The 54,955-nt window shown below is 64.3% G+C and carries 57 protein-coding genes and 1 pseudogene (3 of these 58 only partly in view); 24 read left to right on the forward strand and 34 right to left on the reverse strand.

Annotated elements, in window-relative coordinates; all coding sequences use genetic code 11:
• A protein-coding gene (locus ACR9ZN_RS07240; RefSeq protein ID WP_454817075.1) for an amino acid kinase family protein crosses the window boundary here: on the forward strand, window positions 1–2 show a 2-nt sliver of it. It extends 598 nt beyond the left edge of the window; a 2-nt sliver of its 600-nt coding sequence is all that appears in the window; its start codon lies beyond the left edge, outside the window; the stop codon is cut by the window's left edge — 2 of its three bases fall inside, at window positions 1–2.
• Window positions 1–556: the 3' portion of a flavoprotein gene (locus tag ACR9ZN_RS07245; RefSeq protein ID WP_481271779.1), read on the forward strand. 2 nt of this gene lie to the left of the window's left edge; the window shows 556 of its 558 coding nt (coding positions 3–558); only part of the start codon is in view: it crosses the left edge, with 1 base visible at window position 1; it ends in the stop codon at window positions 554–556. Before ACR9ZN_RS07240 ends, ACR9ZN_RS07245 begins: the two co-directional genes overlap by 4 nt.
• Window positions 535–1,929 carry a DUF6513 domain-containing protein gene (locus tag ACR9ZN_RS07250; protein WP_481271780.1) on the forward strand — a complete coding sequence of 465 codons (1,395 nt, stop codon included), beginning with the start codon at window positions 535–537 and terminating at the stop codon, window positions 1,927–1,929. The genes ACR9ZN_RS07245 and ACR9ZN_RS07250 overlap by 22 nt, the downstream gene beginning before the upstream one ends.
• A 2-nt stretch (window positions 1,930–1,931) precedes the next feature.
• Window positions 1,932–2,507 carry a DUF447 domain-containing protein gene (locus ACR9ZN_RS07255; protein ID WP_481271781.1) on the forward strand — a complete coding sequence of 192 codons (576 nt, stop codon included), beginning with the start codon at window positions 1,932–1,934 and terminating at the stop codon, window positions 2,505–2,507.
• Window positions 2,508–2,599: 92 nt separating this feature from the next.
• Here ACR9ZN_RS07255 and ACR9ZN_RS07260 read toward each other — a convergent pair whose 3' ends face one another.
• A complete protein-coding gene (locus ACR9ZN_RS07260; RefSeq protein ID WP_481271782.1) occupies window positions 2,600–3,712 on the reverse strand; it encodes a hydantoinase/oxoprolinase family protein in 1,113 nt (370 codons plus the stop codon).
• 67 nt (window positions 3,713–3,779) lie between these two features.
• On the opposite strand from ACR9ZN_RS07260, the gene ACR9ZN_RS07265 reads away from it, so the two are divergent.
• Window positions 3,780–4,502, forward strand: a complete 723-nt coding sequence (locus tag ACR9ZN_RS07265; protein ID WP_481271783.1) for a HisA/HisF-related TIM barrel protein — start codon at window positions 3,780–3,782, stop codon at window positions 4,500–4,502.
• A 138-nt stretch (window positions 4,503–4,640) separates the two neighbouring features.
• On the opposite strand, the gene fae is transcribed toward ACR9ZN_RS07265, so the two are convergent.
• The 7 genes from fae to ACR9ZN_RS07300 all read right to left on the reverse strand — a co-directional run bounded on the left by fae (window position 4,641) and on the right by ACR9ZN_RS07300 (window position 11,191).
• Window positions 4,641–5,147 (reverse strand): formaldehyde-activating enzyme, encoded by a 507-nt coding sequence (gene fae, locus ACR9ZN_RS07270; protein ID WP_441771655.1) that lies wholly within the window; start codon window positions 5,145–5,147, stop codon window positions 4,641–4,643.
• A 156-nt stretch (window positions 5,148–5,303) separates the two neighbouring features.
• Window positions 5,304–6,152: a triphosphoribosyl-dephospho-CoA synthase gene (locus tag ACR9ZN_RS07275; protein ID WP_481271784.1), complete on the reverse strand. Its 849-nt coding sequence runs from the start codon at window positions 6,150–6,152 to the stop codon at window positions 5,304–5,306.
• Entirely contained in the window at window positions 6,149–7,060 is a 912-nt protein-coding gene (locus tag ACR9ZN_RS07280; protein ID WP_481271978.1) for an ATP-grasp domain-containing protein, read from the reverse strand. Before ACR9ZN_RS07280 ends, ACR9ZN_RS07275 begins: the two co-directional genes overlap by 4 nt.
• A 94-nt stretch (window positions 7,061–7,154) precedes the next feature.
• Window positions 7,155–8,129: a methenyltetrahydromethanopterin cyclohydrolase gene (gene mch, locus ACR9ZN_RS07285; protein ID WP_481271785.1), complete on the reverse strand. Its 975-nt coding sequence runs from the start codon at window positions 8,127–8,129 to the stop codon at window positions 7,155–7,157.
• On the reverse strand, window positions 8,126–9,280 hold the full coding sequence (locus ACR9ZN_RS07290; RefSeq protein WP_481271786.1) for an ATP-grasp domain-containing protein: 1,155 nt from the start codon (window positions 9,278–9,280) through the stop codon (window positions 8,126–8,128). Before ACR9ZN_RS07290 ends, mch begins: the two co-directional genes overlap by 4 nt.
• Window positions 9,246–10,139 carry an NAD(P)-dependent methylenetetrahydromethanopterin dehydrogenase gene (locus ACR9ZN_RS07295; protein ID WP_481271787.1) on the reverse strand — a complete coding sequence of 298 codons (894 nt, stop codon included), beginning with the start codon at window positions 10,137–10,139 and terminating at the stop codon, window positions 9,246–9,248. Before ACR9ZN_RS07295 ends, ACR9ZN_RS07290 begins: the two co-directional genes overlap by 35 nt.
• Window positions 10,139–11,191, reverse strand: coding sequence for a beta-ribofuranosylaminobenzene 5'-phosphate synthase family protein (locus tag ACR9ZN_RS07300; RefSeq protein ID WP_454817062.1), 1,053 nt, complete (start codon window positions 11,189–11,191; stop codon window positions 10,139–10,141). The genes ACR9ZN_RS07295 and ACR9ZN_RS07300 overlap by 1 nt, the downstream gene beginning before the upstream one ends.
• Window positions 11,192–11,371: 180 nt before the next feature.
• Between ACR9ZN_RS07300 and ACR9ZN_RS07305 the strand changes: the two genes are divergently transcribed.
• The 7 genes from ACR9ZN_RS07305 (at window position 11,372) to ACR9ZN_RS07335 (ending at window position 18,509) form a co-directional block, all read left to right on the forward strand.
• Window positions 11,372–12,400 (forward strand): formyltransferase, encoded by a 1,029-nt coding sequence (locus tag ACR9ZN_RS07305; protein WP_481271788.1) that lies wholly within the window; start codon window positions 11,372–11,374, stop codon window positions 12,398–12,400.
• Complete coding sequence (locus ACR9ZN_RS07310) at window positions 12,394–14,028, forward strand: formylmethanofuran dehydrogenase subunit A (protein ID WP_481271789.1); 1,635 nt, start codon at window positions 12,394–12,396, stop codon at window positions 14,026–14,028. The genes ACR9ZN_RS07305 and ACR9ZN_RS07310 overlap by 7 nt, the downstream gene beginning before the upstream one ends.
• Window positions 14,016–14,960 (forward strand): formylmethanofuran--tetrahydromethanopterin N-formyltransferase, encoded by a 945-nt coding sequence (fhcD, locus tag ACR9ZN_RS07315; protein ID WP_454817056.1) that lies wholly within the window; start codon window positions 14,016–14,018, stop codon window positions 14,958–14,960. The genes ACR9ZN_RS07310 and fhcD overlap by 13 nt, the downstream gene beginning before the upstream one ends.
• Window positions 14,957–15,763, forward strand: a complete 807-nt coding sequence (locus ACR9ZN_RS07320; RefSeq protein ID WP_481271790.1) for a formylmethanofuran dehydrogenase subunit C — start codon at window positions 14,957–14,959, stop codon at window positions 15,761–15,763. The genes fhcD and ACR9ZN_RS07320 overlap by 4 nt, the downstream gene beginning before the upstream one ends.
• 133 nt (window positions 15,764–15,896) lie before the next feature.
• A complete protein-coding gene (locus tag ACR9ZN_RS07325) occupies window positions 15,897–16,103 on the forward strand; it encodes a hypothetical protein (RefSeq protein ID WP_434960038.1) in 207 nt (68 codons plus the stop codon).
• 97 nt (window positions 16,104–16,200) lie between these two features.
• On the forward strand, window positions 16,201–17,811 hold the full coding sequence (locus tag ACR9ZN_RS07330) for a sensor histidine kinase (protein ID WP_454817052.1): 1,611 nt from the start codon (window positions 16,201–16,203) through the stop codon (window positions 17,809–17,811).
• On the forward strand, window positions 17,808–18,509 hold the full coding sequence (locus ACR9ZN_RS07335; protein ID WP_434960036.1) for a response regulator transcription factor: 702 nt from the start codon (window positions 17,808–17,810) through the stop codon (window positions 18,507–18,509). Before ACR9ZN_RS07330 ends, ACR9ZN_RS07335 begins: the two co-directional genes overlap by 4 nt.
• Before the next feature lie 95 nt (window positions 18,510–18,604).
• Here the strand turns inward: ACR9ZN_RS07335 and ACR9ZN_RS07340 are convergent, their stop codons facing one another.
• Window positions 18,605–19,156, reverse strand: coding sequence for a hypothetical protein (locus ACR9ZN_RS07340; protein ID WP_441771646.1), 552 nt, complete (start codon window positions 19,154–19,156; stop codon window positions 18,605–18,607).
• Window positions 19,157–19,504: 348 nt separating this feature from the next.
• Here ACR9ZN_RS07340 and pqqA point away from each other — a divergent pair, with 348 nt between their 5' ends.
• The 6 genes and pseudogenes from pqqA to ACR9ZN_RS07370 all read left to right on the forward strand — a co-directional run bounded on the left by pqqA (window position 19,505) and on the right by ACR9ZN_RS07370 (window position 23,709).
• On the forward strand, window positions 19,505–19,597 hold the full coding sequence (gene pqqA, locus ACR9ZN_RS07345; protein WP_068288997.1) for a pyrroloquinoline quinone precursor peptide PqqA: 93 nt from the start codon (window positions 19,505–19,507) through the stop codon (window positions 19,595–19,597).
• Between the two features lie 44 nt (window positions 19,598–19,641).
• On the forward strand, window positions 19,642–20,541 hold the full coding sequence (gene pqqB / locus ACR9ZN_RS07350; RefSeq protein ID WP_454819254.1) for a pyrroloquinoline quinone biosynthesis protein PqqB: 900 nt from the start codon (window positions 19,642–19,644) through the stop codon (window positions 20,539–20,541).
• A pseudogene (gene pqqC, locus ACR9ZN_RS07355) lies at window positions 20,538–21,556 on the forward strand (pyrroloquinoline-quinone synthase PqqC). Before pqqB ends, pqqC begins: the two are co-directional and overlap by 4 nt.
• Complete coding sequence (gene pqqE / locus ACR9ZN_RS07360; protein WP_454817049.1) at window positions 21,553–22,683, forward strand: pyrroloquinoline quinone biosynthesis protein PqqE; 1,131 nt, start codon at window positions 21,553–21,555, stop codon at window positions 22,681–22,683. Before pqqC ends, pqqE begins: the two are co-directional and overlap by 4 nt.
• Window positions 22,680–23,369: a hypothetical protein gene (locus ACR9ZN_RS07365; protein WP_434960033.1), complete on the forward strand. Its 690-nt coding sequence runs from the start codon at window positions 22,680–22,682 to the stop codon at window positions 23,367–23,369. Before pqqE ends, ACR9ZN_RS07365 begins: the two co-directional genes overlap by 4 nt.
• Window positions 23,350–23,709, forward strand: a complete 360-nt coding sequence (locus tag ACR9ZN_RS07370; protein ID WP_454817047.1) for a hypothetical protein — start codon at window positions 23,350–23,352, stop codon at window positions 23,707–23,709. Before ACR9ZN_RS07365 ends, ACR9ZN_RS07370 begins: the two co-directional genes overlap by 20 nt.
• A gap of 14 nt (window positions 23,710–23,723) precedes the next feature.
• Here ACR9ZN_RS07370 and ACR9ZN_RS07375 read toward each other — a convergent pair whose 3' ends face one another.
• The 10 genes from ACR9ZN_RS07375 to ACR9ZN_RS07420 all read right to left on the reverse strand — a co-directional run bounded on the left by ACR9ZN_RS07375 (window position 23,724) and on the right by ACR9ZN_RS07420 (window position 33,079).
• A complete protein-coding gene (locus ACR9ZN_RS07375; protein WP_434960031.1) occupies window positions 23,724–24,008 on the reverse strand; it encodes a hypothetical protein in 285 nt (94 codons plus the stop codon).
• 301 nt (window positions 24,009–24,309) lie between these two features.
• Window positions 24,310–25,149: a quinoprotein dehydrogenase-associated SoxYZ-like carrier gene (locus ACR9ZN_RS07380; RefSeq protein ID WP_481271791.1), complete on the reverse strand. Its 840-nt coding sequence runs from the start codon at window positions 25,147–25,149 to the stop codon at window positions 24,310–24,312.
• Window positions 25,150–25,221: 72 nt separating this feature from the next.
• Window positions 25,222–25,770, reverse strand: coding sequence for a PQQ-dependent catabolism-associated CXXCW motif protein (locus ACR9ZN_RS07385; RefSeq protein ID WP_454817041.1), 549 nt, complete (start codon window positions 25,768–25,770; stop codon window positions 25,222–25,224).
• A 4-nt stretch (window positions 25,771–25,774) separates the two neighbouring features.
• On the reverse strand, window positions 25,775–26,581 hold the full coding sequence (locus ACR9ZN_RS07390; RefSeq protein ID WP_481271792.1) for a substrate-binding domain-containing protein: 807 nt from the start codon (window positions 26,579–26,581) through the stop codon (window positions 25,775–25,777).
• A 52-nt stretch (window positions 26,582–26,633) separates the two neighbouring features.
• Entirely contained in the window at window positions 26,634–27,122 is a 489-nt protein-coding gene (locus ACR9ZN_RS07395) for a c-type cytochrome, methanol metabolism-related (RefSeq protein WP_434961313.1), read from the reverse strand.
• A gap of 336 nt (window positions 27,123–27,458) precedes the next feature.
• A complete protein-coding gene (gene xoxF5 / locus ACR9ZN_RS07400) occupies window positions 27,459–29,261 on the reverse strand; it encodes a lanthanide-dependent methanol dehydrogenase XoxF5 (protein WP_481271793.1) in 1,803 nt (600 codons plus the stop codon).
• 353 nt (window positions 29,262–29,614) lie between these two features.
• Entirely contained in the window at window positions 29,615–30,508 is an 894-nt protein-coding gene (locus ACR9ZN_RS07405; RefSeq protein ID WP_481271794.1) for a quinoprotein relay system zinc metallohydrolase 2, read from the reverse strand.
• Between the two features lie 114 nt (window positions 30,509–30,622).
• Window positions 30,623–31,354: an ABC transporter ATP-binding protein gene (locus ACR9ZN_RS07410; RefSeq protein WP_454817035.1), complete on the reverse strand. Its 732-nt coding sequence runs from the start codon at window positions 31,352–31,354 to the stop codon at window positions 30,623–30,625.
• Window positions 31,323–32,003, reverse strand: a complete 681-nt coding sequence (locus tag ACR9ZN_RS07415; protein WP_454819252.1) for an ABC transporter permease — start codon at window positions 32,001–32,003, stop codon at window positions 31,323–31,325. Before ACR9ZN_RS07415 ends, ACR9ZN_RS07410 begins: the two co-directional genes overlap by 32 nt.
• A gap of 89 nt (window positions 32,004–32,092) precedes the next feature.
• The gene (locus ACR9ZN_RS07420; protein WP_481271795.1) at window positions 32,093–33,079 is read right to left on the reverse strand and encodes an ABC transporter substrate-binding protein; all 987 of its coding nucleotides are present in this window, start codon (window positions 33,077–33,079) and stop codon (window positions 32,093–32,095) included.
• A 301-nt stretch (window positions 33,080–33,380) separates the two neighbouring features.
• Here ACR9ZN_RS07420 and ACR9ZN_RS07425 point away from each other — a divergent pair, with 301 nt between their 5' ends.
• The gene (locus ACR9ZN_RS07425) at window positions 33,381–33,767 is read left to right on the forward strand and encodes a c-type cytochrome (protein ID WP_434960023.1); all 387 of its coding nucleotides are present in this window, start codon (window positions 33,381–33,383) and stop codon (window positions 33,765–33,767) included.
• 87 nt (window positions 33,768–33,854) lie between these two features.
• On the opposite strand, the gene ACR9ZN_RS07430 is transcribed toward ACR9ZN_RS07425, so the two are convergent.
• Together ACR9ZN_RS07430 and ACR9ZN_RS07435 are read right to left on the reverse strand one after the other, a co-directional pair.
• Window positions 33,855–35,165, reverse strand: a complete 1,311-nt coding sequence (locus ACR9ZN_RS07430; protein WP_434960022.1) for an MFS transporter — start codon at window positions 35,163–35,165, stop codon at window positions 33,855–33,857.
• A gap of 135 nt (window positions 35,166–35,300) precedes the next feature.
• A complete protein-coding gene (locus ACR9ZN_RS07435; protein WP_441771639.1) occupies window positions 35,301–35,966 on the reverse strand; it encodes a helix-turn-helix transcriptional regulator in 666 nt (221 codons plus the stop codon).
• A 134-nt stretch (window positions 35,967–36,100) separates the two neighbouring features.
• Here ACR9ZN_RS07435 and ACR9ZN_RS07440 point away from each other — a divergent pair, with 134 nt between their 5' ends.
• Window positions 36,101–37,297, forward strand: a complete 1,197-nt coding sequence (locus tag ACR9ZN_RS07440; RefSeq protein WP_481271796.1) for an NAD(P)-binding domain-containing protein — start codon at window positions 36,101–36,103, stop codon at window positions 37,295–37,297.
• A 129-nt stretch (window positions 37,298–37,426) separates the two neighbouring features.
• On the opposite strand, the gene ACR9ZN_RS07445 is transcribed toward ACR9ZN_RS07440, so the two are convergent.
• From ACR9ZN_RS07445 to ACR9ZN_RS07455, 3 genes are all read right to left on the reverse strand, one after another.
• Complete coding sequence (locus ACR9ZN_RS07445) at window positions 37,427–39,661, reverse strand: xanthine dehydrogenase family protein molybdopterin-binding subunit (RefSeq protein WP_481271797.1); 2,235 nt, start codon at window positions 39,659–39,661, stop codon at window positions 37,427–37,429.
• 14 nt (window positions 39,662–39,675) lie between these two features.
• Window positions 39,676–40,128 (reverse strand): (2Fe-2S)-binding protein, encoded by a 453-nt coding sequence (locus ACR9ZN_RS07450; RefSeq protein ID WP_481271798.1) that lies wholly within the window; start codon window positions 40,126–40,128, stop codon window positions 39,676–39,678.
• Between the two features lie 460 nt (window positions 40,129–40,588).
• Entirely contained in the window at window positions 40,589–41,047 is a 459-nt protein-coding gene (locus tag ACR9ZN_RS07455; protein ID WP_481271799.1) for an Lrp/AsnC family transcriptional regulator, read from the reverse strand.
• Window positions 41,048–41,170: 123 nt separating this feature from the next.
• On the opposite strand from ACR9ZN_RS07455, the gene ACR9ZN_RS07460 reads away from it, so the two are divergent.
• The 3 genes from ACR9ZN_RS07460 (at window position 41,171) to ACR9ZN_RS07470 (ending at window position 46,331) form a co-directional block, all read left to right on the forward strand.
• Window positions 41,171–42,220 carry an ornithine cyclodeaminase gene (locus ACR9ZN_RS07460; protein WP_481271800.1) on the forward strand — a complete coding sequence of 350 codons (1,050 nt, stop codon included), beginning with the start codon at window positions 41,171–41,173 and terminating at the stop codon, window positions 42,218–42,220.
• A 203-nt stretch (window positions 42,221–42,423) separates the two neighbouring features.
• Window positions 42,424–43,356 carry a citrulline utilization hydrolase CtlX gene (gene ctlX, locus ACR9ZN_RS07465; protein ID WP_481271801.1) on the forward strand — a complete coding sequence of 311 codons (933 nt, stop codon included), beginning with the start codon at window positions 42,424–42,426 and terminating at the stop codon, window positions 43,354–43,356.
• A gap of 395 nt (window positions 43,357–43,751) precedes the next feature.
• Window positions 43,752–46,331, forward strand: coding sequence for an NACHT domain-containing protein (locus ACR9ZN_RS07470; RefSeq protein ID WP_481271802.1), 2,580 nt, complete (start codon window positions 43,752–43,754; stop codon window positions 46,329–46,331).
• A gap of 301 nt (window positions 46,332–46,632) precedes the next feature.
• Here ACR9ZN_RS07470 and ACR9ZN_RS07475 read toward each other — a convergent pair whose 3' ends face one another.
• From ACR9ZN_RS07475 to ACR9ZN_RS07510, 8 genes are all read right to left on the reverse strand, one after another.
• A complete protein-coding gene (locus ACR9ZN_RS07475) occupies window positions 46,633–46,890 on the reverse strand; it encodes an arginase family protein (RefSeq protein ID WP_481271979.1) in 258 nt (85 codons plus the stop codon).
• A gap of 88 nt (window positions 46,891–46,978) precedes the next feature.
• Window positions 46,979–47,419: a DMT family transporter gene (locus tag ACR9ZN_RS07480; protein ID WP_481271803.1), complete on the reverse strand. Its 441-nt coding sequence runs from the start codon at window positions 47,417–47,419 to the stop codon at window positions 46,979–46,981.
• A 143-nt stretch (window positions 47,420–47,562) separates the two neighbouring features.
• Entirely contained in the window at window positions 47,563–48,522 is a 960-nt protein-coding gene (locus ACR9ZN_RS07485; RefSeq protein WP_481271804.1) for an arginase family protein, read from the reverse strand.
• Between the two features lie 74 nt (window positions 48,523–48,596).
• Entirely contained in the window at window positions 48,597–49,289 is a 693-nt protein-coding gene (locus ACR9ZN_RS07490) for an ABC transporter permease (RefSeq protein ID WP_481271805.1), read from the reverse strand.
• Window positions 49,286–49,975 carry an ABC transporter permease gene (locus tag ACR9ZN_RS07495; protein WP_481271806.1) on the reverse strand — a complete coding sequence of 230 codons (690 nt, stop codon included), beginning with the start codon at window positions 49,973–49,975 and terminating at the stop codon, window positions 49,286–49,288. The genes ACR9ZN_RS07490 and ACR9ZN_RS07495 overlap by 4 nt, the downstream gene beginning before the upstream one ends.
• Window positions 49,976–49,981: 6 nt before the next feature.
• Window positions 49,982–50,761, reverse strand: a complete 780-nt coding sequence (locus tag ACR9ZN_RS07500) for a transporter substrate-binding domain-containing protein (RefSeq protein ID WP_481271807.1) — start codon at window positions 50,759–50,761, stop codon at window positions 49,982–49,984.
• A gap of 102 nt (window positions 50,762–50,863) precedes the next feature.
• The gene (locus tag ACR9ZN_RS07505) at window positions 50,864–51,634 is read right to left on the reverse strand and encodes an ABC transporter ATP-binding protein (protein ID WP_481271808.1); all 771 of its coding nucleotides are present in this window, start codon (window positions 51,632–51,634) and stop codon (window positions 50,864–50,866) included.
• Window positions 51,635–51,880: 246 nt separating this feature from the next.
• Window positions 51,881–52,792 carry a LysR substrate-binding domain-containing protein gene (locus ACR9ZN_RS07510; RefSeq protein WP_481271809.1) on the reverse strand — a complete coding sequence of 304 codons (912 nt, stop codon included), beginning with the start codon at window positions 52,790–52,792 and terminating at the stop codon, window positions 51,881–51,883.
• Between the two features lie 96 nt (window positions 52,793–52,888).
• Between ACR9ZN_RS07510 and ACR9ZN_RS07515 the strand changes: the two genes are divergently transcribed.
• Window positions 52,889–53,302, forward strand: coding sequence for an NUDIX hydrolase (locus ACR9ZN_RS07515; protein ID WP_454817005.1), 414 nt, complete (start codon window positions 52,889–52,891; stop codon window positions 53,300–53,302).
• Window positions 53,303–53,320: 18 nt separating this feature from the next.
• Here the strand turns inward: ACR9ZN_RS07515 and ACR9ZN_RS07520 are convergent, their stop codons facing one another.
• Complete coding sequence (locus ACR9ZN_RS07520; protein ID WP_454817003.1) at window positions 53,321–54,301, reverse strand: ABC transporter permease; 981 nt, start codon at window positions 54,299–54,301, stop codon at window positions 53,321–53,323.
• Window positions 54,298–54,955, reverse strand: partial view of an ABC transporter permease gene (locus tag ACR9ZN_RS07525; protein WP_441771624.1) — the 3' portion only. The gene runs 401 nt beyond the window's last position; 658 of the gene's 1,059 nt are visible here — the last part of the coding sequence; its start codon lies beyond the right edge, outside the window; the stop codon is at window positions 54,298–54,300. The genes ACR9ZN_RS07520 and ACR9ZN_RS07525 overlap by 4 nt, the downstream gene beginning before the upstream one ends.

Consider the following 54,955-nt stretch of genomic DNA (forward strand, 5'->3'; position numbering starts at 1 on the left):
GAGCCGGCGTTCACCGCAGCCACGCCTTGCCTGGGCCCTCACCGGTTCCGGCCATTACTTCACCGAATGCCTGGAACTGATCCGCGAGGTGGGTGACTGCGATCTCTTCGTCACCCGGGCCGCGGCCGAGGTGATCCGCATGTATCGCAAGCAGTTCGACGCGCTGCCCAAGGGCACGCGGCTGATCAAGGACACCACGGCGAGCGCCGCCCCGGTCGGCGCCTTCTACCATGGCGATTACCATACGCTGGTTGTGGCGCCGGCGACCTCGAACACCGTGGCCAAATGTGTTTTCGGCATTTCCGATACACTCGCCACCAATGTCTATGCACAGGCCGGCAAATGCCGCATTCCCTCGATCGTGTTTGCCTGCGACACCGCACCTGAAATGGAGACGCAGGCCCCCTCCGGCATGGTCAAGGTCTATCCAAGGCGCATCGACCTCGACAATGTCGAAAGGCTCAAGGAGTTCGAGGCGACGACGGTGGTCGAAACCTATGAAGGTCTGCGCCGGGCGGTGCTGGAAAGGCTGAGATGCGTGACCATCTCGCCCTGATCACCGGCCATCTCAGCCGTGTCAGGCTCGAGCGCACGCTGACCGCACTGGGTCCGGCTTCCTTCGACTGGACGATCCTCGATGCCGGAGTCAAGGTCGCCGCCCTGATGACGGAGGAGATCATCCGCCGGCGCATCACCCTGCCCGAGGGCATCACCCGCGTACTGCTGCCCGGCCGCTGCCGGGCCGATCTTGCGGCCCTCTCCGCCCATTTCGGGCTTCCCGTGGACCGCGGCCCCGACGAGATCGCCGACCTGCCGGCTTTTCTCGGCCGGGGCGGCCATCCGCCCGATCTTTCGCGCCACGACGTCACCATCTTTTCCGAGATCGTCGAGGCCTCGCAGCTTTCGCCCGGGCAATTGCTGGAACGCGCGCGCGCCATGGCGGCCAAGGGCGCCGACGTCATCGATCTCGGCGCGCTTCCCGATACGCCCTTCCCGCATCTCGAAGACAGCATAAGATTGCTCAAGCAACATGGCTTCAAGGTCAGCGTCGACAGTGCTTCGCTCACCGAACTCAGGCGCGGCGCCAAGGCCGGCGCCGATTTCCTGCTGAGCCTCAACGAGCACACGCTCGATCTCGCTTTGGGGACGCAGGCGATCCCGGTGCTGGTGCCGGTGGAGCCCAGCGATCTCGCTTCGCTACTGCGGGCGGTCGAGCGCATGGAACAAGCCGGCCAACCCTATATCGCCGATCCCGTACTCGATCCCATCCATTTCGGCTTTGCGGCTTCCCTTGCGCGCTATGTCGAGTTCCGACGCCTGAAGCCGCAAGCCGAGATCCTGATGGGGACCGGCAATCTGACCGAGCTGACCGAAGCCGACAGTCTGGGCCTGACCGCCTTGCTGATGGGGATCTGCTCGGAGCTCGCCATCCGCCAGGTGTTGGTGGTCCAGGTGAGCGCCCACACCCGCCGCACGCTGCAGGAGCACGACGCCGCGCGTCGGGTGATGTTCGCGGCCAAGGCCGACGGATCCCTCCCCAAGGGCTATGGCTCGGCCCTGCTCGCCTTGCACGACAAGCGGCCGGTGGTGAGTTCCCCGGAGCAGGTACAGCAGAATGCGCAGGCCGTGCGCGATGCCAATTTCCGCATCGAAGTCAGTGATGACGGCATCCACACCTATAACCGCGCCATCCATGCCCACGGCACGGAGGCCCTGCCCTTCTATCCGCAGCTCGGCGTCACCGACGATGCGGCCCACGCCTTCTATCTCGGCACGGAACTGGCCAAGGCCGAGACCGCCTGGCGGCTCGGCAAGCGTTACGCCCAGGACGAGCCGCTCGACTTCGGCTGCGCCGCAGACAGGCCGAGCGAGGACGCCACCGGCTTCAAGGCACCGGGTCATACGCTGGCCGGCCGCAAGGAAAAATAACGATGCCGCGCATTCTCGAAACCATCGTGACCACGCTCAATGCCGATGGCAGCGCGCATCTGGTGCCCTTCGGCCTGATTGAGGACGGCGAACATTATGTCGTCGCCCCCTTCCGCCCCTCGCCGACCATCGCCAATCTGGAGCGCCATCCTTTCCTCGCCGCCGCCGCTCCGGTCGACATCAGGGTGATCGCCGGCTGCGTTACCGGCCGGCGCGGGTGGACGACCTGCCCCTGCGAGCGGATCGAGGGCGTGAGGCTGGCCGAGGCCTTCGCCCATATGGAGCTCGCAGTCGAGGAGGTGGTTGCCGACGAGGTCAGGCCGCGCTTTCGCTGCCGCGTCGTCCACCAGGCCGTGCATCAACCCTTCCGCGGTTACAACCGGGCCCAGGCGGCCGTGCTGGAAGCCGCCATCCTGTCGACGAGGCTGCATATGCTCAGCCCCGACAAGATCCGCACAGAGATGGATTATCTGCGCATCGCCATCAGCAAGACGGCCGGCCAAGCCGAACTGGAAGCCTGGCAGTGGATCGAGGCAAAGATCCTGGCCGGGCTGAAACCGGCTGTCTCGTCCGGCTGAGGTGCGGTCCCCCGGACCCAGACTGGCTCTGTCATCCCCGGCGAGCCACATCGTGGCGAGGGAAGGGGATCCAGGGCTCGCGCGTGGAGTCTTCAGCTTCTGGATCCCCTTCCTTCGCTTCGCTCGCCGGGGATGACAGTCTGTTCGGCCGCGAGCAGTGCGAGCGACACTGCCGGCGCGCAGGAGGAGGCCCAGTAGCTCTTCGATCCGTCAGAGCTCGGCACCAGATCGGCAAGATCGTGATAGGCCAGGCCCATGCGGGTCGCCAGCGCCTGCGCCACGAAGCGGCCAACCCCGCAACCCACCAGAGGCGGGCGCGCCTCCCCTTTTCGGCGCGACAGGATGCGGGCGGCGGCGTCGTGCAGGCGGCGCAGCTGCAGCTCGGCGAAATGGGCTGCAAGCTCGCTCCAGACATGATCGGGCGCATCGCCCGCATCCTGGCCGACAACGCGTGCCAGCCGGGTGCGCGTGGAGGCGAGGCTCTTGTCGCGGCCATCGGCCGTGTCGTGCTGGTCGGCCTCCTCGGGCAAGGTGCCGAGCAGGCGATGGACATCGGCAATGGTGGCGAAATGCTCGGCGACCAGCGTGACATCCTGCCCCTGGAAGGGCAGTCTGTCGGCGAGCGACATCAGGGGCGTGCGCACCACGCCGGCATAGACCAGCTCGCCCGACGCCAGCCTCTCGGCGTCGGTGTAGCCAAGGCCCGCAACACTCCCTTCCTCGATCGGGATGAGGTCGGAGGTGGTGGATCCGATATCGACCAGCAGGGCATTCGGCAGGCGGGAGGCGACGAAGGCGGCTGTCGCGTGCCAGTTGGCCGAGGCAACATCCACCGCATGAGCAACCGCGCGATGGGGCGGCAGGAAGCCCGTCCGTCCACCATAGATGGCGATCTCGCCCTGGCAATGACGGGTCGCCCAGTCGGTCAGGGCGGCAACGCCGGTAGCGCGGTCGTCGAACAATGCGCTGAGCTCGCCGGTCATGGTCACGGCATGCCGACGTGCTTGCCGGGCCCAGGCCGGCAAGGCAGCAAAGGCTTTGTCGAGCACTGCAAGCCCCTGCCTGAGCTGGTAGGGTGCCTGCGTCACCGCCAGCAGCCGGCCCTGTGCCACGGCAGCGACCTTGACGTGCACGCCGCCGAGGTCCCAGCCCAGCACCAGATCACCCCCGGCGATCTCGGGATCATGATGCTCCGTCGAGTCCATAGCTGTCGCTTCCACCGTTCACGGCATCGTGCCACAAAGACGGCACGTCACCGATAGAGTTGTCATCATGCCCGCACCGGATCGACAGGACGAAAGCCATGCCGCGCGGCGGGAAAGCTCGGGTGTCGAGATCGTGCCGGTGATCGATCTCCGGTACGGATCGGTGGTGCGGGCCAAGGCAGGCGATCGCGCCCATTACCAGCCGATCGTCACGCCGCTCAGCCCCACGGCAGATCCGGTCGATGTCGCCGCCGGCCTGCTCGCTGCCGTACCGGCCCGCCATCTCTATGTCGCCGATCTCGACGGTATCGAGGGACGCGGGCGCGATGTCGCCAGTCTCCGACGCCTCGCCAGCGCCTTTCCGGCGGTGCGTCTGTGGGTCGACTCGGGCATTGCCACCCGCTCCGAAGCGGAGGCCTTCCTGGCAGAGGGGCTCGGCCTTCCTGTACTCGGCTCGGAGAGCCAGACTGACGACGAGCTCGTGCGTGACTTGGCCGATCATGCCGTGCTGTCCCTGGATTTTCGCGGCGAGGACTATGTCGGCCCGGCCGCGATCCTCGCCACGCCGTCGATCTGGCCGGAGCGGGTAATCGTCATGACGCTGGGGCGCGTGGGTATGGGTAGCGGACCCGATCTCGAACGGCTGTCCGCGCTTCGCCGGCAAGCTCCCACCCGTTGCAGGCTTTATGCCGCAGGCGGTCTTCGGGACGGGCATGACCTTGCCGCCCTCTCGAAGATCGGCGTGTCCGGCATTCTCGTCGCCTCGGCCCTGCATGACGGGCGCCTCTGAAACAAAAACTCAGGTCTCGCCGGAGGAAACAGGTTTCCCTCCGGCGAAATTTCAGCGTCCGAGAAAGATGGCGGCCAGCCGCTGAAGCAGGCCTGCAGGCATGGGCGCAGGCGGCTCCTGCCCAGGGCTGTCCCCTATCTAAGCGGCGAAGGGGTGCTTGACCTCTTCGCGCTTGCTGGTGGCTTCCGCCGCGCTCGGCCAGCCGGTAACCGCCCGCTCGATCGCCTGCTTGGTCGCTTCGTAATTGTATTTCTGGATCTTGGCGTCGTCGTCCGCCAGCCAATGGATGAAGACACCCACGCTGATGAAGATGTCGTCGGCCTCGTCGGCGGGAATGGTACCGTCGGCGACGCTGTCCTGTACCGCGCGCGCCACGGCGTGCTGAGCCGGGCCGAACATCTGCACGGCCTGCTTGGCGCCCTTGATGGTCACCTTGTTGAACAGCAAGGTGTTGGGCTTGCATTGCAGGTTTGGGGCGATCACCGCGAGAAGCGAGGTGAAGCCATCCTTGTTGTTGGTGAGGGCATTGCAGAACGCCGTCTCCGCGGCCGAGCCGCGAGGACCCATGATCAGGTCGATATGAGCGACTTCATTGCCGTCGCCGACAAGGGATTCACCGATCAAAACCTTGTTGATCTTTGCCATATTCGATAGTCCTCCCTGCGAGAACAAAGGCCCCGATCCCTGGGAACGGCGGCCGGGCCATCTATCCTTGTTTGCAGCGTTCGGCACGGCGCCGAACCGGTTGGCCAGATAGCTTTGTGAGCGTAACCGCGCATTCCGTTACCAGCAAGCATCCGTTCAGTTGCCAGCGGCCGGAAGGCGCATGATCGCGGCGGCAAACAATGTCGCCACGGTGAAATCGGCGGAAGTTCCGGGGTTTAGATCTCCTTTCTTCAATTCGGCATCGAATGCCAGCAAGGTTGCGAGAGAGGTGGGACCTGACAGCCCTGCCTCGACTATCCGGGCAGCATGTGCCCTGACGGTTTCAGCCTGGTCGCGACCCCCACGGCGCTCGATATGGGTGTCGGGGAAACGCGACAGAAAGGTCATGTGAACGGCCGTGGCGCACCAGGATCGTTCGAGGCCAGCAGCATGAGCCACCTCGAGCGCCGGCAAGCCCGTCTCGAAGACATCCTCGAAATCCGTGACATAGGCGCGGGCAATGCGGTCGCGTTCGGCGGCCTCATTCATCGCCTCGCGCAAAGTCACGGTCGGCGGCTCGCGGACATCGTGGCGGTCGGCGTTTCCAAGACCACCGGGCGAAGCCAGGCGGATCGCCTCGAAGGCATCGGCGGCATCGTTTGTGTCGAGAGCGCGCAGGATCGAGGCCAGGCTGGTGCGCAGCGGCCCCTGCAACTCGGCCGCTGCGGCAAGCGGCGCGCAGAGCAGCACGATACCGAGATTGGTGTTCCAGCCGATGGCCTCATGCGTCGCTCGGATCGCACCGAGGATACGCGCCCCGACGCCGGCGCCGGATCGCCCGATCGACGGCGCGGAGGTTCGCGCGCTCGCCTCGAAATCGGCGACCTTGGTCTCCCCGGTATCGGCAAAGACATGCACATTGCCGGGCTTCAAGGCCTGGAGTTCGGCCAGGCAGGCGTCCTCATAGGCACCGGCGAGATCGAGGCCATGCTGATGATAATTCATGACACTGCCACCATGGCGGGACGGCGGGCGGCATAGACGACCTTCAAGAAGGCGCGGACGATGGCCTGGCTGATATCGACGTCGACAATGCTCTGCAGGCCGGACCAGGACGGCATGCTGTTGACCTCGAGCAGCAGGAAGCGACCCTGATCATCCTCGATGAGGTCGACGCCGCAGAAGGACACGTCCACCGCCTGGGCTGCTCTCAGCGCAAGGTCCTCTGCTTCTTCCGGCATCTGCCAGCGCGAGGGACGCCCGCCCTGATGGACATTGGTAATCCAGCCATCACCCTCGCGCGCCATGGCCGCCACCACGCGGCCATCGCAGACAAAGACGCGGTAATCCCGCCACCCCTCGACGTTCCGGCGTACGAAGCGCTGCAGATAATAGACCCGCGCCACCTCCTCGGGCTGCGGAAGATCTTCCGGCACGCTGATCAGGCGCAAGCCCTCACCCTGCGAACCGAACAGAGGCTTGAGTACCAGCGGCACGTTCGGTCTGGCCTCGCGTCGCACGGTGTCGGCTGCCGCCTCCCGGCTCGACACCACGAACGTATCCGGGGTCGGCAAGCCCGCCCTGGCGATCAGCAGGCTGGTCATCGACTTGTCGACGCAGCGCTCGATGGCCCGCGGGTCGTTCCACACCACCACCCCTGCGGCAACCAGGGCATGCAGCACCCCGAGCCGCAAGGTGGTCGCCTCGAAGGTGCCGCCCGAAATGGTGCGCAGCAAGACCCCGTCGGGCAGTTCTCCGTCGAAGCCGGGCAGGCGCAGCGGCTCGCCCCCGCCAGTGACCACAGCCACGTCGGCCAGGGAAAACAGCACCGGCTCGATGCCGCAGGCGCGCAGGGCGCCAAGCAGGCGCCCGCGGTGCCATTCGCCGTTGTCGGCGGCGAGACCGATACGCAATCCGCGTCCGACGGGATATTCGACCGGGTTCAATTCGACATGTCCTGCCAAGAGTTCCTGCGAGGTTGGGTTCCGAGGGGGTGGCCTGGTGATCTTACGAGAAGGAGGCGTCCACGAGATCCGGCATCAGATAACCTCCGCGAAAGGTCTCGCCATTCTCGAGCGCAGTGACGATGACTTCCGCCGGGCTGAACAGATGCGGGTCGATGGCATAGAAATCTCCCTTGAAGCGGCTGAAGATCTCGGCGAAGGGCTTGCCGTGATCGCGCGAGGCCGGGCTCGGCAACGCCTCGGCCAGGGACTTGGCGGCCTGGGCAGGGCCGGACACGAACAGATGCACGCGCCCGCCATAGATGATGGCATCATTGGTGCGTCCCATGGCGCGCACGAAATCCGGCGTGGGTGGCGCCAAAGGCGCCGTGCCCAGCCCATCGACGATGTCCGTGAGCGGAAAGCCGAGGCTGTGGGCCTTGTGCAGGGCGACCTCGAGCACCCGGCTGACGACCTGGGTCGCCCCGGCCAGGCTCTGGGTCGGCGCATAGATGAAGGTCAGGGCGTCGGGCGCCAGCCGCGTCGCCTCCGCGACATTGCGCACCACGGCCTCCGGCGGCGGCGAGGCCGTTTCCAGGATCAGGACGGCGCTGTCGGCCTCGTCGCTGTAGCCCAGTTCCATGAAGAGTGGCTCCACCCGCGCCGCGGCACGCCCCGGCCCCGATCCCAGGGCAAAATAGGCTTCCTTGCCGGCTCCGGCGCGCAGGCTCCAGCCGGCATATTGACAGCCGAGGCAGGCCAATACCGGATTGGTCGTCTGCACATTGACGGAAAAGGGCCAGCGCTCGACCGGTCCGGTGGGCGCGATCGTCACCCGGCCGAGGCCCGCCAGGCAGATCTCGGCAATCCGGCGGCCGGCTTCGATGGAACCGGGGACATCGGCACCGGCATCGATGAAGCGACACCCGCCTGGCCCCACGCCAACCGTCAGCCGCAGGCCCGCGGCATCGGCGACGAGATTGTCGACCAGCGGTCTAGCCAGCGCATTGACGCTCGGGAGCTGCGGGAAAATCGTCACGCGGGAACTCTCTCTTGTTGAACGAGACGTGCAATTTCAGATGCCCGCGCGTCGAGCAGGTTGCGGACGGTGGCGATATCCAGTCCCGTGGCGGCTACCGTGCAGATCGGCGCGCCAGCCCTGATCGCACTGCCGCGCTCCGGCCGGTCCATCACGAAAGCGGGCCAGGTAACGTCAGGCACCTCGGCGATGGTGCTGTCGGCATAGACGATCATGGTGCCGGCGGCCTCCTCGGGAGGCGCCTCGGCCTCGCCCAGTTCGCCCATGCTCGCGCGGCAATGACGTTCGAATAGCGGCGTCGGGCGCCGATCGAGACAGTCAAGGGTGGCGCCCGGCCGCGGATTGATCTCCAGGAGCCACCAGCGATCCGGCGCCACCAGCAGGTCGGCGCTGGCGAGACCCCGCAACCCGGTGGCGGCCACGACCCGGCCTATCGCGACCTCGATCTCCCGGTCGACCGCAGCCGGTCCGCCCGGTTCGATCGCGCCGCCATAACGCCAGCCGGCGCCCCGGCCCGGCGAAGGCCATTGGCGCGTGAGGGCGACCGTCCGTGCCTGGCGGCCATCGGCAAGGAAAGCGATGGAAACCGGCTCCCCCTCCACCGCCCGCTGCAGATAATTCCCGGGCGCCAGCCTGTTCACGCGAGCCTTGCGGATGTGCCCCCCGCCCGAGCCGCCACGACGCTTGGACAGCCACCCCACGGATGACGCTACGGGCTCCAGCCGGATCTGGGGATGGCCGATGCCGAGCTCTGCCAGCATGCGCGCGAAGCCCGCGGGATTCTTCAACTGTGCCACCGTTTGGGCGCTGGCACCGATCAGGCCGAAACGCTCGTCGATGGCCTGGATCAAGGCGGGGCTCGCCTCGAAACCACTGCCCAGCACGACACCGAACGGCGAATCGGCGCTGGCAAGGGCCAATTCCTCCAGCGCATCGAGAACGGCGGCTCCGGCAACCCCCACACCGAAGCGGCCTCGGACCTGGCGATAGCCGGCAGCCAAGGTTCTCGTGTCACTGTCACCGAAGAGGTCGACGACCAGCGGCCTGTAGCCCGCGCGACGCGCAGCGGCGGCAAGGCCGCGGCCCGATTGTGCGGCGATCAGGACGCAGGCGCCCTCACCCTGCGATCTCGAGGGCAAGCTTGTAAGCATCGCGAAAATCCAGGCTGATCGGCTTGTCAGTCGCCAGGAGGCGGCTGAAAAGGCCGAGTTCGGTCTTGTATTTGACGTTTCCGATGGCAAGTGCGCCGACCGCCAGCGCCTCTGCATTTCCGAAGGGTTCGCCATTGGCCATGACACCAACACCCTCCACCCCCGCCGGCGGGACGGCATTGACGTCGGCCGCGACCAGCAGCCCAGGCACGGAATCGAGATCGGCGGCGGAAAGGATGTTGACGCCGGCGGGTCCGCTGGACAGGACGATTTCGGCACCTGCGACCGCCGCCCGACGAGCCTCGGGCGTGCTGCCATCGGCATAGCCGATATCGACGCCGAAGCGCTGCTTGATGCCGGCGGCAATATCGGCGACGCGCTTGGTACCGTCATGGCCCGCCAGCACCGCCTGGGCACCCTCGAGCGCGACCAGCACGCCGGCGCAATAGGCAACGACACCGGTCCCGCCGAAGATCACGACCTTGCGCCCGGCCAATTCGCCACCATGCTTGTCCCTGAGCACGGCCTTGACCTTGGCGACCATGGCGGCACCGGTGGTGAAGGAGCCTGCGGGGTCTGTGAACAGGTTGAGGGCAAAGGGCGGCACGAAAGCCTTTTTCGCGGCATCGAGCATGTCGAGGGCAAGGGCGCCATTCTTGCCGCCGATGAAGATCGACGTGCGGCTGCCATCGCCCGGCGCCCGTGAGAAAATGGCGTCTTGCACCAGCGGCCGGATCTCCTCCAGCGTCACGCCAGTATAGGGAATGACGACATCGAACCCCGCATCGACAGCCATGTTGATGTCGAAGGGGCTCATATGCTTGAGCGGCGAGAGCATATGCAGGATCGATCGGGCCATCAGGACGCAAGCCTCCTCTTGAGCGTGGTGTCTCGGTTGACCCCCGTGTGCTCAATCCTAACTTGGGCACCCTGGTTACGGCCGCGCACGATATCCAGATGGATGCCGGGTGGCAGTCCGTCCGCCTTGAGAGCGGCAACCAATCTGCGGGCCTCGCCCTCGGAGCCGATGATGGCAAAGCCTGTCGGGCCCCAGGAACTCTGGCCGATGCCGGCTACGCCGCGCTGCTCGCAAGCCGTCAACACCTTGGTGACGGAAGGACTGGTGAAGCGACCGCCTTGCGCCGACGCGAAATGATCACCCACCACGCGCTGCAATTCGGCCACGCCGGCCCCAAAGGCCTCGACATCCCGGTCCGCCACGGCCGGCAGGATGCGCATCAGCGCGAGCCGGCACAAATGAGCGGCCGCCTCCGCTGGAAAGGGCGGCAATTGCCGGAAGGCGCTGACCTCTGCTTCGCCATGCAGGCCATGGGTGGACGTGTCGAAGATCAACAGCACCCGCCAGGCATCGGGAAAAGGCAGGCGGGCAAGAATCGGAGGCGCTCGATCGTCCTCGCCGCGTCCGCCGTCGAGAATGAGGCCGCCCCGCTCGAACGTGGCCAGGCCGGCTGAAGAACGATTGCCCCTGTCGAGTGCCTCTGCGGCATCGCGCGCCCGAAAGGGCCGCCCTCGCAACCGGGCGAGACCCGCCGCCACCGCCAGGGCGATCTGCGTACCCGAACCGAGGCCGGCATGGGGGATGATACTGTGACGCAGCCGGAAATGGCCGCGCGGCTCCACATTGAGATGGAGTGCGGCCGCCTCGGCATAGCGCAATACCCTCTCGGCCTCCTCGCCCTCGGCAATCAAGCGCTCGGCGTCCGACACCATCAGGTCCACCGCAGGCCGGCTCACCGCGAGGCCGAGACTGCCGAAGCGGCGGCCGAGGCCCCCGTTCAGATCGAGAAAACCGAGATGAAGCCGGGCACAGGCCTTCACGCGGATCGATGCGGGATTTGCCGGTGAGGCGGTTTCAAATCCGGGTAAGGTCGTTCCCTTGTGCTGATACATCGGCTCGGCCTCCCCAATAGGAAAATATCATAACAAATAAACATCGTTGGCAACGCAGCGATTTCTTAGAAATAGTCCATATTATTCTTATAAATTTGCCAGAGAGCGCTGAGGTACTTGGCCGAACGCTGAGGTGGTTGTTAGCTATAGCGAAAATGAAAGGCAGGAGACGGCATTCGGATGCGAGCCTGGATCGAAGGCCAGCCAGTTGATCAGCACGAGGCCGTCGCCGCGGCGGCGAGGATTCTGCGCGAGGCTCGCACTCCCCTCATCGGCGGACTGGCCGGAGATGTCGACGCGGTACGCGCCGCCTATCGGCTCGCCTTCCATATCGGTGCTTCCCTCGATTGCGCGGGCTCGGACGCGCTGTATGCCGATCTCGGCGCGCTCGCCGCTCACGGCGCCATGACCACGACCTGGGCCGAAGCGCGCAACCGCGCCGACCTGCTCCTGATAGTGGGGCGCAAGGTCGGCGCCCATCCCCTGCTCGCCGAACTCGTGGTGGCTCCCGCGCCCCTGGCCGGTGTCGTCAAGCGCGACGTCGTCGGCCTGGACGTCGAGCAAGCAAACCTGCCGGGGCAGCTCGCCTTGCTGCGCGCGCTGGCGGCCGGTCACCTGCCATCCGGTTCCGAGACAACCGCGCTGGAGGCCGTCGCCGACAGGGCGAAAGCTGCCCGTTTCGGGGTCGCCGTCTATGATCCCCAGGAACTGGGCGAACCAGCCGTCGGCATGCTGCAAGGCTTGATCAAGGATCTCAATGACAAGACCCGCTTTTCCAGCCTGCCGCTCGGGGTGCCGGCCGCGGCGCGGCTGGCCCTGTCGGTGGGCAGTTGGACGACCGGTGACGCGCCGCGCGTCGGGTTGGGACGCGGCTATCCAGAGCACGATCCCTGGCGCTTCGACGCGCGACGCCTGATGGCGAACGGTGAGGCTGACGCGGTCTTATGGCTCAATGCCCTGGCCAATACCGAAGCGGCGCCGACAAACCTTCCATGCATCGCGCTCTCGGGACGCCCCGATGGAGCGCAGGCCCGCATCGTGATCGAGGTCGACGTTCCAGGAGAGGCCGGCGCGGCCGTCTGCTTCGACGAGCGCCGCGCCACCCTCACCGCCATCGGAACCGGGACCGCCTCGCGAAACGCCGGCGCGGCCGAGATCCTCGACGCCATCCAGGCCGCGATCGGTGAGAAGGGGCAGGCATCATGCTGACACGCATCGCAGGCGGCCGTATCGTCGATCCCGTTTCCGGCCGAGACGGCAAGGCGGATCTGTGGATCCAGGACGAGCGCATCGTCGAAAAGCCGGTACAGGCCGTCGCCGACACCGTGATCGACGCGCGCGGCTGCGTGGTGATGGCTGGCGGCATCGACGTCCATTCGCATATTGCCGGCGGCAACGTGACCCTGGCTCGCTTGCTGCTGCCCGAACTCCATGTCAGCGAAACCGCCGGCGACCCGGCTTTGCCCTTTTCGACGGCCCGCTGGTCGGCCTTCGAGACCGGACGCCTCTACGCGCGCATGGGATATACGACGGTGATCGAGCCGGCACTGGCGCCCAGCGCCGCACTGGCAACCCATCTCGAGCTCGACGACATTCCCCTCATCGACCGTGGCGCCCTCAGCGTGCTCGGCAATGATGATCAGTTGCTCTCCTTGCTCCGGCGCAAGGAGGGCGCCCAGGCGGTGCGCGACCTGACGGCGTTGACGCTGGCGACGTCGCGTGGGCTCGGGGTGAAGGTCATCAATGCCGGTGGCGCGGCGGCCTTCAAGCAGAATGTCCGTGCCTTCGGGCTCGACGACGAGGTGCCGAGTTATGGCCTGACCTCGCGCCAGATCCTCCTGGCCCTGCTCGACGCGACCACGGCCGTCGGTGTGCCGCACCCGCTGCATGTCCATTGCAGCAATCTCGGCCTGCCCGGCGCCGTCGATACGCTGGTCGCCACCATGAAGGCAGCGGAAGGCCGGCCCATCCATTTCGCCCACGCCCAGTTCTATAGCTATGCCCGGCACGAGAGCGGCGGGATCGCCTCCGCCGCCGCCGAGGTCTGCGAGGCCCTGGCGGCAAATCCCAACGCGACCATCGATGTCGGCCAGGTGGTGTTCGGTCAGACCTGTACGATATCGCTCGACATTCTCCGGCAATTCTCCAGCCGCAAGGCCGGCCGGCCGCGCAAATGGATCCTGGTCGATGGCGACGCCGAGGGCGGCGGCATCGTGCCCTACCGCTATCGCCGAAACTCGGACATCAATGCCCTGCAGTTCGCCATCGGCCTCGAACTTTTCCTGCTTTCGCCGGACCCCTGGCGTGTGCTGCTCACCACCGACCATCCCAATGGTGGCCCGTTCACCGCCTATCCCCGCCTCATTCATCTGCTCATGGACAAGGCAGAGCGGGACCGGACCCTGGCGAGCCTGCCGGATATCGTGCGTGAGCGCAGCGGCCTTGCCGCGATCGAGCGCGAATACACCCTGACGGAGGTGGCAATCATGACCCGCGCCGCCCCGGCACGACTGCTCGGGCTGGCGGATCGCGGCCATCTCAAGCCCGGCGCACGGGCGGACGTAGCTGTCTATCGCGAGGATGCCGACCGTACTGCCATGTTCGCCTCGGCCGAGCTCCTGCTCAAGGACGGCGCGGTTGTGGTGCGCAAAGGCGAGCCGCTGGGATGGCGCGCCGGTCGCACCCTGACGTTGGCGCCACAGTTCGACCCGGCCATGCAGCGTCACGCCGATCGCTATCTCGAGGAGCGCTTCGGTGCCGGCCTGGAAAGCTTTGCCGTGCCTCTGGAGGCCTTCGGCGAAAGAAACGTTTTCGAGGTCGAGCCATGTCTGACCTAACACTCAGCTCTGACCCAACACTCAGCTCCGACCTGACGCTCAACGGCATCGCCATCGACGATACCTTTGCCGAAGCCTTCGGCATGGCCGCGACGGCAATCGTGTTGACGGCCGATACGCCGCGCTGGGCCGAGATTGCGGCAGCGAGCCTGACGGGCTTCGCCACTTCGGTGATCGGCTGCGGCATCGAGGCCGGCATCGACCGCAGCCTCTCGCCGGAGGAGACTCCGGACGGCAGGCCGGGCCTGCGCGTTCTTTTGTTCGGCTTCGACGCCGACGGGCTCGGAAAGCAGCTCGCGCGGCGTGTCGGCCAATGCGTGCTGACCAGCCCCGGCTCGGCCTGCTATGCCGGCTCCGAGGGCGCGCGGCGTCTCAAGCTGGGCGCCAATATCCGCTATTTTGGCGATGGCTACGAGACGGCCAAGCGTGTCGGTGGCCATCGCTATTGGCGGGTGCCGGTGATGGACGGCGAATTCGTCTGCGAACACGATACCGGCCTCGTCGAGGGCGCAGTCGGTGGCGGCAATCTCTTGTTCCTCGGCCGCGACCAGGCAGGCACGCTGGCGGTGGCCGAGGCCGCCGCCAAGGCAGCATCGGCGGTATCGGACGTGATCCTGCCTTTTCCCGGCGGTATCGTGCGCTCCGGCTCCAAGGTCGGCGGGCGCACCAAGGGCATGATGGCCTCGACCAACGATCCCTATTGTCCGACGCTGAAGGGCCGCAGTCGCGCGGCCCTGGCGCCCGAAATCGGAGCGGTGCTCGAAATCGTCATCGACGGATTTTCGGCCGAGGCCGTGCGGGCCTCGATGCGAGAGGGCCTGCATGCGGCCGTCCAAGTAGGCCCGCAGAACGGCCTGGTGCGTGTCACCGCCGGCAATTACGGCGGCAAGCTCGGCAAATATCACTTTCATCTGCGCGAGTTGCTGACATGAGTGCCCTCATTTTTCGCCTGCGCGAAGCCCCGCCCGAACGCCTCGACCTGTCGGGCCTGGTGCCGCATCGCATCGGAGCGCTTTCCATCGCGGAGATCGAGAGACTGCCGATCGGCACCTCGCGGCGGGGCGTCGCCGTGGCCGATATCTTCGCCGTCGAGGAAGGCGAACGCACCGATATTCGCTTCCAGGGCGGATCGACGCGATTCGACCTTGTGGGTGCCGGCCTCGAATCCGGCCGCCTCGTGGTGGAAGGCGATGTCGGCCAGCGGCTCGGCCAGGCGATGCGGGGCGGCACGATCGAGATCTCCGGCAATGCCGGCCCCTTTGCCGCAAGCGCCGCGACGGCAGGACTTGTCCGCATCGCCGGCCACGCCGGTGAACGTGCCGGCGGTGCCATCCATGGTGCGATGCATGGCCTTGACGGCGCCACCCTCGTGATCGAAGGCGACGCGGGCGACAGGCTGGGCGAGCGCATGCGGCGAGGACTGCTTCTCGTCGGTGGACGAGCGGGCGATTACGCCGGCTCGGGCCTGATAGCCGGGACTATCGTGGCCCAAGGCGTTGGCGACAATCCCGGTTATGGCATGCGGCGCGGCACCATCATCGCCGCCACGCATGGCGTCCTGCTGCCGAGCTTCGTGTCAACGGGCCGGCACCGCCTCGTGGTCGCCCAACTGCTTCGCCGCGCCGTGGCGGCAATCAGGCCTCAATCGGCCGAGATCATCTGCGAGCAAGCCGAGCGCCTGGCCGGCGACCTTGCCACCCTCGGCAAGGGCGAAATCCTGATGCCGGCGTCATGAGCCGGCCCGATGAAGCCCAGGACCTTGCCGCTACCTCCCCGGAGGTAGGCCGCATGTGCAGCTTGATTGAAACCCCGAACGAGAACACGCTTATTGTCTCCATCTGCACGAGAGGCATCCCAAGAGGCAAGCGATGTGGATTCTCATGACAGTCTGCCTGATGGGCGCGCCCGACAACTGCCGCGAGGAGCGCATCAGCTGGTCCATGGAAACACGCGACAGCATGGCCTGCCTGCTGCATGCACAGGAAACCATCGCCCAGTGGCAATCCACGCATCGCCAATGGAAAGTACGCAACTGGCGCTGCGTCACCAAGCGCGACCTGTCCACCGACATCTGAAAACAGGGTACTGCCGCAAAACGCTCCAGGACTTTGGGGCCCGCAGCCTTGCGTCGGTGCCTCGGCTGGGCAAGTGTGCATACGCAACCGACTGCAAATGGTCGGAACATTTCTGGTTCATGGCGGCATGGGATCGATCCGAGGCTCCCTCTCCTTCCTGATCGCCGGTGCCGCCATGCTGACCTTGCTGGCGGCGGCCGGTCTGTTGTTCGCGGTGCGCACCTCCGATTTCGCCGTCGAGCGGCTCACCGTGTCGCAGCGCCGGCTCGACCTGCTTGCCGAGGCCTCTGGACGCCTCACCGACTATGCCTTCGCCGCCATCGACAGCGCCCAGGCCGCGGCGCCGAGCCGCCTGCGCCTGACCGCCTTGAAGAGCCAGATCGACACCGTGCTGAATTCGGCCGGTGCCGATCCCTGGCAGGGCGAAGCCGTGCCCGGCCGCACCGAGCCGCCGGAGCGCATGCTGGCTCTGCTGCGTGCGGATGTTGCCGGCCTGGATGCAGCTATCGCCGGCGGACTCGAGCAGGTGGATGCGGCCGCGCGCAGCGATACCATTCGCGGAGCCCTCAACGGCTTCGGCCTGAGCGCCGGCCCGAGGCTGTCCGCTCTGGTGGAGGCCGAGCGCCAAGCTGTCAAGCTGGCACGCGAGGATATCGCCCGTACTTCGCAGCGCCTCACCATTGCTGCCATTGCTGCCGCGATCCTGGCCATTCTCATCGCGATCCTGCTGCACCAGCGGATCACCCGACCGCTGCTACGGCGTATCAGTGCCATCGACGACGCTGCCATCGCCATCGGCCGCGGCAAGCTCGATATCAGGCTCGCCATCGGAGCCCGCGACGAGCTCGGCCTGCTGGTGGCCCGTTTCAACCGCATGGCGGCCTCGCTGGCCCGGCGCGAAGATAGATTGTCGCTGGACAGGGCAGCGCTCGAACGCACCGTAGCAGAGCGAACGGCCGATCTCACCACCGCCAATGAGAGGCTGGCCGGCATCGACCGCTCGCGCCGACGTTTCTTTGCCGATGTCAGCCATGAGCTGCGCACGCCGTTGACCGTGGTTCTGGGCGAATGCGACATTGCCCTGCGCGCGCCCTCCATTGCCCCCGAAGAAGTCCGCACCACCTTCGCCATCATCCGCCAGCGCGCCTTCCGCCTGCATCGGCGGGTCGAGGACATGCTGCGCGTCGCCCGCTCGGAAAGCGGCGAGATCACCCTCGATTTCCGCCGCATCGACCTGGCGCGCCTGCTGGCAGACGCCGTCGAGAGCTATGCACCCGTGGCGCGGCGCCACCAGCTCGAGATTGCGCTCGCTCTCCCCGAGGCACCAGGCGACATCGTCGCGGATGGCGACTGGATCCGCCAGGTGGTCGAAGGACTGATCGACAATGCGGTCCGCCATGCCAAGGGGGCCACGCGCATAGAGGTGCGCTTGGAGGATGCATCCGACGCCGCCAGCATCTTCGTCAGCGACGATGGCTGCGGCATCCCGGCCCAGGCACGCGAGCAGATGTTCGAGCGTTTCGTCAGCCGCGACGGCGGTGCCGCCTCAGGCTTCGGCATCGGCCTCGCTTTGGCCCAGTGGGTTATCACGCGACATCATGGCAGCATCGTTATAGCATCGGATCCAAAGATCGAGCGCGGCACGCGGGTGGCGATCACACTGCCCCGAGCCGCCGAGGGGAATACGCACACAGGATTTACATCATGAATGTATTGCTCGTCGAAGACGATGTTGACATCGGTTCGATGCTCAGCCGCGGCCTGAAGGTGGAAGGGTTCGACGTCACCACGGTGGAGCGGGCGGACCAGGCCCTCGACACCGCCCGGGATATCAATCCCTGCGCGGTGGTGCTCGACATGATTCTACCCGACGGCTCGGGGCTCGACGTTTGCCGCGCCTTGCGCGAGACCGGTTATACCGGGCCGATCCTGTTCGTCAGCGCCAAGGACGAGGTGCAGGACAGGGTGGACGGCCTCACGGCCGGAGCGGACGATTACATCGTCAAGCCCTTCCAGTTCGACGAACTGGTGGCGCGGCTTCGCACCCACCTGCTGCATCGCTCCGGCACCGCGGAAGAGCATGAGCGCCTGATCGTCGGACGTCTCGTGCTCGACCACGAGACGCGGCAGGCCCATTACGGCACCGTGCATGTGCGCCTGACCCAGCGTGAGGCCGAACTGCTCGCCTTGCTGATGCAAAGCGCCAACCATCCCGTCTCACGCGGCGAGATCTTCGACCGCCTCTGGGCCACGCAAGGCGGCGTCTCGCTCAATGTCGTCGACGTCTATGTCGGCTATCTCCGGACCAAATTCGCCGATATCACCCGCGTCGGCGGCCCCTTGATCGGCACGGTACGCGGCCGCGGCTTCATGCTCGACATGGCCGGCAACCGCTCGGGACGCTGACGAGGCAGCACGGGCGGGCGAGGAGATTTTAAGAGCGTAACGTGCAGCCGCTCCGCCAGAGGCGACTGCCAAGCCCGGAGGGCGATGACATGGATCTATTTTTCGGTGACATTGCCCTTTGCATCGACAGCGACGCCGGCCTCGCCATAAATACCTCGCTCAATTAGAGCCATTGCGTTCGAATCCGTCTCGGCCTGCCAAAATTTGACGACACCCGCCAGAGCCATTTTTGCAGCATCGCTCTGCGCGGGCGGGCAAGCCCGTCCGGCGCTGTTGGCTGCTTCCTTCGATCGGGCGGCGGCGATCATACCGTCAATGTCAAGATCGACCCCGGTGCAGCGAGCCATGGTTGCGAATGTGCCGTATACCCGGGCGATGCCGCGATAGGCTTGTTCCGCAAAATCCCGCTTCCCGCATCGCTCGATGAATGCCGTGAAAATGACGGCCTCCTGGATATTGAGGCTGGTGGTCGGCAAAATACAGCTCTTGCCCTCCCGAGCGGGATGGGAGCCCAATTCCCCACAAATGGAAAAAAGAATGCGTTGTTGTATGGCCTGCGATACTTGGCAAATTGGAGCCGCCATCGTGTAGCTCGGCAAGATCGCCAAAATGATTGCAGCAGCAATAGCACTCCCAAAATGGCGCATGTCTCACCTAAGGTTTTCGACACCAAAGTAGCTTGGACATTATTCAAGTCCGATACCACATAGTTGGATATGATGTCGCTGTCTCCAACAGATCGAATCCATTCCCGTGCGGGAGGCGGCATGGCCAAAAACCGGCTGGATGCCAGCGCGCCCAGGGAGCGCCGATCGGAATGCTGCCCGCTCCTACTCTCTTCAAACGAGGCCCGTGCAATCCCGCACCTATTTTCACTTGCGGTATTGATGGAAGACGTGGATAGTGTTGTTGGTAATGATCTTGGCAACATCCAAGATTAATACTTATAAATTCCTTATGAAAAAGCTCACAACCCAAGCAACGGAGGAATTGGAATGCGCTGGACCAAACCTGAAATCATCGAGTTTTGCGTCGGAATGGAAGTGACGGGCTATATGTCCGACGAGGATCTGCCGCCGGAGTTCTGAACTGAACCGGCGACAGTAACGGAACCGGAGCCATGCAAGCAGACTTGCATGCCGTCGTTCTGGGGGCGGCAGCCGGAGGTGGCATTCCGCAATGGAATTGCGGCTGTCCGGTTTGCCGTCTGGCCTGGGCTGGCGACAATCGGGTCCGGCCCCGCACCCAGTCGAGCATCGCCGTTTCGGCGAATGGGGCAGACTGGCTCTTGCTGAATGCCTCGCCCGATATCCGCCAGCAGATCCTGGCGGTGCCCGCGCTCCAGCCCAAGGAATTTCCGCGCCATTCGCCGATTGCGGCGGTCCTGTTGACCAATGGCGATGTCGACCATGTCGCCGGCCTGCTGGGGCTGCGCGAACGCCAGGCCTTCACGCTCTACGGCACGGCCGAAACGCTGGACAGCCTGGCCGACAACCGGGTGTTCGACGTGCTGGCGCGCGATGTCGTGCGGCGCCAGGCCGTGCTACCCGGCCAGGGCTTCGAAGCCGTGCCGGGCCTGACCGTGACGTTGGTGCCGGTCCCGGGAAAATTGCCGCTCTGGCGCGAGGATGAGCCGATGCGTCTGGGCGAGGAAAGCGAAGCGACGGTCGGGGCGATCCTGGCGAGCGGCTCCAGGCGGATCGCCTACATACCGGGCTGCGCCGCCGTGCCACCCTGGCTGCGCGAAACCATCGCCGATGCCGATCTGTTGTTGTTCGACGGCACCCTCTGGGAGGACGATGAGATGATCCGGCATGGCGTGGGCACCAAGACGGGGCGACGCATGGGCCATATGCCGATAGCCGGCCCCGATGGTTCGATGGCTGCCCTCGCCGGCCTGCAGGTGCGACAGCGGGTCTTCATCCATCTCAACAATACCAACCCGGTGCTGGTGGAAGGCTCGCCCGAACGGCGAGCGGTCGAGACAGCCGGCTGGCAAGTCGCCCATGACGGTATGGTGTTTCGCCTATGACCAAGCTCCTTTCGCCCTCCGCCTTGGAAGCCGCGCTACGCGACATCGGCCATCGGCGCTATCACAATCTCCATCCTTTCCACGCCGCCCTGCATGGCGGGCGCCTCAGCCGGGACCAGGTGCGCGCCTGGGCCCTCAACCGCTACTTCTACCAGGCCATGATCCCGGTGAAGGACGCCACCCTCCTCGCCCGCATGCAGGAGGCGGCCCTGCGCCGGATCTGGCGCCAGCGCATCGTCGACCATGACGGCACCTCCGACGGCGATGGCGGGCTGGAGCGCTGGTTGAAACTGACCGACAGCCTCGACTTCCCGCGCGACTATGTGGTCTCTACCCGCGGCCTGCTGCCGGCGACGCGCTTTGCCGTGCAGGCCTATGTCGATTTCGTGCGCGACCGTTCGCTGCTGGAGGCAATCGCCTCCTCCCTGACCGAGATGTTCGCGCCCACCATCATCTCCGAGCGCATCGCCGGCATGCTGGCCAGTTACGACTTCATCTCGCCCCAGGCTCTCGCCTATTTCGACAAGCGCCTGTCACAGGCGCCTCGCGATGCCGATTTCGCGCTCGACTACGTCAAGCAGCACGCCACCACCATCGAGCTGCAACAAGCCGTCCTGGCTGCCCTCGCCTTCAAATGCGATGTGCTGTGGGCGCAGCTCGATGCGCTGCAGCATGCCTATGTGACGCCCGGCCTACCGCCGCCCGGCGCCTGGATTCCGGGCATGGAGCTGGCGTCATGAGTGCGCTCTCGCCCCAGGACGTGCCGCGCCTGCCGCGCGGCGTCAGGCTTCGCTTCGACACGGTCCGCGACAAGCACATGCTGCTGGCACCCGAACGCGCCTTCGGCCTCGATGCGGTGGCGGCGAGCGTAGTGGAACTGGTGGACGGGCAGCGCAACGTCGGCGAAATCTGCGATCTGCTCGCCGAGCGCTATGGCGAGGCGCGCGAGGTGATCGAGGGTGACGTCATCGCCATGCTCGACGACCTTCTCATCAAGCGGGTGATCGAGCGATGACGAGCGGCGCCCGCATTCCCAATCCCATCGGCCTGTTGGCCGAACTCACGCATCGCTGCCCGCTGCGCTGCCCCTACTGCTCGAACCCGCTCGAACTCGATCACCGCGCGCAGGAATTGGACACGGCGACATGGAAGCGCGTGTTCGGCGAAGCAGCCGCGCTGGGCGTGCTGCATGTGCACCTGTCTGGCGGCGAGCCGACCACCCGGCCCGACATCGTGGAACTGACGGCCCATTGCGCCGAGCTCGGCCTCTACACCAACCTGATCACGGCCGGCGTCGGGGCAGCGGATAGCCGGCTCGACGCCCTGGCCGAGGCCGGCCTCGATCATGTGCAGCTCTCCATCCAGGCGGCCGCGGCCGAGACAGCCGAGCGCATTGGCGGCCTTGCCGGTGCGCATGCCAGGAAACGGGAATTCGCCCGGCACGTGGTGGCGCTGGATCTGCCGCTGACGGTAAATGCGGTCGTTCACCGCGCCAATATTGGCGAGGTCGGCGACATCATTGATCTCGCCGTCGAGATGCAGGCCAAGCGCGTCGAAATCGCTCACACCCAATATTATGGCTGGGCCCAGCGCAATCGTGCCGCCCTGATGCCGACACGCGCGCAGGCAGACGCCTCGATCGCTTTGGTGGAGGAGGCGCGCGAGCGGCTGAAGGGTCGCATCGTCATCGACCTCGTCGTGCCCGACTATTATTCTGCCTATCCCAAGCCATGCAGCGGCGGCTGGGCGCGGCGCACCTTCAATGTGACGCCCTCTGGCAAGGTCCTGCCCTGCCATGCCGCCGAAACCATCCCCCATCTCGAGTTCTGGTCGGTTCGCGAGCACACGCTGGCGGAAACCTGGCAGTCCTCGCCGGCCTTCAATGCCTATCGCGGCACCGATTGGATGCCCGATCCCTGCCGCAGCTGCGAACGGCGGGAGCGCGACTGGGGCGGCTGCCGCTGCCAGGCCCTCGCGCTGACCGGCGATGCCGGCGCAACCGATCCAGCCTGCCACAAATCGCCTTGGCACGACCGCATGCAGGCCTTGGCCGCATCCGAGTCGGCCGTTTCCTCGCCACCGGCCTATGACTACCGCGTCATGACGGCTGCGCCGAGCCACGCGGAGGGACAACCGGCATGAACAGCTATTTCCATCGCAGCCCGAGGCGACCATGCCTGGTGGGCTTGATCTTCCTGGCCCTCGCCGGCATGGCCCATGCCGCCCCCGCGATACCGGATGCCGCCACCTTGCTGTTCGAGGAACCTCAGCTCGACAAGACCAGTGCCAACCAGGTGCTGACCTACGCCTATCATCGCAAGAGTGCCGACGACAAACTTTATGGGGCCTCTTTCGAGGACACGATCCGCCTCACCCTCGACAAGGGTGAGACACCGCAAACCCGCACGGTGAAAGTCCAGCTGTTCAGCGGCGCCAACCGGCGCGCCGCCGGGCCTTTCGAGAACATGAGCGGCAACCCGGTGCTGAGCCTCTTCCTGGAGCATCACATCGGCGTGCTCGCCGAAAGCTACCGGGCCAATCCGCGCTATTTCAAGACGGCAATCCGTGTTGCCCTGCGCGACAAGGCCGAGGTCAAGCCCGCCGAAATTCCGTTCGAGGGCCGCGCCCTCCCCGGCTGGCGCGTCACGATCCAGCCCTTCAGCGACGATCCGAACAAGGCCCGGCTGAACGGATTGGACACGCTACGCTACGAATTCCTGGTGGCGAGGGATCTGCCGGGCGAGATCGCCCGTATCGAGGTCTCGGCACCGGGAAAGAACAGCCCGCTGCTTGACGAAGGGATTTCCTATGAGGCCAAGCCCGACTGACACACTTCTGGCACTCCTTGTGCTGGCAGCCGCAGTTGCTCCCGCTTTTGGCGCGGAGGTCGAGAACGACTATCCGACCAACGCACGGGTCGACTATGTGATCGGCTGCATGGCCGCCAATGGCGAGAGCCGGGAGGCCATGGAGCGCTGCACCTGCTCGATCGACGTGATCGCCTCCATCCTGCCCTATGACGGCTATGAGAGGGCCGAAACCATCCTGGCCATGCGGCAGGGCGTCGGCCAGCAATCCGCCATCTTCCGCAGCACCAAGCAGTTCGACGATGTCGTCGCCAATCTCAGGCGCACCCAGGCCGAGGCCGAGATCCGCTGCTTCAAATAGAGCTGTATGCGGGCTCAGCCGTTCAACGTCGGATAATCCCAATCATGCTGAAGATGGCTTCGGGCCCGTGCGAGGGTCTCGGCATGATCATGCTTGAACGGAGCGACGAGCTGTTTCTCGAGGCTGCCCAGAAGCCTGTGAAGGACTACGCATTCGGCGGTGCTTTCAAAACATGAGCCCGCCGGCGTGGCGCCGGTCTTCGGATCGCACCAGCGCGAAAGAAGCTCGAACAAGACGACGGCCTCGTTCGCATCGAGACCGATTTCAAGATGATCCTGCGTCTCGACGTTGCCGGCCATTGTTTGATCACATCACGTGTTTCGGTGACGCTTCTTCTAAGACCAGGTCGCAGGGAAAGCTACTCGATGTAGGATCGCAGGCATCCTGCCCATAGGCGCTGACTTTGCGAGTGGAGGCGCCTGAAACGAGGTGTGCCGATCTCCAGATCGGCATCTTCCTGCCGGCAAGCACCGCGCTTCCAAGATGGTCGATCTGGAGATCAACACACCAGATAAGCACCGAGTGCCGCAAAGTCAGCGCCTATGGGCATCCTGCCTGTTCTTCCTGTCTGCCCGCCAGCGTCGCTTCCGGTGCCCCGTTTCAGCTGCCCCCGTCAGCCGGAAAGGCCCGCTTGAACTCGTTGCCTTCGGTGTCCTTGACGTCGACGGTGACGGCCTGACCATTCTTCTCATAGCTGAAGCGAAAAGTGGGATCCTCGCTGAGCGAGATGCCGCCCTCCATGGAAAAGACCGGCTTGTCGCCCTGGGCAACCGCAAGGGTCTGCACGAACCAGGCTGGTGTGTAGAGCCGCGTCACCTGGTCCATCTGCATGCCGGAATAATTGGGATGGCGGATCTGGACCTGGGCTTCCTGGCTGCCCGTGCTCGTAAAGTCGCGGAAGCGCATTTTGCCCAGATTGGCCTTGGCCTCGGCCGGGTCCTTCCCCGCCGGGGCAGAGCAGCCGCCCGCCGCCTTCACGAAGACCTTGGTCATGTGCAGCTTTCCGTCGCTGGTCTCGCTGACCGCCCGGACATAGGAATAGGAATTGACGCGGATGCGCGTCGACAGGCCGAATTGCCGCCTGCCTTCTGCGAGCTTGAAGACTGCCACCAATGGCGAGGGATTCTCGTCAACCACCAGCGTGATTGCCTTGACCGTACGGGCATCGCCGGGTGGCAGATTGATATGCACCTCGATCGGCACGAGCGCCGCATCCTCGGCCCTGGCGGGCGCACCGAGCGTCACAGTCGGCTCGGCATCTATGCCCTGCTGGCCGAAAATGTCCGTACGGATGGAATCCCAGGTCGCTTCGCTCGGCGTATCGCCCGCCTCAGCCACGCCCGGACCGGCAAGAAGAAGAATGGCGGCCAAGCATGCACCGCCGAGGACCTGCCGGCGCGAAGGCACCAGTCCGGCAAGAGTCTGGATAGAAGACATCATGCTTCTCCCTTCCTGATGGACAAGACGACCAAGGACGTCTTCTGGTTCCGTCCCGGCCTGCAGCATCACCGATCAGGGCCTCGGCTTGGCCACCTCCATGGCCAGTCCTGCGGCCTTCCAGCCGTCAACGCCGTCGCCATACCAGTAGATGCGGCCATAGCCGTAGCTCAGGGCACGCTTGGCGGCATTCCACGACATCCAGCAATCCTTCTTGCAGAAGAATACCAGCGCCTGCTCGTGGCGCCCCTGGCTCAGCTCCGCGAGGCTGCGCTTGAAATACTCTTCCGTCGGTGCCGCCAGGGCTCCGCGACCAACTTCCGGCAACCAGACCGCGCCCGCTATGGTTTCATGCGGCGGGTCCCGCCAAACCGTGCCGGCTGGGAGCTCCGCCGGCTTGGGCGGGTGCGGCAGGACATCGACGAAGATGGCCTCTCGCGTTTTCCACAGCGCCTCGGCTCGCCCAGTGTCCAGCACGGTTGCGCCGGCGAGGGTTGCCGGCGTCGGCGCCTTGTAGTCATCGAGACGGTAGCCATTTGGCTCGGGAGGGGAGCCTGCATGCACGGGTTGCGCCAAAAGCGCGAGGACCAGAATGACGGCACTGCGCACTGTCATTCGGGTCATCACATCACTCCTGCATCTGCCCGGCGGCGAGATTGGGCCGCTCCGCCGGCAGGCTTTCGATGGAAACCCTGGGCACACCATAGTCGTCAAGCACCTGTTCGATGTCCTTTTGGCGTTTGCGGATAGCGGCGTTGAGCGTGTGCTTCCACTGCGTCTCGTTCGCCCGGATGCCGAAGGTGATGCGATAGGCCAGCAGGGGCCGCTCGCTCTCCTGCACGAGGGGAATGACCTTGAGCGGCACGCTGGCCTTGCCGGCGTAATAACCGGCGATCGGCCCCCACAGCAGGGCGCCATCAGTCGTCCCCGCGACGAGATCGTCGATCGCTTCCTTGCCCGCCGCATTATCCTGCTGATCCAGGGTCAGCCCGTAGCTCTTGGCCTTGTCGACCAGGCCAAGCCGCTGGAGGTGATCGACGGGCGGCGTCCCGGCGATGATGCCAAATCTGCGTCCTTTGAGGGCGGCATCCTCCAACTTGGTGACACCGGCAAGGGGTCCGGCCGCCTTGACCACGAGGACATAGGTCGATGCGTAATAGGGGTTGGTATGCTGCGTCAGATCGGAGCCCGATGCTGCCCCGATGATGACGTCGCACAGGCCCGTGCCCAACGTGTTGCGCACGAAGCCCATGCCCTGCTGCAGCCAGTAATACCGCACCGGCCGCTGCAACTCCCTGGCCACGATCTCGGCGATGCGGTTCTCGAACCCTTCCTGGCGGCGGTTCGAGAACGGCATGTTGGCCGGATCCGAGCATACGCGCAGATTGGCTTTGTCGACGAGTTCGGGCACCTGCTGGGCGCTGGCAGGATTCAAGCCGAACGCCAACCCGGCCAGGGCAAGTCCTGGCACGAGAAGCTGGCTGAACTCAATTCGCCATGCAGGCCGTTTCGGCATCCTTGGCACTCTGCGGCTTGGGGTCGTGTTTTTCGGGACGGACGCGCGCGAGTGCACCGTCGCTGCGCGCTCGCAGATAGACATAGATGTCATCAAGATAGCACATCACGTTCCGGTTCGTGCCGAAAGTGGGCATCACCTTCTGGCTTGACGTGCTGACATCCTTGCGGCCCTGCACCACGACGGTGGTGAACTGCTCATAGTTCATTTTTTTCAGGGAATCGGTGAGAGCCGGCGCATAGGTCGAACCCGCTCCGTCCGGGCCATGGCACACCGTGCATTCGGAATGATACCGCCGGTAACCGGAGAAAGTATACCAATCCACATTGCCATCTGCAGTAACGTTATAGGTTGGTGCACCCTCGGCATCGCTATATTTGCCATCCTCGCTGCTTGCCGGCTTGGCAGGATCGGCGAAGGCCGACGTCGCGGCAAAAAGGCTCAACGCCAGCGCCGTCAAGCCGAAGAGCGCGCTACGTTGAAGGGGGGCGGCGGGGCGGTTCCCGGTTTGTAATTTGATTGGATTGGCTTGGACAAGCAATCGTCTGTCTCCCACTCAGGGCGCAGGCCACCATTTCGCGGGCCGAACGGCACCGAAAACAGGCAGGCTCTGCTTTTGTCTGGCGAGGAGGCTGGAGGAAAGACGAAGCTTCCTCCAGCCTCAACTGGATGATCGACTAGAGTGTTTTGCGATTTGTCGACATCGACGAGAATCGCAAAGACGCCTCGAAGCAGCGAGCCAGAGCAAACACGCGTTCACGCTTGAACGCGCTTTGCTCTGGGTAGCCTCATCCACTCATGGCAGTGCGAACACCGTCAGCTGTCCGCCGAGCGCCGTGTAGCTGTTGAGGGCTGCATAGCCGCCAACGGCGCCCAGACCCGCATTCGGATCGGTCAGGCCTGCCGCCAGGCCGATACCGGCCCAGCCACCGACACCCGAGAGCACTGCGACATATTGCTTGCCCTTGTGGGTGTAGGTCATCACGTTGCCGATGATGCCGGAGGGGGTCTTGAACTTGTAGAGTTCCTTGCCCGTCTTGGCATCGATGGCCTTCAGATAGCCTTCCAGCGTGCCGTAGAACACGACGCCACCGGCGGTTGCGAGCGGTCCGGACCACACCGAGAACTGCTCGGGCAGCGACCACACGATCTTGCCCTTGGCAGCGTCCCAGGCGATGAAGTTGCCCATGCCGCCATGGCTGTTGGGGGCCGGATACATCGACAGAGTGGCGCCGACATAAGGCTGGCCCGGGGTGTAGCTCACCTTGAACGGCTCATAATCCATGCAGACATGGTTGGTCGGCACGTAGAAGAGACCGGTCTTGGGGGAATAGGCCATCGGCTGCTGGTCCTTGGAGCCGAGAGCGGCAGGGCATACGCCCTTGGTGTTGACGTCTTCGCCATTCTGTTCGGTCGAATATTTGGCCACGACCAGCGGACGACCATAGGTCTTGCTGTTCTTGTCCATGTCGACCTTGGTGGCCCAGTTCACCACCGGGTCATACTTTTCGGCGACCAGCAGCTCGCCCGTCTCGCGGTCGAGGGTGTAGCCGAAGCCGTTGCGGTCCAGATGGACCAGGGCCTTGCGCTCCTTGCCGTCGATCTTGAGATCAACCAGCGGAACTTCGTTGACGCCGTCATAGTCCCATTCGTCATGGGGCGTCATCTGATAGACCCACTTGGCCATGCCGGTGTCGGCGTCACGGGCGAAGATGGTCATCGACCACTTGTTGTCGCCGGGGCGCTGCTTGGGGTTCCAGGTCGAGGGATTGCCCGAACCATAATACACCAGGTTCAGCTTGGGATCATAGGAATACCAGCCCCAGGTACAGCCACCGCCGGTTTTCCATTGGTCGCCTTGCCAGGTCTTGATGCTGGAATCCTTGCCGATCGGCTTGCCGAGCTCGGTAGTCTTTTCCGGGTCGACCAGCATTTCATCGTCCGGGCCCATGGAATAGGCGCGCCAGGCTTGCTTGCCGGTTTTCAGGTCGTAGGCGGTGAGATGGCAACGCACGCCGAATTCACCACCGGAAATGCCGACGAGGAGCTTGTCCTTGACGGGCATGACGGTCGCCGTATTGGTTTCGCCCTTCTTGGGGTCGCCATTGACGACGGACCAGACCACCTTGCCGGTCTTGGCGTCGAGCGCCACCACCGTGGTGTCGGCCTGATGCAGGAACACCTTGCCGTCGGCATAAGCCAGACCGCGATTGACGGTGTCACAGCACATCACGGGAATGACGTTGGGATCCTGTTTGGGATCGTAACGCCAGATGATCTTGCCTTCATTGTTGAGATCGAGGGCGAAGACCGTGTTGGGAAAAGGCGTATGGACATACATGATGTCGCCGACCACGAGCGGGGCCCCTTCATGGCCGCGCAGGACGCCCGTCGAGAAGGTCCAGGAGACCTGGAGCTTTTTGACGTTTTCCGAGGTTATCTGGTCGAGCTTCGAATATCGTGTGTTCGCATAATCGCCGGTCTGCAGCACCCACTGGTTGGGATCCTGAGTCAGCTTCTGGACTTCATCATTGGCGTAGGCCTGCGCGCCAAAAAACAGCGAGCAGACCACGCCCAGCCACGCTATCAGTTTTTTCATTGGGCTTCCTCCGAGTGGCCACACGCATGCCGTCCCGCCGGACCACATGCCGAACTTGAATGTCGTTCTTCTAGCCTTGGGGATACCTCGTCTCTTCGACAGCGTGTCACAGCCGGCGATTTCGCCTCGGAGCCATAGGCATAAGCCGCTGGCTTTCGAATCGACACTGCGATCCCCATCACGGTGCCGTTGGAAGTCGAAGATGTATTACCTTATGCAACGGGTTCAGTTCATGCAAGATTTGACTGACATACCATTAGATTTATTTTTACCTTATTATGATGCACCGCATCATCTTCTGCGTGCAGCGCAAAATAACGATGGTACTATACGGTGCCCCAGCAGGTCGTCGCCTACTCCCATTCCAGCTCTCGATAGGCGCTTGTCGCATTCCGAACATTGAAGTCGTCGAACAACTGCCAGTTGCCGCGTTCCGACTGCGCCGCCTCCTTCACGGCCTCTTGCAGGGGCCGACCCTGGGCAATCATGGTGCGCAAATCGTCCCGCAGGCGCTCGAGGTAGCGAACCATGGCGTCGGCCGCGCCCGGCCAGGCCATCGCCGCCGGCCCGTGCCCCGGCACGACGCGCGCGGCCTGCCGCGATCGCAGTGTACCGATCACGGCAAGCCAGCCATTGAGACTACCGTCGAGGGCAGGTACATGGCCCGAGAAAAGCAGGTCTCCGAGAAACCAGGTGCCGGTCTTCTCGTCCATCACGGTGAGATCGGTGTTGGTATGCGCGGTCGGCCAGGCCTCGAGCAGGAGGCGGCGCCCGCCGAGATCCAGTGCGAGACGATCCTTCACCAGCAAAGTGGGAGGGATCGCCTCGGTCCCGGCAAAGGCGTTCTCACCGATCAGCCTGCGGGTCGCCGAAAGATAGGTGTCGGCGCGCGCTGCCAGAGCCTCCGGCAGATTGGCATGACCGACGATCACCGCGCCGGGCAGACGGAATGCGGCATTGCCGAGCAGATGGTCAGGGTGAACGTGGGTATCGATGACATAGCGGATGGGCTTGTCGGTGCGGGCACGAATGGCCGCCAGCAAGGCAAGACCCGCCTGCTTCGAACCACCGGTATCGATGACCGCGACCGCTTCGCCGCCAACGACGAAGCCGGCATTGCCGATGGCATCGCTATTGCCCGGCGCGGCAAGTTCATGCGGTGCTGCAAAGACGAAGACACCCTCCGCCACCTCGGTCACCGGCAAGGGCGGCGGCGTTTGCGCGAGGGCCGCGCTCGTCGCGAACACAAAGTAAATTGCCAACAAAAAGATCTGTACGACGAGCCGGCGCACCACCTCATAGTCTCCCACATCAGGCGCCGCGGCTGGGGACCGCGGACGACACGCCTTGTTATAAGGGCATCACAGGCCGAAGCGGCGGGCAAATTCGCGATGCCGCTCCTCGATCCAGGCCGAATGGCGGTCCTCGCGCGCCTCGCCGATCACCACCTCATGCAGGATGCGGGTGGGGCGGTGGCTCAGAAACAGCAGCCGGTCAGCGAGCCCGATCGCCTCGCGCACATTATGGGTGACCATCAGGACCGTGATGCGATGATGGGCGACTGCCGCCAGCAGGCCGGCTCGCAGGTCGGCGGCGGCCTTGTCGTCGAGCGATACGAAGGGCTCGTCCAGCACCAGCAATTGCGGTTCCAGCGCCAGAGCCCGGGCCAGCGAAACACGGCGCTGCAGGCCGAGCGACAGCGCATGCGGATAATGGCTGCGCCACTCCAAAAGGCCGAGCCGCCCGAACAGGTCGTCGAGACTACGCCGGCGCTGCACGGGCGGCAGGGCAATCCGGATGTTCTGCTCCACCGTCCGCCAGGGCAGCAGGCGCGGTTCCTGAAAGGTCACGCCAACAGTCAGTGTCTCGATTTCCGGCTCCACCCTGCCCTCGAAGCCACGGTCAAGGCCGAGCAGGATCTTCAAGGCCGTGGTCTTGCCGCAGCCGGAGGGACCGATCAGGCAGGCAAACTCGCCGAATGCCAGCGACAGGCCGAAATCCCTGACAGCCTCCACCGCCCTGCCGCGATCATCGCGGTAGACCTTGCTGGCGATATGCACGTCAAGCAAGGGCGGGACGCCAGCGTCGGGCATGCTTTTCCAGGGGCTGCAACAGGAGGAACTCGATGGCAAGCATGACGCAGGTGAAGGCAAGAGCATAGCCCAGCACCGCCGTGACATCGGAAAGCTGGAAATAGAGCGAAATGGCGTAGCCCACGCCCGAGGAACGGCCGAGCAATTCGACCAACAGCACGATCTTCCAGACCAGCGACAGGCCGGAGCGCGCCGCGGCCGCGACATAGGGCGCCAGTTGCGGCAGCAGAACATGGCGCAGCCAAGTTACGGCCGAGAACCGATAGACCCGGCTCATCTCCTCCAGATCACGATCGAGCGCCCGCGTCCCCTCGCGCAGCACCACGATGACATTGGGGATCTTGTTGAGGGCCACCGCCGTCACCGCAGCGGCCTCCGTCAAGCCGAGCCAGATGTAGCACAGCACCGCGATCACCAGGGCCGGCATGTTGAGCAGCACCAGCAGCCAGACGTCGAAAGCCGCATTGGCCCGGCGCCAGCGGCCGAGAGCGACGCCGATGATACTGCCGATCAGCATGGCCACGCCAAAGGCGGCGGCTACCCGCCACAGCGTGATGCCGACATTGGCGATGAGGTCTCCGCGCTGCGTCTCAGCGACGATGAAGGCGAACACCGCGCCCGGCGAGGGCAGCAGCGGCCCGTTCGCCATCCTGGCAGCGACCTCCCAGATCACGAGCAAGGCGAGCAGCGAGACCAGCCGGGCCACAACGCCCGCCAGACGCCCCAGACCCGATGCCGTCAGCGCCCCGTCCAATAGAGCCCCTCCGGAAGAGCGGCGGTCTTGCCGACCAGTTTCTCGCCACCGAGCTTGGCCAGCATGGCATAGAGCTTGGCTGCATCGGCGCGCTCCTCCTCGACGGAACGGCTGGGAATGCCGGCGATGAAACTCCGCTTCAGGACACCGTAGGTTGCCTCGTCATCGGCCTGCATCAAGGGTCGAAGCTGTGTCCATAGCGCCTCCTGGCTGGCCAGCGCCTGCTTGGCCTGCCGCGATATGCGGGCAAAGGCCGAGATCTTCTCATCGGCCTGTGCATCGCCACGCTTGAAGACATAGCCGACGAAGGAAAGCGGCCCCTCGACGCCGAAGGATCTTGCGACCTCGTCGGCACCGATCAGGCGCTTGTAGCCCTTGGCCTCGAGCCGCGCGCAGAAGTTCCAGTAGAGCAGGGCAGCATCGAGTTCCCCTTGTTCCAGCTTCATGCTCAGCAAGGGGGGCGCCCCGAACACCGGCATGGCCGCCTTGGCAAGATCGAGACCGGCCTGATGCTGCGCGTAGGCCTGCAGCATGATCCAGCTCTTGTCGAGCGCTCCGCCGGCCACACCGATGCGCTTGCCGGCAAGATCGGCCACGGTGGCAATCGTCGAGTTCGGCGCCCGCATCACCGCGCCCTCCGATGCCGAGAAAGGCAGGAAGACGATATCGCGCCCCTCGCCGCGCATGCGCGCCGCCCAGAGCAGATCCGACACGATGCTGTCGACGGCATCGCCCAGAAAAGCGATCCGCGACGCATCGTTTGAGGCAAGCTTGAGCGGATCGATCGCCAGACCCGCGGCCTTGTCCAGGCCGAGCGCCCGGATGGCGGCGAGTTCCCATTCGACGGTGCCGAAGGACAGGACACCGAGGCGCAGCGGCGGCAATTGCGCCTGGGCCGTGCCGATGCCGCCTAGAAAACTCGCGCCCAGCCCTGCACCCGCAAGCGCGAAAAATTGTCGCCGCTTCATCATTACCATAACCCGGAACCGGAGCGGATCATCATGGGCCCATCCCCATCATATTGCTTCTGAAAAGACCGCTGCTGCCGAATCGGGAGTGACCCGATTGCACCCGCCCGCAAGCACGTATCCTCCCTGTGCAGATAATATCTATTCTTGACAAGCAGTGTGGTCATCATTCTTCATGCTGTCCAGTCACTTTACGTTGCGCCTAGACTGATTCACAACGCAGCATGACACATGAAGAATAAAATAAGCAGAAATTAAGCTTAATCTTCAATGACCTTGGATGAACGGTCGAAAGGGAGAGAAAATGCGACAGGTCGCCGTTGGAATTCTTGCCTCTATCCTGATATCGAGTGCCGCCTTCGCGCAAGATGCGGCGCTCGGTGAAAAAGTCTTCATCAAGTGTAAAGTCTGCCATCAGGTTGGAGAAACTGCCAAGAACGCCGTCGGCCCCGAGTTGAACGGAGTAATCGGTCGCAAATCGGGATCCATTGACAGTTATACCTATTCTCCGGCAATGAAGAGCGCCGGCCTGACCTGGGCCGAGGACACTCTCTCAGAATATCTTAAGAACCCAAAACAGAAGGTGCCCGGCAACAAGATGGCCTTTGTCGGCCTGTCGAAGCCGGACGACATCGCCAATGTCATCGCCTTTCTCAAGCAGTTCGATGCCAGCGGCAAGAAGGCACCTTGAGGGCCCCGATGCCCGTTCCGCACCGATACTGCAACCGGTGGCAAGCGGGATCGGGCCATGACCCTCCCGCCGGCCGCGCGGTACCCGTCATTCGGCGGCCACGAATTCCGTTTTCGAATCATGGCCCAGTCCCAGCACCAGCAGGGCCGAGACGAGCGGCAGGAGCGATAGCGCCAGCAGCCCCATGGCGGTGCCTCCCGTCTGGTCCTTGAACCAGCCGATCAGATAGGGTCCGCCAAAGCCGGCGAGATTGCCGATCGAATTGATCAATGCGATGCCGGCCGCAGCCGATGCCCCGCTCAGAAAGGCTGTCGGCAAGGTCCAGAACAGGGAGAAGGTGCAGAACACGCCGATGGCCGCCACCGTCAGCGCGATCATGGTCAGGACGGGATCGGTGAGCGTGCTGGCCGCGGCCAGGGACAAGGCGATCAGGAAGAGTGGCAGAGCGACATGCCAGACCCGTTCGCGGACGCGGTCCGAGTGCTGCGCCCACAGGATCATGGCAACCGAGCCGAACACATAGGGGATCGCCGTCACGAAGCCGGTCTGGATATTGCTGAGGCCGAAGGCCTTCACGATCTGCGGCAGCCAGAACTGCATGCCATAGAGCGCCCCGACGAAGCCGAAATAGACCAGGCTCAACACGAGAACCTTGGGCGAGGCCAAGGCCTGGCGCAGGCCCAGATGATGGGCGGCCTGCTTGGCGGCCTCTTCCCGTTCCAGGCGGTCGGAGAGCCACCTTTTCTGCTCTGGGCTGAGCCAGCCGGCGGCCGCTGGCCGGTCGGTGAGATAAAACCAGGTCACGATGCCCAGAAGGGCCGCCGGAATACCTTCGAGGATGAAGAGCCATTGCCAGCCTTTCAGGCCGCCGATGCCGTCCATGCCGAGCAGATAGCCGGAAATCGGCGCGCCGATCATGGTCGATACCGGCACGGCGACGGCGAAGGCCGCGAGAATGCGGGCGCGATATTTGGCCGGGTACCAATAGGTCAGATAGAGGATGATGCCCGGAAAGAAGCCGGCCTCCGCCACGCCGAGCAGGAAACGCAACACGTAAAAACTCACCGGTCCCGCGACCAGCGCCATCAGCGCGGAGATGATGCCCCAGCTGATCATGATGCGGGCGATCCACCGGCTTGCGCCGACCTTGTGCAGGATGACGTTGCTGGGCACTTCGAAGAGGAAATAGCCGATGAAGAAGATGCCGGCGCCCCAGCTGAACACCAAAGGCGAGAATTTCAGCTCGTCATTCATGGTCAAGGCGGCAAAGCCGAGATTGACGCGGTCGAGATAGGCCAGGAGATAGGCCAGCATCAGGAACGGCAGCAGCCGCCAGGACACGGCCCGCACGGTCGACGCTTCCAGCGCACTCCCCTCTTGTTCCGACATGACGCTCATCGGCCTTTCCTTCCCATTACCGCCGAGCGGTCTTTACGGCCATCCTGAACAGCGGATGGCAACGTGCCGCTCTTTCCATCGCAGACCTACCACCCGTCTCGCGACACCGCGAGACAATGTGGGCGCAACGCCTCACTATCCTTCCTGTCGGATACGATAGGCGCAGCGCCGGGCACCATGGACGATGTGCTCGGTTCGCTCCACCGAGCATTGCGGCCCCAGCATTTCGCGGAAAATCGCGAGTTCCGAGCGGCAGAAGCCCTGGCAGGCCGTGGCAGCCGCGCAGATGGGACAATGGTTTTCGATGAGGATCCAACCCGCGCCATCCTCGGCGGGGCGCTGCTCGGCCATGTAGCCCTCGCGCGTGCGAATCTCGGCGAGCGCGGCAATACGGGCCTCGGGGCCCTCGACCGGGCCAAGCTCGGCCCGGTAGGCCGCGCGCATCTCGTCCTCGCGCGCCGCGATCAGGCGTTCGAGCGCCTCGGGTCCGAGCAGGTCGCGGACATTGCGCAGCAGATTCACCGTCAGCTCGGCATGGGTATCGGGGAAGCGGCCATGCCCCTGCGCCGTCAGGCGCCAGAACTGGGAGGGCCGGCCGACGCCCCTGGCGACAGATTCGGTCTCGACCAGGCCTTCGGCGGCGAGCTTCATCAATTGCTGGCGGGCGTTCTCGCCAGTCGTGCCGATCGCCTGGCCGAGCTCGGCCGCCGTCTGCTGTCCCCTTGTCTTCAGGAGAAGCAACAGGCGATCGGGTCCCGAGCGCGCTTGCAGGCTCGAATTTTCCAGCTCAGGCGTCGACATGGTCCTCTGCGGGTTATATTCAAAGCGTCAGCTTGCTTTATATGAACTCGGGCAACGGGATGCAATCTCGCCGACGGTTCGGGGCCCGTTTCCACCCTCTTGAATTCCGGGAACCCGGCCTCCACTCTCGCAGCATGGCTGAGCATGATGAAGAGGGGGCGAATGCCGCTTCGCCCCCCGCCGATCCGACAACCGCGCGGGACGTCCACCTCGCCTACAAGGTGGACATCGTCGTGATCGGCGCCGGCCAGGCCGGGCTGTCGAGCGCCTATCATCTGCACGAGCTCGGCCTGCCGGCGGGGCGCGGTTTTCTGGTGCTCGACAAGGCGCCCGCACCGGGCGGGGCCTGGCAATATCGCTGGCCGTCCTTGACGCTGAGCACCGTCAACCGCGTGCACGACCTGCCCGGCATGGCCTTTGCCGAAATCATCGATCCCGGCCTCACCGAGGTGCCGGCAGCGCAAGCGGTGCCGCGCTATTACGAGGCCTATGAGCGCAAATTCGAGCTGCCCATCTATCGTCCGGTGATGGTCAAGGTCGTCTGCGAGCGCGGCGGCCGCTTCCGGGTCGAGACGGACCGGGAGACCTTTTCGGCCCGCGGCCTCATCAACGCGACCGGCACCTGGGAGACGCCCTATATTCCCGACACTCCCGGCCGGGAGAGCTTCAGCGGGCGGCAACTCCACACCCGCGACTACCAGACCGCCGAAGCCTTCGCCGGCCAGCGCGTCCTGGTGGTCGGCGGCGGCATCTCGGCCGTGCAGATCCTCGACGAGATCTCGCGCGTGACCGAGACGATCTGGGTGACCCGACGCGAGCCGCAATTCCGCGAGCGCCCCTTCACGCCCGAGGACGGACGGGCGGCCGTCGCCATCGTCGAGGACCGGGTGCGGCGCGGCCTCATCCCCGGCTCCATCGTCTCGGTCACCGGCCTGCCCCTCACCCCGGCCCTGAGGGCCGCGCGCGAGCGGGGCGTGCTGGCGCGCCGGCCGATGTTCAGCGCGATCACGCAGGACGGCGTGCGCTGGGCCGATGGCAGCGAGGAAAAGGTCGACGTCATCCTGTGGTGCACCGGCTTTCGCTCGTCGCTCGACCATCTGGCGCCGCTGCAGATCCGCGAGGACGATGGCGGCATCGTGATGACCGGCCGCCTGGCCACGCAGGTCGCCCGGGACCCACGCATCCATCTCGTTGGCTACGGTCCCTCGGCCTCGACCATCGGCGCCAATCGCGCCGGCGCCGCGGCGGCCCAGGAGCTGACGGCGACATTGGGGATCGGCGGTATAAGCCCCAATCCCTTACCCTCCCCTGGAGGGAGAGGGTCGGCCTGAAAGGCCGGGGTGGGATGCAGAAACACGGATCGTGACCATAGAAACAGGTCTTTTTCCGAAGAAGTCACCCCACCCCGAGGCTTCGCCTCAACCCTCCCCCTACAGGGGAGGGTAAGGCAGGTCGCAGTCTCACCCGGTCTTCAGCGCATCCGTGTCGATCGGCAGGGTGCGTATGCGCTTGCCGGTCGCGGCGAAGACGGCGTTGGCGACGGCCGGGCCGACGGCGACGGTCGCCGTCTCCCCGATGCCGCCAGGGGCCTCGGCGCTCTTGACCAGATGGGTTTCCACCACCGGCACCTCGTCGATACGCATGGGCAGATAGGTGTCGAAATTGCCCTGCTCCACCCGGCCGTCCTTCAAGGTGATGGCGCCGTGCAGCGCCGCCGTGAGGCCGAAGATCGCGCCACCCTCGACCTGCGCGGCGATGGTGTCCGGGTTGACCTGCAGGCCGCAATCGACGGCGCAGGTGAGGCGATGCACCTTGAGCGAGCCGTCTGCGGCCGTCTCGACTTCAGCCACCATCGACATGAAGCTGCCGAAGGCGAACTGCACGGAGACGCCGCGCCCGCGCCCCTTGGGCAGGGGCTTGCCCCAGCCCGCCTTCTCGGCCGCCAGCGTGAGCACGCCGAGCGCCCGCGGGTTGTTGGCGAGCAGTTCCTTGCGATAGGCGACCGGATCTGCCTTGGCCGCGGCGGCCAGCTCGTCCATGAAGCTCTCGACCACGAAGACGTTGTGCGTCGGCCCGACGCCGCGCCACCAGGAAGTCGGGATGCCCGGCGGTTCGACCCGGACATAGTCGACATGGATGTTGGGCAGGGCATAGGGCGGTTCGGCCGCCGCCTCCACCGCATCGGAATCGATGCCGTCCTTGAAGGCCGGCGGGAAGTAGCGCGCCAGGATCGAAGAGCCGGCGATGCGATGGGTCCAGGCCACCGGCTTACCGGAAGCATCGAGCCCCGCCGACATCCGGTCGAAATAATAGGGCCGGTACATGTCGTGCTGGATGTCTTCCTCGCGGCTCCAGATCACCTTCACAGGCCCATCGACCTGCTGGGCCACCTTGACGGCGCGCGCCACGCCATCGGCCTCCAGCCGGCGCCCGAAGCCGCCGCCGATGAGGTGGTTGTAGACCTTGACCTTGTCCTTGGGCAGGCCGGTGATCTCGGCCGCGACCGCCTGCGCCATGGTGGGCACCTGCGTGCCGACCCAGACATCGCAGCCATCCTTGCGCACATGCACGGTGCAGTTCATCGGCTCCATGGCGGCATGGGCGAGGAAGGGCACCTGGTAGATGGCTTCGAGCTTTTTGGCGGCGCCGGCGAGCGCCTTGGCGGTGTCGCCCTCGTTGCGGGCCACCGCGCCCGGCTGCTTGGAGGCCTCGGTGAGCTGGCTGACGATTCCGGCGCTGTCGACCTTGGCGTTCGGCCCGTCGTCCCAGGTGATGTTGGCGGCGGCGAGGCCCTTCTTGGCCGCACCCATATGGTCGGCGATCACGGCGACGGCATCGTCGGTCTTGACCACCTGGCGCACGCCCTTGACGGCCAGCACCGCCTTGTCGTCCACGGATTTGGGCTTGCCGCCGAACACCGGCGAAATGGCGATGGCGGCGACCTTCATGGCCGGCAGCTTGACGTCGATGCCGAACTCGGCCTTGCCGACCACCTTGTCCGGCGTATCCAGCCGCTTGGCCGGCGTGCCCAGCAGCTTGAAATCCTTGGGGTCCTTGAGGGTGATGCTCTCGGGCTTGGGCACCGGCATGGTCGCGGCGTCGTCGGCGAGCTCGCCGTAGCCGAGCGTCGCATTGCTGGCCGGATTGAGCACGGCGCCGTCGCGGGCCGTCAGCTTGGCCGCGTCGACGTTCCAGCGCTTGGCGGCGGCGGCGATCAGCATGGTGCGGGCGGCCGCGCCGGCCTGCCGCAAGGGCTGCCAGAAGGCGCGTATGGTGGTGGAGCCGCCCGTCGCCTGGCTGCCGAGCAGGGCATTGCCATAGAGCTTGTCGTCGGGCGGGGAATGTTCGAGCTTGACCTGGTGGAGGCCGACCTCCAGCTCCTCGGCCAGCAGCATGGCCTGGGCGGTATAGACGCCCTGGCCCATCTCGACCATCGGCATCACCAGCGTGACCAGGCCCTGCCTGTCGATGCGGATGAAGGCATTGGGCGCGAAGTCCTTGGCTTCGGCCGCGGCGACCGGCGATCCGGCCAGCGGCGGCAAAGCGAGTGTGAGAACGAAGCCGCCGCCGATGGCGGCTCCCGCCTTCAGGAAGGCGCGGCGATCGAGGTCTTTGTTTTGACGCGTTTTCTTAATCGAAAAGTCTGTCAACTTTTCTGGAAAACGCTGTTGGCGTGTATCGGTACCGTCGGGCATGATCCCTTCCTCCCTCAAGCAGCGGCGTGATGGATGGCGGCGCGGATACGCTGATAGGTGCCGCAGCGGCAGACATTGCCGGACATGGCGGCATCGATGTCCTCATCGCTCGGCTTGGGCGTGGCGGCGAGCAGGGCCGCGGCCGACATCAGCTGGCCGGACTGGCAATAGCCGCACTGCACCACTTCGAGATCGAGCCAGGCCTTCTGCAAGGCCTTGCCCTGCGCGGTCTGCCCGATCGCCTCGATGGTGGTGACGGCGCTCTCGCCGACGCTTTCCAGCGGCGTGACGCAGGAACGGACAGCCGTGCCGTCGACATGCACGGTGCAGGCACCGCACAAGGCGGCACCGCAGCCGAACTTGGTGCCGGTCATGCCCAAAATGTCACGCAGCACCCATAAAAGCGGCGTGTCGCCATCGGCATCGATGGTGTGAGCGGTTCCGTTGATCTTGATGGTATAGGCCATGGCAGTCTCCCGCGAGTCGGAAGGGCATATCCCCTCCTTGGAGCGATTCCAGACAATCAGCCTAGGCCTGTCGGGGCAAGGGTTCAATCGATCACAAGCCGGTGTGGGCTTTGGGGCACCCGCATGGCGGGTAGATAGGCCCGACACCTCCCGCAGTCAGGGAGCGCAACCTTGCCCAGTAGCGCACGACCAGCCTTCTCCACGAAGTGGTCTTTGCGTTTCTGAAAGAAATGCATGAGGTGGCCCGGCGAAGCCGGGTCGGACGGGGTGTGGTGTGCAGCGCGATGCCCTACGACAACTGGCACAACGGTCGTGCCAATCCCTCGATCCGAGTTGCGCTGCCCGCCACACCCCATCCGTCATTGCTTCGCAATGACACCTTCCCCACTTTGTGGAGAAGGCTGGTTGCGCCTTGTTCTGTTGGGGCACCGAGGCGACCACGACAGCCCGCTGCCCCGTCTCACACGCTGCTCAGCAGCAGGCTCGTCTCGCTGTTCGACACCCCGTCGATCAGCCGGACCTCGCGCAGCACGCGGTCGAATTCGGCCAGGCTCGCGGCGCGGATGTTGGCGACGAGGTCCCAGTTACCGTTGGTGGTGTGCAAGGTGTGCACCTCCGGCAGGCCGCGCAGCTTGCGGATGACCTGCGTGGTCGACTTGCCGACCACCTCGATCATCATCACCGCATGCACGGCGTTCATGTCGTAATCCTCGCGGACGCGGGCGGTGAAGCCGAGCAGCGTGCCAGTCTCGATCAGGCGGTCGAGCCGGTTCTGCACGGTGCCGCGCGCCACGCCCAGGGCATCGGCAAGCTTGGAAAGGGAGGCCCGGCCATCGGTGCGCAGATGCGCGATGATGCCGCGGTCGAGTGCATCGGGAATATATTTGACCGTTTCGGTGTCCCGGCCCGTCACTGACATTTTTCTCAACCCGACCTAGCAATCTGTATAATCTGTTGACGGATTTAACACAGGATTGCGATTTCGGTGAACATTCGTACGGCCTACAACTGGAAGCAACAGTGACCGTTCCGGGATCCTTCGATGACCGCTCCCCTGCCCTCCGAGAAGGCGATGGTGCCTTTCGTCAGCGTCGACAACATGATGCGCCTCGTCCACCATCTCGGCATCGAGCGGGTGCTGGCCGAATTGACCGACCTGATCGAGGAGGATTTCGGCCGCTGGGAGAGCTTCGACAAGACCCCGCGCGTCGCCAGCCATTCGCGGGACGGCGTGATCGAGCTGATGCCGACTTCGGACGGCACCATCTACGGCTTCAAATATGTCAACGGGCATCCCAAGAACACCGCCGAGGGCCTGCAGACCGTCACCGCCTTCGGTCTGCTCGCCGATGTCGCCACCGGCTATCCCGTGCTGCTGACCGAGATGACGCTGCTGACGGCGCTGCGCACTGCGGCAACCTCGGCCATGGCCGCCCGCCACCTCGCCCCCAAAGGCGGCAAGGTGATGGCGATGATCGGCAATGGCGCCCAGGCCGAGTTCCAGGCCCTCGCCATGAAGGCGGTGTGCGGCATCGACACCGTCAGGCTCTACGACATCGATCCCAAGGCGACGCAGAAGACCGCCCGCAACCTTCAGGGCAGCGGCCTCACCGTCATCCCCTGCACCTCCTCGCAGCAGGCGATCGAGGGCGCCGCCATCGTCACCACCTGCACCGCCGACAAGCAGTTCGCCACCATCCTCACCGACAACATGGTCGGCCCCGGCATCCACATCAACGCCATCGGCGGCGACTGCCCCGGCAAGACCGAGCTGCACAAGGACATCCTCCTGCGCGCCGACTGCTTCGTGGAATATCCGCCGCAGACCTGGATCGAGGGCGAGATCCAGCAGATGGACCGCTCCTACCCGATCACCGAGCTCTGGCAGGTCGTCACCGGCCAGGTGCCGGGCCGGCGCGACGAGCGCCAGATCACTTTGTTCGACAGCGTGGGCTTCGCCATCGAGGACTTCTCGGCCCTGCGCTACCTGCGCGCCCAGATCGTCGGCACCGATTTCTACCAGGAGCTCGACATGATCGCCGATCCCGACGACCCGCGCGACCTCTTCGGCATGCTGCAGCGCGCCCGCTGAGGCGAGGCCTTTACCCTCCCCTGGAGGGGGAGGGTCGGACGAAGTCCGGGGTGGGGTGGCCTTCTTCGCGATGAAGGGACGCTGTCGCCACCGCCTGAGCATTTTCACCCCACCCCGGCCTTTCAGGCCGACCTCAGGCCATTCCAAGTGGAATGGCCGACACCCTCCAGGGGAGGGTGTAGACTCGACGCCCCGGAGCCCCCATGTCCAAGCGCCCTGCCTTCTCGGTCCAGGCCCCCTCCGCCGTGGTGATGGTTCGCCCGCACCACTTCACCGTCAACACCGAGACGGCCGCCGACAATCATTTCCAGGTCGCGGGCAGCGGCGGCGAAGACCTCGCCCCGCTCGCCCATGCCGAGATCACCCGCGCCGCTGAAACCCTGTCGGCCCACGGCGTCACCGTGCATCTCTTCGAGGACGAAAGCCGGACAACCCCGGATTCGGTGTTTCCCAACAACTGGTTCTCCACCCATGCCGGCGGCCATGTCGCCCTCTATCCGATGAAGGCGCCGAGCCGGCGGCGCGAGCGCCGGGCCGACGTCATCGAGATGCTGAAGACCGATTACCGCGTGCAGGAGGTCATCGACTATTCCGGCCTGGAGCCCGACGGCCTGTTCCTGGAAGGCACCGGCGCCATGGTACTCGACCATATCGACAGGGTGGCCTATGCCGTGCGCTCCGACCGCACCGACCCGATCGCCCTCGAGCGCTTCTGCACCCATTTCAACTTCGAGCCGATGGCCTTCGACGCCCGCGACGACAAGGGCGCCGCCATCTACCACACCAATGTGCTGATGTGCGTTGCCACCGATTTCGTGCTGATCGGCCTCGACATGATCGTCGACCGCGCCCGCAAGGCCGAGATCGTCGCCCGCCTCGAACGCTCCGGCCGCGAGGTGCTGGCCCTGAGCAACCGCCAGATCGAGAACTTTGCCGGCAATGCAATCGAATTGCAGGGCAAGGACGGCCGCCTCCTCGCCCTCTCGACCACGGCCCTGGCGGCCCTGACGCCCGAGCAGCGCGAGATCATCGAGCAGAGCGCCAGCTGCGTCGCCCTCGACATCCCCACCATCGAACGCGCCGGCGGCTCGGTGCGGTGTACGCTGGCAGGGGTGCATCTAACGCCGAGGGGGTGAAAGTAGATTGGAGGGACTGGAGGGCCTGCTCCGTCTTGCTTCTAGCTCGATTGAGACGAGGCCGTTCAGTTTACTTTTTAAATACCCTTGCAGAGAAGTCGGCATTTACGAGGAACGATCTAGTCCGAAGGCGGCTCCGTCCCCTGACGGTCGCGCTTGCGCCACCAGTTAGCTGTTCCGAACGACGAGCGTGATCCTCGAAGTTGTCTACATTCAGACTGGAGCAATCTGGTTGTCAAGCGCCCCATCTGGTAGTCACATACTTTATTGTATACTCTTCGCGAACCGAAAATTATCTCAATAAATGGGGGTTGCTTTGACATTCGCTTGTTTAAGCAACCGTGCTCCCATAGAATAAAGGATATGGCTCACTTCGGCGGTTGTGCAGGTACCAGATGAATCAGGCGGTTGTGACAAATAATGCTTCTGTCGAATTTCTCGACGAGAAATTGCTCCCGCGCGCTATCGGACGTCTGTTCTCGATGAATAACTATGACGTACGCTACGGAGTCGAGATCAATGGTGCCGAGGTAGACGTTGTGGCATCCCCTAAGGGTGACCCGTTTGCTTCGGAGATTTATATTGAGGCTACCGTACAATACGTTGATGTTACAAAGTATGGAAAAGATATGACTAAGTTCTCGTTAATCCGAGAACTTAAACCCGGATCAACATGTGTTTCCATATCGACTAAGGGCTTCACACCGTCAGTGGCGGAAAGGGCCTCGAAGACAAGAATTTTAACATACACATATGACGAGCTATTTACTCGCTTTGAGAAGTTTGCGCCATATGTGGACTCAGCACTAGCGAGTTCAACTGTTGCCTCGCTTGTTTCCGATTATGAAGAACCGTTCTTGCGTGACGCAGTAGGCGAACATCTTGCGACGGAATGGCTCAACGATTGGATTAAAAGCGACAGTCACGCCTCTAAATGGCTAGTTATTTTAGGCGAATATGGAACCGGCAAGACTTCACTTACTCTTGTGCTTAGAGATCAATGGTTAAGAGCCTACAAGGCCGACCCAACCAGCCCAATTCCTATTCGCATCGAACTTAAGAATTTTGGACGTCAGTTTGATGCTCGATCTCTTCTTCATCATTTCTTGGATACCAATGGTCTTTCCCACATTCCAATGGAGTTCATGCGACACCTTATTGCAACAGGCCGGGTGGTTCTTCTACTCGATGGATACGACGAAATGGCACAATTCCTTAATGCACGTGAAAGGCGGGCTTGCCTCAGTGCTTTGGCGGAATTGTCGTCTGAGGGAGCCCGCGGTATCCTTACAAGTAGACCAAATTACTTTACAGAATCGGAAGAACTTAATGTATTTGATGCTCTTTATACATCTCTGGAGAAGAATAAGTATTATTTGAGCGAGATGGATCGGATTGTCCTTGCAGGAGAACGTTCCATAGATCGACTTCTCGAAAATTACGTCCTGAACAGAAGGGAGAGGTACCTAAGAGACCTGGATGAAGTTCAAACTCAGTCGCTCGTTCGGAAAAAATTGGAGGGTGACACTGAAGGGCAGCAATTAGTTCTTAGCATGCTGTCGCAGATTTTTCGTGATTCTGTTGGCGGATCTAGGCAATCTCTCGGAGGAAAGCCTGTAATTGTTTCTTTTTTGCTAGAACTCATTGACGATATTCGTAAAGATCCGGCAGGATTAGCTGCAGAGAGCTTGACAGAATGGAAAATATACAAACTCATCATTGACCGACTTATGATAAGAGATCTTCACAGATCTCCTAGTTTGGATCCGGAGATGAGACGCCAAGCTCTTCAGCGTCTAGCATTCACTTTGTCTCAGCAAAACATCCTTTCTGCTGATGAAGAGACGTTCATGCAAATTATAGATGAGGTATTTAAATCCGCTCTCCGACGACTTAGTCCTGAAGAGAGACGATCGAGGCGAGACGAATTTTTTCAAGACCTTCGTAGCTCAGCAACACTGACACGCAGGGAGGAGGGTCCCGACGGATGGCTCTTTTCGCACAATTCACTCCGTGAGTATCTAGTCGCGGAGTCGATGATCGGAAAGGTATTGGCAAGCCACTTATCTGGATCTACTCCACCAATCTCGGACGCCATGCGCTCGTTTGTGGCATCTTTGCCTGAAGCGATCCGGAACGAAGTCATAGATAAACTACGGGATCTTTGGCCCTTAAGGGGAAGTTCGCCAATTGGATCATACCTTTCATTGTGTTGGGATCTATTACGTCGGCATTCAAATGGTTTGAACGCCGCTTTGGCTTACGTATGCGGTGGCGGAGGAACTGGTTCACTTAATCTGTCAGATATTAACATAGAATCTATCGGGCTGAGCCGTGAAGAGCTTGGTGTCTCAGCAATTGCAATCTCGGCGCGGAACTCCGCATTCATACGGTCGAGCTTTTCTGATCTCGACTTAAATGGCAGCGACTTTCAAGATGCAGTCTTCGATGGTGTAATTTTTAAAAACTGCATGCTGTCCTCTACAAAGTTCGTCGACTGCTTGCTGTTCGAATGCGAATTCGAGTCTGTGGCGTTGGAGGGAGCTGACTTCCGCGGAATCGATCGCGACAGCAACTTTCTGGTCCGGCAGGGAGATCGAAATCTCGGCCTTAGCGGCGATGCCGCGATCGGGTATTTAGCTTACCACGGCGCGCTCGCTGATGCAGTTGAACCATTCTACGTTTGGCAGAACCATCCGAGATTCCCGATTGTTTTGAAAATCTGCGAGAACATTGCAGATCAAAAGAATAGTCAGCGACGTGGCTTAACCCAGCGCGGCGTTGCTCAAGGTGACCCTAAGTTTGCCAGAGCCTTCCTCGACTTTATGATAAGTGCGGGATTGGTCTCTCTTTCCCATACGGACCTTGTGTCTGCCACACCGGAAGGAAGGAAAGCGATACCACTTTTCATTGAACGTAGCATCCTGCCGGAAGGCCTTGTTGCCTTCTTGAATAATTGGCGACCTTCGAGCTAAGTATGTGAAGATTCATCTGGAGGCGGTCGCCGCGCCGCCGAAATTAATCATAAGCTCGAGGCTGCGATTTGTCTTGTCAGCACACATTGCGGTCCGCTTGTGGAAGAATTTCTAGGTGAGACGGTGCCATCTAAAGCCTGAGACATACCATTCCGTCTTCCTCCCCCATTTTAGCTTTTCCGCGGTTCGCATCTGAACGACCCAATTGCTAAGACTTCTCGAAGTCGGTACAGACGAAATACTTCTTTCGAGGGACGATACTGCCCCATCAGGCGCCGGCCCTGCACCGGCGGCCGTCCTCTCACCCCTCCCCCTCTGCCTTGCAATCACCCCTAGCGCCGTGGTGATCACCCGCGCGAGGATCAGCGCGCCGATCCCTCCACAATCCCTCGGGCATGAATTCCAAGAAGTCCATCGCCTCGATGCGGTCGCGGCGGGCGGCACCCTTGATGAGGTCGACGAGCTGGTAGTCGCTCAGACCCCCCGGGGCCCGGCCGATGACGCCGGGCACCAAAGCCGGGTCGTGGGCGTCGGCATCGATGCAGCTGCCTTCGGGGATGAGGTCAACAGCCGCCTCGACACCCCGCGGTGCAGGTCATGGGCCGGCACGAATTTCACGCCCCAGGCCAGCTCATTCTCATAGTCGCTCATTGCGGCCGAGGCGATGCCACGCGCCTATGCCTGATCAATGCCGGCAACACCAAACCAGCAATGATAAGAGCCGCGCCCCAGATGTCGTAATCATGCAGGCTTTCCCCGAGCAGGAGATAGGCGAGCAGGGCCACGAAGACGGTCTGCAGATAAAGCAGCATGCTAGCACGGCCGGCGCCGAGCGCCTCGACGCTGCGATTGTAGAGATAATACATCAGCGCGCCGCCCGGCCCGGCCAGATAGGCGAGCGCCAGCAGGCCATTCGCATTCAGGGCCGAGCCGCCGCCGGTCAGCTCCCACAGATAGAAAGGCGGGGTGGCAAGGGCGCCGGCGCCGAGCAGAACCACCACCGTGGGCAGCAGGGGGATGCCGAATTTGGAACGGCGCAGGAGCACGGTGTAGGGGCCCCTGCAGAAGGCGCTGCCGACGTTCCACAATTCGCCGGCACTGAACTGCAGCCCCAGCAGCGCGCCGAGATCGCCATGGGCGACGATGACCAGCGTGCCGGCCGAAGGCTATGAACGGCGGCACTTCTTATGAACAGCCACCGGCTCTCCACCGGCGGCCGTCCTCCCGCTCCTTACACCCGCTGCCGTGCAATCACCCCCAGCGCCGTGGTGATCACCCTGGCAAAGGTCAGCGCCCCAATCCCGTCCACGTCGCGCTCGGGCATGAATTCCACGAAGTCCATCGCCTCGATGCGGCCGCGGCGGGCGGCGCCCTTGATGAGGTCGACGAGCTGGTAATAGGTGAGGCCCCCCGGGGCGCGGCCGATGACGCCGGGCACCAGGGCCGGGTCGAGGGCGTCGGCGTCGATGCAGATGACGATGCGGCTGCCTTCGGGGATGAGGTCGAGGGCGGCCTCGACGCCCTGGCGGTGCAGGTCGTAAGCCGGCACGAATGTCACGCCCCAGGCCAGCGCATCCTCATAGTCGCTGGTCGCGGCCGAGCCGATGCCGCGGGCGCCCACCTGGATGATGCGCTCGATATGGGGCATTTCCGATGCCCGGCGCATGGTGGAGGAGAGGCCGAGGCGCTCGTCCATATGCACCTCGCGCCAGTCGATATGGGCATCGATCTGCAGGATGGTGTAGCGGGCGCCCTCCTCCGCCCCCAGGGCTTCGAGCATGGGGATGGGGATGGAATCATCGCCCCCCAGCACGATCGGCACCGCGCCGCGGGCGCGGATGGTATTGACGGCGACGGCGATGGCGGCGCGGTTGGCGGCACCGTCATTCTCGTCATAGGGCAGGTTGCCGCAATCGACGGCGCGCAGGCGCGGCTCCGGGAAGACCTTGCCGCCATTGTCGAAATCGTGGCGGTCGAGATTGGCGGTGAGGGCCGCGGTGGCGCGGCGCAGGGCGTCGGGCGCGTTGCGGCAATAGGCGCCGACGGAGCGATAGGGCGTGGCGCAGGGCACGCCGATCAGGGCGATCGGGGCGGTGAGCGTGGCAAGGTCGCGGCATTCCTGCAGGCCGAGGAAGGTTTGCGTATCGGCCGCCGCGCCGAACAGCGCGCCGAGATCGGCTTTCTGGTTCATGATGGGGATCCTCTATGCGGGCCGCCCGCGGGCGGCATCGGGTTGGAAAAGCGGGGGATGGCCGGCGGCGAACCTCAGGACGGGCGGACGTCGAGGTAGCCGGCCCAGCGGCGCTCGACGAGACGGAAGGCGCCGACCAGGACGAAGGTCAAAGTGAGGTAGACGATCGCGGCCGCGACATAGGGCTCGAACTGGATGTAGTAGTTCAGCGTGATCATGCGGGCGACGCCGGTGGTCTCCAGCAGGGTGACGGTGCTGGCGAGCGAGGTGGCGTGCAGCATCATGATGGTCTCGTTGCCATAGAGCGGCAGCGCCCGGGTCAGCATCGCCGGCACCAGGATGCGCCGCGCCCGCGTCCAGCCGGACATGCCATAGGCGGTGGCGGCCTCCACCTCACCGGGCGGGATGTGGCGCAGGGCGCCGGCGAAGATCTCGGTGGTGTAGGCGGTGGTGTTGAGCACGAAGGCGATCAGCACGCAGACAAGCGGGCTGGAGAGCCAGGGCCAGAGCAGGCTGGCGCGCACGAGCTCGAACTGGGCGAGGCCGAAATAGATCAGGAAGAGCTGCACCAGCAGGGGGGTGCCGCGGAACACCAGCGTATAGGCGAAGACGAGGTGGCGGATCAGCCGGTTGGCGCTGTTGCGCGCGAAGGAAAGCGGGATGGCGAGGCAGAAGGAGATCGCCAGGGAGGCGACGGTGAGGGTCAGCGTCAACTGGGCGCCCTCGGCATAGAGGCCGAGATTTTCGGCAATGACGTCCCAGTTCATGGCGCCAGCTTCCTTGTGCCGAGTTCGTAGCGCCGCGCCAGCCACGCCAGCACCAGCATGGAGAGGATGGTGATGGCGAGATAGAAGCCGCCGGCGACCAGGTAGAAGGTGAAGGGCTTGCCGGTGGCCTCGGCCGCCCCCTTGGCGCGGAACATCACATCCTGCAGGCCGATGAGGGAGACCAGCGCCGTCGCCTTGACCAGCACCAGCCAGTTGTTGGTGAAACCGGGCAGCGCCAGGCGGATCATCTGCGGCAGCACGATGCGGGTGAAGGTGCGGGTGCGCCCGAGCCCATAGGCCTCAGCCGCCTCGATCTGGCCACGGGGGATGTTGAGAAGCGCGCTCTTGAAGGTCTCGGTCATGTAGGCGCCGAAGATCAGCCCGAGCGTGGCGATGCCCGCCCCGAGCGGGGAGAACTCGACATGGATGTCGAAGCCGAGCCATTCGCCGAGCTGATCGATGAAGGAGGGCAGGCTGTAGAAGACCAGCAGCATCATCACCAGATCGGGGATGCCGCGCACCACGAAGGTGTAGATCCCCGCGAGCGCCGCCAGCGTCCTATGGCGCGAGACCTTGCACAGGGCCGCGCCGAGGCCGAGGAGAACGGCCACCACCAGCGAGGCGAAGGCCAGCAGCAGGGTGATCGCCCCTGCCGCCAGGATCGTGCGGACGAAATCGAGGATCATCTCCGGTCATTCGCCGAAATATTTGGCGTCCAGCGCCTTGAGTTTGCCGTTGTCCCTGAGGACGGCGAGGCCCTTGTTGATCTCGGCCACCAGGGCGGTGTTCTTCTTGCCGATGGCGATGGCGACGCCCTCGCCGAACTCCTTGGCGTCCTTGCCGGTGAGCTGCGGGCCGACCAGCTCGTAATCCTTGCCGGCGTCCGACTTCAGGAAGCTGGCGCTGATCTGGGCCTGGTAGCTGATATGGAGCTCGGCGCGGCCGGCGGTCAGCTCCAGATAGGGCGCGCTGCCGGTGTCGTAGCGCTTGATGGTGGCCTTGGGGAAATGGCTGGTGACATAGGCGTCCATCGGCGTTCCCGTCTGCACCGCGATGGTCTTGCCCGCCATGCCCTCGGGCGTGAACTCGTAGGACGAGCCCTTCTTGGCCACGAAGCGGAAGATCGGGTGGTTGTAGATGTCGGAGAAGGCGATCACCTTGCGGCGCTTCTCGGTGACGGTGAGCTGGGAGATCAGCGCATCATATTTGCCGTCGATCAGGCCGGGGATCATGCCGTCCCAGGCGGCATTGAAGATGTCGCAATCGAGCTTGGCGGCCTCGCAGATCGCCTGCATCAGCTCGACGTCGTAGCCGACCAGCTTGCCGTTGGCATCGATCGATTCGAAGGGCGGGAAGGTGGCGTCGGTGGCGATCTTGATCTTGTCGGCGGCCTGGACGCTGAGGGCCTGGGCGCCGGAGGCGGCAAGGCCGAGCAGGAGGGCGGCGACGGCGTTTCTGAAGCGAATGCTCATGATGGGTCTCTCGGGATGGGATTTGTCGTTGTGGAAGCCGGTTTCCACCGGCCTTGGTGGGGTCGATTTACCCTCCCCTGAAGGTGGAGGGTGAAGCGATGGCTAGTGCTGCAAACGCCCGGCAAGGAATTGCCGCAGCCTGTCGCTGCGGGCATCGGTGAAAACGGCTTCGGGCGGGCCCTCTTCCTCGACGGCGCCGTTGTGCAGGAAAACGACGCGGCTGGAGGCATGGCGCGCAAAGCCCATCTCATGCGTCACCACGATCATGGTGCGGCCCTCCTCGGCGAGGGCCTGCATGACCTTGAGCACCTCGCTCACCAGTTCCGGATCGAGCGCCGAGGTCGGCTCGTCGAACAGCATCACGTCGGGGTTCATGCTGAGCGCCCGGGCGATCGCCACGCGCTGCTGCTGTCCGCCGGAGAGATGGGCGGGATAGCGCTGCAGCACCTCCTGGCCGAGGCCGACCTTGGCGAGATTGGCCCTGGCCCGCTCGGTCGCCTCCGCCTTGGAGACGCCCAGCACGCTGATCGGCGCCTCGACGACGTTGTCGATCACGCTCATATGCGACCACAGGCAGAAATTCTGGAACACCATGGCGAGGCGGCTGCGCATGCGCTGAAGCTGTCTCTTGTCGGTGGCCCTGAGGAAGCCGTCGCCATCCCTGACCGTCTTCAGCGCCTCGCCGTCGATGACGATGCTGCCGGCGGTGGGGCGCTCGAGGAAATTGATGCAGCGCAGGAAGGTGCTCTTGCCCGAGCCGCTGGCCCCGATGATGCTGATGACGTCACCGGCCGCGGCCTGGAGCGACACGCCCTTGAGGACCTCGACCTTGCCATAGGATTTGCGGATACCGTCCACGGCCAGCTTGTGCATGCTTCTTCCCAATCCGGCCGCGTTCGTCCGCCACCAAGACCCCTCTCCTGCGCCGGGCTTGTCCGCCCATCGCCACGGTGCTCATAAAATCAGAAGGCCGGCCTGGGGCAATTGATATTTGATCATCAAATAGATGACGTCATTTCATCTATTGTGCATTTCCAATGCATATTGCCTGCGAAGGAGGCATCGCCTGGCGGCGTATTCGGTCAATTCCTGAACTAGTCTCAACTGTACACCATCCAGTCAACCGATCTGCCAGGCGGCGGCATCCTTGCCGAAGCGCGCCAGCAGCCAGCGCAGGAAGAGCCGCACGCCCGAGCGCTGCAGGCCGGCATGGGTGGAGACGACATACCAGCCGCCGAAGGCGTCGATGGCGGTGGAAAAGGGTCGCAGCAGCGTGCCGTTCCTGACGTCCGCGCCCGAGAGCGTGTCGCTCGCCAAAGCGACGCCGGTACCGTTGATGGCGAGGTCGATCGCCATGCCGAGATCGCTGCAATAGAGATGGCGGCTATAGGGTCCGAAGTCGCGCTCGCCGGCCTCGGAGAGCCAGCGCCGCCATTCCGAGCCATCGTCCCAATGCAGCAGGATGGCGCTGCGCAGCTCCACCGGGCTGGTGATGCGCCGGCCGATGCGCTGGAACAAGGTCGGGCTGCAGACGGGCATGATGCTGACATGGGCAAGCTGTGCCGACCATTTGTCGTCCCAGCCGCCGGCGCCGAAGACGATGCCGATATCGGCATCCACCAGCTCGTGGATGCGGTGGTTCTCGGTGAGCTTGATATGGCATTCGACAGCAAAGTGGTCCTGGCAGAAATCGGCGAGGTTCTTGGCGAGCCAGCCGCTGGCGAACATCGGCGGACAGGCGATGCCGATGCGTCCCCCATCCTGGTCCGCCTCGGACAGGCGCAGCGCGGTGTTGGTGATGTCCTGCAGCGCGGCCGAGACCGTCTTGGCGAAGACACGGCCGGCATCGGTGAGCACCACCCCGCGCCCGGCCTTGTGGAAGAGCGGATAGCCCAGCACTTCCTCCAGCCGCCGCAGCTGGTGGCTGACGGCGCTGTCGGTCAGGGCAAGCTCCCCGGCGGCCCTGGTCAGGCTTTCATGCCGCGCCGCCGCCTCGAAGGTGCGTAGCACGCCGAGCGGCAGGTTACGCATCGCCGCGCCCCGTCATGACGCCAGCCTGGCCTTCATCCTCCACCTCGGATCTCCCAAAATATGGATGGCGGCCGGGATATCACCTAGGATGGCGCCATGTCCTCCCCCGATGCGATTCGTATTGCAGCCGCCGTCATCGTCCGTCCCGACGGTATGACACTCCTGGTCAGAAAACGAGGGACATCAGCCTTCATGCAGCCGGGCGGCAAGATCGAGCCCGACGAGCAGCCCCGGCAGGCCCTGTGCCGCGAGCTCGCCGAGGAGATCGGCCTCGCGGTCGATCCGGCGCGCCCTGTCTATCTCGGCCGGTTCGAAGCCCCGGCCGCGCATGAGGACAACCGGATGGTCGAGGCCGAGATCTTCCGCCTCGACATCGCCGAGCCGGTCGCCGCCACCGCCGAGATCGAGGAAATCGCCTGGGTCGACCCCAGCGCACCTGGCCCGCTGCCCCTCGCCGCCCTGACGCGCGACCATGTGCTCGCCCTCGCGGCGGCGCCCGGTGCGGGCTAGCCTTCTGCCGAATCCGTCTCAGCTCTCGCGCCGGCCGGCAAAGGCCAGCAGCAAGGCGAGGAAGATCAGGACGCCGGCGCCGACCTGCTGCCAATAGAAATTCCAGCCGATCAGCAGGAGGCCGTTGGAGACGAAGCCGAACAGCAGAACGCCGAGGATCGTGCCGGGAATGCTGGCGCGCCGGTTACGGCTGAGCGAAGTACCGATGAAGGCCGCGCCGATGGCGTTGAGCAGATAGGCATTGCCCGAATAGGGCACATAGGCGTTGACGTTGGACGACAGCAGGATGCCGGTCACGGCGGCGACGGCGCCGGAGAGGATATAGACGATCGCCAGGATCCGCCGCACCGGCAGGCCGGAATAGCGCGCGACCTCCTCCTGCGTGCCGACGGCGAGGACCGTGCGGCCGAAACTCGATTTCTCCAGGAGGAGCCAGGCGCCGAGCGCCAGCACCGCGACGAGAAGCAGCGAGACCGGCACCCCGAGGAGGGTGCCATGGCCGATGAAGGCGAGCGCGGGCGGTATGCTGCCGGCCGGCACATAGACGGGATTGCCACCATCGGTAGTGAGCTGCTGGAGACTGTGGCCGATAAACAGCGTGCCCAGCGTCGCCAGGAAGGGCGTGATCGACAGCCGCGCGATCAGGACGGCGTTGAAGAGCCCGCTGCCGATGCCCGCGCCGACGCCATAGAGGCAGGCGAGCGCCACAGGCTGGCCCGAGGAGACCGCCGAGACGAAGGCGAGGCTGCCGAGATCAACCGCCGTGCCCACCGACAGATCCGTGCCGCCCGAGGCCACCGTCAAGGTCATGGCGATGGCGACGATGGCCGTCAGGGCGACATTGTTGACCAGCACGCCGGTGATGTTGCCAAGCGTCAGGAAGCCCGGCGCCAGCACGGAGAAGACGGCTACGACCAGCACGAGCGCCAGCGGAATGCCGAAGCGCAGCAGTTCGGATGCCGGCCGGAGGCGCGGCCCTTCGGCTCCAACGGCGCTCATGACGCCCTCCTGCGTGCGAGATTGGCGGTGGCGGCGACGACGGCCAGGATCAGCACGCCTTCGATGCCGTTGACCCAATAGGTCGAGACATGGAGGAGCTGGAACCCGTTGGTGAGCGCGCCCAGGAAGACGGCGGCGAGCAGCGTGCCCGCTACGGTCGGCAGCAGCCGGCGCGAAAACATGAAGCCGAGAAAGGCGGTTGCCACCACCGGCAGCAGCATGTCGCCCGAGCCCCCGGTCGCGCCATTGAGGAAGGCGACCGAAACCACGCCGGCCAGCCCGCCCAGCAGCCCGCTGGCGATATAGGACAGCGCGACATAGCGATGGATGGCGATGCCGGCGGCCTTGGCCGCCTCGCGATGCCCGCCCACCGCATAGGCGCGCAGGCCGAAGGGCGTGAGATGCAGCAGCACGGCCAGCAGCGCGCACAGGGCAAGGAGCAACCAGCCGAGCACGGGAATGTCGAGCGGGCCGGCCAGGCCGAGCCAGTCGATCAGCGGCGAGGTGGCGGGAATGGTGGTGTTCTCGGTCACCACCAGTTCGAGCCCGGCGCAGACATTCATGGCGGCCAGGGTCGCCAGCAGAGGCAGGATCCGCAGCCAGACCACGGCAAGCGCGTTGACCAGGCCGACGAGGAGGCCGACGCCGAGCGCG

Source organism: Labrys sp. HAY1-8F (genome assembly GCF_056754975.1).

Excerpts from the sequence above, each read along its gene's own strand:
- ACR9ZN_RS07250 (WP_481271780.1), top strand. The coding sequence starts at position 535 with ATGCGTGACCATCTCGCCCTGATCACCGGCCATCTCAGCCGTGTCAGG.
- ACR9ZN_RS07255 (WP_481271781.1), top strand. The coding sequence starts at position 1,932 with ATGCCGCGCATTCTCGAAACCATCGTGACCACGCTCAATGCCGATGGC.
- ACR9ZN_RS07260 (WP_481271782.1), bottom strand. The coding sequence starts at position 3,712 with ATGGACTCGACGGAGCATCATGATCCCGAGATCGCCGGGGGTGATCTG.
- ACR9ZN_RS07265 (WP_481271783.1), top strand. The coding sequence starts at position 3,780 with ATGCCCGCACCGGATCGACAGGACGAAAGCCATGCCGCGCGGCGGGAA.
- fae (WP_441771655.1), bottom strand. The coding sequence starts at position 5,147 with ATGGCAAAGATCAACAAGGTTTTGATCGGTGAATCCCTTGTCGGCGAC.
- ACR9ZN_RS07275 (WP_481271784.1), bottom strand. The coding sequence starts at position 6,152 with ATGAATTATCATCAGCATGGCCTCGATCTCGCCGGTGCCTATGAGGAC.
- ACR9ZN_RS07290 (WP_481271786.1), bottom strand. The coding sequence starts at position 9,280 with ATGCTTACAAGCTTGCCCTCGAGATCGCAGGGTGAGGGCGCCTGCGTC.
- ACR9ZN_RS07295 (WP_481271787.1), bottom strand. The coding sequence starts at position 10,139 with ATGGCCCGATCGATCCTGCATATGCTCTCGCCGCTCAAGCATATGAGC.
- ACR9ZN_RS07300 (WP_454817062.1), bottom strand. The coding sequence starts at position 11,191 with ATGTATCAGCACAAGGGAACGACCTTACCCGGATTTGAAACCGCCTCA.
- ACR9ZN_RS07305 (WP_481271788.1), top strand. The coding sequence starts at position 11,372 with ATGCGAGCCTGGATCGAAGGCCAGCCAGTTGATCAGCACGAGGCCGTC.
- ACR9ZN_RS07310 (WP_481271789.1), top strand. The coding sequence starts at position 12,394 with ATGCTGACACGCATCGCAGGCGGCCGTATCGTCGATCCCGTTTCCGGC.
- fhcD (WP_454817056.1), top strand. The coding sequence starts at position 14,016 with ATGTCTGACCTAACACTCAGCTCTGACCCAACACTCAGCTCCGACCTG.
- ACR9ZN_RS07320 (WP_481271790.1), top strand. The coding sequence starts at position 14,957 with ATGAGTGCCCTCATTTTTCGCCTGCGCGAAGCCCCGCCCGAACGCCTC.
- ACR9ZN_RS07325 (WP_434960038.1), top strand. The coding sequence starts at position 15,897 with ATGTGGATTCTCATGACAGTCTGCCTGATGGGCGCGCCCGACAACTGC.
- ACR9ZN_RS07330 (WP_454817052.1), top strand. The coding sequence starts at position 16,201 with ATGGTCGGAACATTTCTGGTTCATGGCGGCATGGGATCGATCCGAGGC.
- ACR9ZN_RS07335 (WP_434960036.1), top strand. The coding sequence starts at position 17,808 with ATGAATGTATTGCTCGTCGAAGACGATGTTGACATCGGTTCGATGCTC.
- ACR9ZN_RS07340 (WP_441771646.1), bottom strand. The coding sequence starts at position 19,156 with ATGCGCCATTTTGGGAGTGCTATTGCTGCTGCAATCATTTTGGCGATC.
- pqqA (WP_068288997.1), top strand. The coding sequence starts at position 19,505 with ATGCGCTGGACCAAACCTGAAATCATCGAGTTTTGCGTCGGAATGGAA.
- pqqE (WP_454817049.1), top strand. The coding sequence starts at position 21,553 with ATGACGAGCGGCGCCCGCATTCCCAATCCCATCGGCCTGTTGGCCGAA.
- ACR9ZN_RS07365 (WP_434960033.1), top strand. The coding sequence starts at position 22,680 with ATGAACAGCTATTTCCATCGCAGCCCGAGGCGACCATGCCTGGTGGGC.
- ACR9ZN_RS07370 (WP_454817047.1), top strand. The coding sequence starts at position 23,350 with ATGAGGCCAAGCCCGACTGACACACTTCTGGCACTCCTTGTGCTGGCA.
- ACR9ZN_RS07375 (WP_434960031.1), bottom strand. The coding sequence starts at position 24,008 with ATGGCCGGCAACGTCGAGACGCAGGATCATCTTGAAATCGGTCTCGAT.
- ACR9ZN_RS07380 (WP_481271791.1), bottom strand. The coding sequence starts at position 25,149 with ATGATGTCTTCTATCCAGACTCTTGCCGGACTGGTGCCTTCGCGCCGG.
- ACR9ZN_RS07385 (WP_454817041.1), bottom strand. The coding sequence starts at position 25,770 with ATGACCCGAATGACAGTGCGCAGTGCCGTCATTCTGGTCCTCGCGCTT.
- xoxF5 (WP_481271793.1), bottom strand. The coding sequence starts at position 29,261 with ATGAAAAAACTGATAGCGTGGCTGGGCGTGGTCTGCTCGCTGTTTTTT.
- ACR9ZN_RS07410 (WP_454817035.1), bottom strand. The coding sequence starts at position 31,354 with ATGCCCGACGCTGGCGTCCCGCCCTTGCTTGACGTGCATATCGCCAGC.
- ACR9ZN_RS07415 (WP_454819252.1), bottom strand. The coding sequence starts at position 32,003 with ATGGCGAACGGGCCGCTGCTGCCCTCGCCGGGCGCGGTGTTCGCCTTC.
- ACR9ZN_RS07420 (WP_481271795.1), bottom strand. The coding sequence starts at position 33,079 with ATGATGAAGCGGCGACAATTTTTCGCGCTTGCGGGTGCAGGGCTGGGC.
- ACR9ZN_RS07425 (WP_434960023.1), top strand. The coding sequence starts at position 33,381 with ATGCGACAGGTCGCCGTTGGAATTCTTGCCTCTATCCTGATATCGAGT.
- ACR9ZN_RS07430 (WP_434960022.1), bottom strand. The coding sequence starts at position 35,165 with ATGAGCGTCATGTCGGAACAAGAGGGGAGTGCGCTGGAAGCGTCGACC.
- ACR9ZN_RS07435 (WP_441771639.1), bottom strand. The coding sequence starts at position 35,966 with ATGTCGACGCCTGAGCTGGAAAATTCGAGCCTGCAAGCGCGCTCGGGA.
- ACR9ZN_RS07440 (WP_481271796.1), top strand. The coding sequence starts at position 36,101 with ATGGCTGAGCATGATGAAGAGGGGGCGAATGCCGCTTCGCCCCCCGCC.
- ACR9ZN_RS07445 (WP_481271797.1), bottom strand. The coding sequence starts at position 39,661 with ATGCCCGACGGTACCGATACACGCCAACAGCGTTTTCCAGAAAAGTTG.
- ACR9ZN_RS07450 (WP_481271798.1), bottom strand. The coding sequence starts at position 40,128 with ATGGCCTATACCATCAAGATCAACGGAACCGCTCACACCATCGATGCC.
- ACR9ZN_RS07455 (WP_481271799.1), bottom strand. The coding sequence starts at position 41,047 with ATGTCAGTGACGGGCCGGGACACCGAAACGGTCAAATATATTCCCGAT.
- ACR9ZN_RS07460 (WP_481271800.1), top strand. The coding sequence starts at position 41,171 with ATGACCGCTCCCCTGCCCTCCGAGAAGGCGATGGTGCCTTTCGTCAGC.
- ctlX (WP_481271801.1), top strand. The coding sequence starts at position 42,424 with ATGTCCAAGCGCCCTGCCTTCTCGGTCCAGGCCCCCTCCGCCGTGGTG.
- ACR9ZN_RS07470 (WP_481271802.1), top strand. The coding sequence starts at position 43,752 with ATGAATCAGGCGGTTGTGACAAATAATGCTTCTGTCGAATTTCTCGAC.
- ACR9ZN_RS07485 (WP_481271804.1), bottom strand. The coding sequence starts at position 48,522 with ATGAACCAGAAAGCCGATCTCGGCGCGCTGTTCGGCGCGGCGGCCGAT.
- ACR9ZN_RS07490 (WP_481271805.1), bottom strand. The coding sequence starts at position 49,289 with ATGAACTGGGACGTCATTGCCGAAAATCTCGGCCTCTATGCCGAGGGC.
- ACR9ZN_RS07495 (WP_481271806.1), bottom strand. The coding sequence starts at position 49,975 with ATGATCCTCGATTTCGTCCGCACGATCCTGGCGGCAGGGGCGATCACC.
- ACR9ZN_RS07500 (WP_481271807.1), bottom strand. The coding sequence starts at position 50,761 with ATGAGCATTCGCTTCAGAAACGCCGTCGCCGCCCTCCTGCTCGGCCTT.
- ACR9ZN_RS07505 (WP_481271808.1), bottom strand. The coding sequence starts at position 51,634 with ATGCACAAGCTGGCCGTGGACGGTATCCGCAAATCCTATGGCAAGGTC.
- ACR9ZN_RS07510 (WP_481271809.1), bottom strand. The coding sequence starts at position 52,792 with ATGCGTAACCTGCCGCTCGGCGTGCTACGCACCTTCGAGGCGGCGGCG.
- ACR9ZN_RS07515 (WP_454817005.1), top strand. The coding sequence starts at position 52,889 with ATGTCCTCCCCCGATGCGATTCGTATTGCAGCCGCCGTCATCGTCCGT.
- ACR9ZN_RS07520 (WP_454817003.1), bottom strand. The coding sequence starts at position 54,301 with ATGAGCGCCGTTGGAGCCGAAGGGCCGCGCCTCCGGCCGGCATCCGAA.